Annotated in this window: 57 protein-coding genes (1 of these 57 cut by a window edge); 33 read left to right on the forward strand and 24 right to left on the reverse strand. The window is 65.5% G+C overall.

Features of this window, described 5'->3' with window-relative positions; genetic code table 11:
• Positions 1-50: 50 nt before the first annotated feature.
• Complete coding sequence (yjjJ, locus tag ACK41V_RS11235; RefSeq protein ID WP_409782078.1) at positions 51-1,391, reverse strand: type II toxin-antitoxin system HipA family toxin YjjJ; 1,341 nt, start codon at positions 1,389-1,391, stop codon at positions 51-53.
• 176 nt (positions 1,392-1,567) lie between these two features.
• Here yjjJ and ACK41V_RS11240 point away from each other — a divergent pair, with 176 nt between their 5' ends.
• On the forward strand, positions 1,568-2,146 hold the full coding sequence (locus tag ACK41V_RS11240) for a DUF1439 domain-containing protein (RefSeq protein WP_409782081.1): 579 nt from the start codon (positions 1,568-1,570) through the stop codon (positions 2,144-2,146).
• Between the two features lie 166 nt (positions 2,147-2,312).
• On the opposite strand, the gene ACK41V_RS11245 is transcribed toward ACK41V_RS11240, so the two are convergent.
• The 5 genes from ACK41V_RS11245 to ACK41V_RS11265 all read right to left on the reverse strand — a co-directional run bounded on the left by ACK41V_RS11245 (position 2,313) and on the right by ACK41V_RS11265 (position 6,003).
• Positions 2,313-3,389 carry a serine hydrolase domain-containing protein gene (locus ACK41V_RS11245; protein ID WP_409782084.1) on the reverse strand — a complete coding sequence of 359 codons (1,077 nt, stop codon included), beginning with the start codon at positions 3,387-3,389 and terminating at the stop codon, positions 2,313-2,315.
• A 211-nt stretch (positions 3,390-3,600) separates the two neighbouring features.
• Positions 3,601-3,741 carry a hypothetical protein gene (locus ACK41V_RS11250; protein WP_409782087.1) on the reverse strand — a complete coding sequence of 47 codons (141 nt, stop codon included), beginning with the start codon at positions 3,739-3,741 and terminating at the stop codon, positions 3,601-3,603.
• Between the two features lie 91 nt (positions 3,742-3,832).
• A complete protein-coding gene (locus ACK41V_RS11255) occupies positions 3,833-4,108 on the reverse strand; it encodes a hypothetical protein (protein WP_409782089.1) in 276 nt (91 codons plus the stop codon).
• Between the two features lie 165 nt (positions 4,109-4,273).
• A complete protein-coding gene (locus ACK41V_RS11260; protein ID WP_409782092.1) occupies positions 4,274-4,978 on the reverse strand; it encodes an aspartate/glutamate racemase family protein in 705 nt (234 codons plus the stop codon).
• 101 nt (positions 4,979-5,079) lie between these two features.
• Positions 5,080-6,003, reverse strand: coding sequence for a LysR family transcriptional regulator (locus tag ACK41V_RS11265; RefSeq protein WP_409782095.1), 924 nt, complete (start codon positions 6,001-6,003; stop codon positions 5,080-5,082).
• A 138-nt stretch (positions 6,004-6,141) separates the two neighbouring features.
• Between ACK41V_RS11265 and ACK41V_RS11270 the strand changes: the two genes are divergently transcribed.
• Positions 6,142-6,954 carry an SDR family oxidoreductase gene (locus tag ACK41V_RS11270; RefSeq protein ID WP_409782098.1) on the forward strand — a complete coding sequence of 271 codons (813 nt, stop codon included), beginning with the start codon at positions 6,142-6,144 and terminating at the stop codon, positions 6,952-6,954.
• 70 nt (positions 6,955-7,024) lie between these two features.
• Here ACK41V_RS11270 and ACK41V_RS11275 read toward each other — a convergent pair whose 3' ends face one another.
• Both ACK41V_RS11275 and ACK41V_RS11280 read right to left on the reverse strand, forming a co-directional pair.
• Positions 7,025-7,537 (reverse strand): SRPBCC family protein, encoded by a 513-nt coding sequence (locus tag ACK41V_RS11275; RefSeq protein ID WP_409782101.1) that lies wholly within the window; start codon positions 7,535-7,537, stop codon positions 7,025-7,027.
• Between the two features lie 171 nt (positions 7,538-7,708).
• Entirely contained in the window at positions 7,709-8,686 is a 978-nt protein-coding gene (locus tag ACK41V_RS11280; protein WP_409782104.1) for a LysR family transcriptional regulator, read from the reverse strand.
• A 187-nt stretch (positions 8,687-8,873) separates the two neighbouring features.
• On the opposite strand from ACK41V_RS11280, the gene ACK41V_RS11285 reads away from it, so the two are divergent.
• A complete protein-coding gene (locus ACK41V_RS11285) occupies positions 8,874-9,764 on the forward strand; it encodes an oxidoreductase (RefSeq protein WP_409782107.1) in 891 nt (296 codons plus the stop codon).
• Positions 9,765-9,904: 140 nt separating this feature from the next.
• Here the strand turns inward: ACK41V_RS11285 and ACK41V_RS11290 are convergent, their stop codons facing one another.
• Positions 9,905-10,438 (reverse strand): hypothetical protein, encoded by a 534-nt coding sequence (locus ACK41V_RS11290; protein WP_409782110.1) that lies wholly within the window; start codon positions 10,436-10,438, stop codon positions 9,905-9,907.
• A 38-nt stretch (positions 10,439-10,476) separates the two neighbouring features.
• Positions 10,477-11,232, reverse strand: coding sequence for an NIPSNAP family protein (locus tag ACK41V_RS11295; RefSeq protein ID WP_409782113.1), 756 nt, complete (start codon positions 11,230-11,232; stop codon positions 10,477-10,479).
• Positions 11,233-11,368: 136 nt separating this feature from the next.
• Between ACK41V_RS11295 and ACK41V_RS11300 the strand changes: the two genes are divergently transcribed.
• Positions 11,369-12,364, forward strand: coding sequence for a helix-turn-helix transcriptional regulator (locus tag ACK41V_RS11300; RefSeq protein ID WP_409782115.1), 996 nt, complete (start codon positions 11,369-11,371; stop codon positions 12,362-12,364).
• Positions 12,365-12,446: 82 nt separating this feature from the next.
• Here ACK41V_RS11300 and ACK41V_RS11305 read toward each other — a convergent pair whose 3' ends face one another.
• Entirely contained in the window at positions 12,447-13,130 is a 684-nt protein-coding gene (locus tag ACK41V_RS11305) for a TetR/AcrR family transcriptional regulator (protein WP_409782118.1), read from the reverse strand.
• Positions 13,131-13,258: 128 nt separating this feature from the next.
• Here ACK41V_RS11305 and ACK41V_RS11310 point away from each other — a divergent pair, with 128 nt between their 5' ends.
• The 7 genes from ACK41V_RS11310 to ACK41V_RS11340 all read left to right on the forward strand — a co-directional run bounded on the left by ACK41V_RS11310 (position 13,259) and on the right by ACK41V_RS11340 (position 17,861).
• On the forward strand, positions 13,259-13,687 hold the full coding sequence (locus ACK41V_RS11310; protein WP_409782121.1) for a VOC family protein: 429 nt from the start codon (positions 13,259-13,261) through the stop codon (positions 13,685-13,687).
• 13 nt (positions 13,688-13,700) lie between these two features.
• Positions 13,701-14,051, forward strand: a complete 351-nt coding sequence (locus tag ACK41V_RS11315) for a GFA family protein (RefSeq protein ID WP_409782124.1) — start codon at positions 13,701-13,703, stop codon at positions 14,049-14,051.
• Between the two features lie 39 nt (positions 14,052-14,090).
• Positions 14,091-14,573, forward strand: a complete 483-nt coding sequence (locus ACK41V_RS11320; RefSeq protein WP_409782126.1) for a DUF1579 domain-containing protein — start codon at positions 14,091-14,093, stop codon at positions 14,571-14,573.
• Between the two features lie 90 nt (positions 14,574-14,663).
• Positions 14,664-15,032, forward strand: a complete 369-nt coding sequence (locus ACK41V_RS11325) for a DUF1428 domain-containing protein (RefSeq protein ID WP_409782128.1) — start codon at positions 14,664-14,666, stop codon at positions 15,030-15,032.
• A 757-nt stretch (positions 15,033-15,789) separates the two neighbouring features.
• A complete protein-coding gene (locus tag ACK41V_RS11330; protein ID WP_409782130.1) occupies positions 15,790-16,869 on the forward strand; it encodes a pirin family protein in 1,080 nt (359 codons plus the stop codon).
• Between the two features lie 146 nt (positions 16,870-17,015).
• A complete protein-coding gene (locus ACK41V_RS11335; protein WP_409782133.1) occupies positions 17,016-17,489 on the forward strand; it encodes a peptidylprolyl isomerase in 474 nt (157 codons plus the stop codon).
• A 30-nt stretch (positions 17,490-17,519) separates the two neighbouring features.
• The gene (locus ACK41V_RS11340) at positions 17,520-17,861 is read left to right on the forward strand and encodes a hypothetical protein (RefSeq protein ID WP_409782135.1); all 342 of its coding nucleotides are present in this window, start codon (positions 17,520-17,522) and stop codon (positions 17,859-17,861) included.
• Between the two features lie 44 nt (positions 17,862-17,905).
• Here ACK41V_RS11340 and ACK41V_RS11345 read toward each other — a convergent pair whose 3' ends face one another.
• Together ACK41V_RS11345 and ACK41V_RS11350 are read right to left on the reverse strand one after the other, a co-directional pair.
• Positions 17,906-18,460, reverse strand: a complete 555-nt coding sequence (locus tag ACK41V_RS11345; protein WP_409782138.1) for a PleD family two-component system response regulator — start codon at positions 18,458-18,460, stop codon at positions 17,906-17,908.
• 332 nt (positions 18,461-18,792) lie between these two features.
• Entirely contained in the window at positions 18,793-19,716 is a 924-nt protein-coding gene (locus ACK41V_RS11350; RefSeq protein WP_409782141.1) for a LysR family transcriptional regulator, read from the reverse strand.
• Positions 19,717-19,833: 117 nt separating this feature from the next.
• On the opposite strand from ACK41V_RS11350, the gene ACK41V_RS11355 reads away from it, so the two are divergent.
• Positions 19,834-20,481, forward strand: a complete 648-nt coding sequence (locus ACK41V_RS11355; protein WP_409782143.1) for a glutathione S-transferase family protein — start codon at positions 19,834-19,836, stop codon at positions 20,479-20,481.
• Positions 20,478-21,467: a pyridoxamine 5'-phosphate oxidase family protein gene (locus ACK41V_RS11360; RefSeq protein WP_409782146.1), complete on the forward strand. Its 990-nt coding sequence runs from the start codon at positions 20,478-20,480 to the stop codon at positions 21,465-21,467. The genes ACK41V_RS11355 and ACK41V_RS11360 overlap by 4 nt, the downstream gene beginning before the upstream one ends.
• Here ACK41V_RS11360 and ACK41V_RS11365 read toward each other — a convergent pair.
• The 3 genes from ACK41V_RS11365 to ACK41V_RS11375 all read right to left on the reverse strand — a co-directional run bounded on the left by ACK41V_RS11365 (position 21,424) and on the right by ACK41V_RS11375 (position 24,713).
• The gene (locus ACK41V_RS11365) at positions 21,424-22,332 is read right to left on the reverse strand and encodes a TIGR03915 family putative DNA repair protein (RefSeq protein ID WP_409782149.1); all 909 of its coding nucleotides are present in this window, start codon (positions 22,330-22,332) and stop codon (positions 21,424-21,426) included. The two genes, ACK41V_RS11360 and ACK41V_RS11365, sit on opposite strands and share 44 nt — an antisense overlap.
• 5 nt (positions 22,333-22,337) lie before the next feature.
• Positions 22,338-23,615, reverse strand: coding sequence for a putative DNA modification/repair radical SAM protein (locus ACK41V_RS11370; protein ID WP_409782152.1), 1,278 nt, complete (start codon positions 23,613-23,615; stop codon positions 22,338-22,340).
• A gap of 222 nt (positions 23,616-23,837) precedes the next feature.
• A complete protein-coding gene (locus ACK41V_RS11375) occupies positions 23,838-24,713 on the reverse strand; it encodes a gamma-glutamyl-gamma-aminobutyrate hydrolase family protein (protein WP_409782155.1) in 876 nt (291 codons plus the stop codon).
• A gap of 293 nt (positions 24,714-25,006) precedes the next feature.
• On the opposite strand from ACK41V_RS11375, the gene ACK41V_RS11380 reads away from it, so the two are divergent.
• The 3 genes from ACK41V_RS11380 (at position 25,007) to ACK41V_RS11390 (ending at position 31,182) form a co-directional block, all read left to right on the forward strand.
• Positions 25,007-28,621 (forward strand): TonB-dependent receptor domain-containing protein, encoded by a 3,615-nt coding sequence (locus tag ACK41V_RS11380; protein ID WP_409782158.1) that lies wholly within the window; start codon positions 25,007-25,009, stop codon positions 28,619-28,621.
• Positions 28,593-30,608 (forward strand): CHASE2 domain-containing protein, encoded by a 2,016-nt coding sequence (locus ACK41V_RS11385; protein WP_409782161.1) that lies wholly within the window; start codon positions 28,593-28,595, stop codon positions 30,606-30,608. The genes ACK41V_RS11380 and ACK41V_RS11385 overlap by 29 nt, the downstream gene beginning before the upstream one ends.
• Positions 30,609-30,822: 214 nt before the next feature.
• Positions 30,823-31,182 carry an HPF/RaiA family ribosome-associated protein gene (locus ACK41V_RS11390; protein ID WP_409782164.1) on the forward strand — a complete coding sequence of 120 codons (360 nt, stop codon included), beginning with the start codon at positions 30,823-30,825 and terminating at the stop codon, positions 31,180-31,182.
• A 131-nt stretch (positions 31,183-31,313) separates the two neighbouring features.
• On the opposite strand, the gene ACK41V_RS11395 is transcribed toward ACK41V_RS11390, so the two are convergent.
• Positions 31,314-32,279 carry a PDR/VanB family oxidoreductase gene (locus tag ACK41V_RS11395; RefSeq protein WP_409782167.1) on the reverse strand — a complete coding sequence of 322 codons (966 nt, stop codon included), beginning with the start codon at positions 32,277-32,279 and terminating at the stop codon, positions 31,314-31,316.
• A complete protein-coding gene (locus tag ACK41V_RS11400; RefSeq protein ID WP_409782170.1) occupies positions 32,276-33,331 on the reverse strand; it encodes a Rieske 2Fe-2S domain-containing protein in 1,056 nt (351 codons plus the stop codon). The genes ACK41V_RS11395 and ACK41V_RS11400 overlap by 4 nt, the downstream gene beginning before the upstream one ends.
• 223 nt (positions 33,332-33,554) lie before the next feature.
• Here ACK41V_RS11400 and ACK41V_RS11405 point away from each other — a divergent pair, with 223 nt between their 5' ends.
• From ACK41V_RS11405 to ACK41V_RS11425, 5 genes are all read left to right on the forward strand, one after another.
• Positions 33,555-34,340, forward strand: a complete 786-nt coding sequence (locus ACK41V_RS11405; RefSeq protein WP_409782173.1) for a GntR family transcriptional regulator — start codon at positions 33,555-33,557, stop codon at positions 34,338-34,340.
• A gap of 200 nt (positions 34,341-34,540) precedes the next feature.
• Positions 34,541-35,578, forward strand: a complete 1,038-nt coding sequence (locus tag ACK41V_RS11410; RefSeq protein WP_409782176.1) for a TRAP transporter substrate-binding protein — start codon at positions 34,541-34,543, stop codon at positions 35,576-35,578.
• Positions 35,579-35,675: 97 nt separating this feature from the next.
• Positions 35,676-36,158, forward strand: a complete 483-nt coding sequence (locus tag ACK41V_RS11415) for a TRAP transporter small permease (RefSeq protein WP_409782179.1) — start codon at positions 35,676-35,678, stop codon at positions 36,156-36,158.
• Positions 36,155-37,483 (forward strand): TRAP transporter large permease, encoded by a 1,329-nt coding sequence (locus ACK41V_RS11420; protein WP_409782182.1) that lies wholly within the window; start codon positions 36,155-36,157, stop codon positions 37,481-37,483. Before ACK41V_RS11415 ends, ACK41V_RS11420 begins: the two co-directional genes overlap by 4 nt.
• A gap of 47 nt (positions 37,484-37,530) precedes the next feature.
• Positions 37,531-38,448, forward strand: coding sequence for a Bug family tripartite tricarboxylate transporter substrate binding protein (locus tag ACK41V_RS11425; RefSeq protein ID WP_409782265.1), 918 nt, complete (start codon positions 37,531-37,533; stop codon positions 38,446-38,448).
• A gap of 49 nt (positions 38,449-38,497) precedes the next feature.
• Here ACK41V_RS11425 and ACK41V_RS11430 read toward each other — a convergent pair whose 3' ends face one another.
• Positions 38,498-39,439, reverse strand: coding sequence for a LysR substrate-binding domain-containing protein (locus tag ACK41V_RS11430; RefSeq protein WP_409782186.1), 942 nt, complete (start codon positions 39,437-39,439; stop codon positions 38,498-38,500).
• Between the two features lie 170 nt (positions 39,440-39,609).
• On the opposite strand from ACK41V_RS11430, the gene ACK41V_RS11435 reads away from it, so the two are divergent.
• From ACK41V_RS11435 to ACK41V_RS11470, 8 genes are all read left to right on the forward strand, one after another.
• A complete protein-coding gene (locus tag ACK41V_RS11435; protein WP_409782189.1) occupies positions 39,610-40,302 on the forward strand; it encodes a substrate-binding domain-containing protein in 693 nt (230 codons plus the stop codon).
• 35 nt (positions 40,303-40,337) lie between these two features.
• A complete protein-coding gene (locus tag ACK41V_RS11440; RefSeq protein ID WP_409782192.1) occupies positions 40,338-41,372 on the forward strand; it encodes an amidohydrolase family protein in 1,035 nt (344 codons plus the stop codon).
• A gap of 163 nt (positions 41,373-41,535) precedes the next feature.
• Complete coding sequence (gene ligK, locus ACK41V_RS11445) at positions 41,536-42,219, forward strand: 4-carboxy-4-hydroxy-2-oxoadipate aldolase/oxaloacetate decarboxylase (protein WP_409782195.1); 684 nt, start codon at positions 41,536-41,538, stop codon at positions 42,217-42,219.
• Positions 42,220-42,312: 93 nt separating this feature from the next.
• Entirely contained in the window at positions 42,313-43,320 is a 1,008-nt protein-coding gene (locus tag ACK41V_RS11450; protein ID WP_409782197.1) for a Bug family tripartite tricarboxylate transporter substrate binding protein, read from the forward strand.
• Between the two features lie 20 nt (positions 43,321-43,340).
• The gene (locus ACK41V_RS11455; RefSeq protein ID WP_409782199.1) at positions 43,341-44,267 is read left to right on the forward strand and encodes an amidohydrolase family protein; all 927 of its coding nucleotides are present in this window, start codon (positions 43,341-43,343) and stop codon (positions 44,265-44,267) included.
• 2 nt (positions 44,268-44,269) lie between these two features.
• Positions 44,270-44,734: a protocatechuate 4,5-dioxygenase subunit alpha gene (ligA, locus tag ACK41V_RS11460; RefSeq protein ID WP_409782201.1), complete on the forward strand. Its 465-nt coding sequence runs from the start codon at positions 44,270-44,272 to the stop codon at positions 44,732-44,734.
• Positions 44,735-44,736: 2 nt separating this feature from the next.
• Complete coding sequence (locus ACK41V_RS11465; RefSeq protein ID WP_409782204.1) at positions 44,737-45,603, forward strand: class III extradiol dioxygenase subunit beta; 867 nt, start codon at positions 44,737-44,739, stop codon at positions 45,601-45,603.
• A gap of 11 nt (positions 45,604-45,614) precedes the next feature.
• Positions 45,615-46,568 carry a Gfo/Idh/MocA family oxidoreductase gene (locus ACK41V_RS11470; protein ID WP_409782207.1) on the forward strand — a complete coding sequence of 318 codons (954 nt, stop codon included), beginning with the start codon at positions 45,615-45,617 and terminating at the stop codon, positions 46,566-46,568.
• Positions 46,569-46,695: 127 nt separating this feature from the next.
• Here the strand turns inward: ACK41V_RS11470 and ACK41V_RS11475 are convergent, their stop codons facing one another.
• The gene (locus ACK41V_RS11475) at positions 46,696-48,012 is read right to left on the reverse strand and encodes a flavin-dependent oxidoreductase (protein ID WP_409782210.1); all 1,317 of its coding nucleotides are present in this window, start codon (positions 48,010-48,012) and stop codon (positions 46,696-46,698) included.
• A gap of 258 nt (positions 48,013-48,270) precedes the next feature.
• Between ACK41V_RS11475 and ACK41V_RS11480 the strand changes: the two genes are divergently transcribed.
• Genes ACK41V_RS11480 through ACK41V_RS11490 form a run of 3 tightly spaced genes read left to right on the forward strand, consistent with a single transcriptional unit; the run spans position 48,271 to position 50,271 of the window.
• Entirely contained in the window at positions 48,271-48,516 is a 246-nt protein-coding gene (locus ACK41V_RS11480) for a hypothetical protein (RefSeq protein ID WP_409782213.1), read from the forward strand.
• 49 nt (positions 48,517-48,565) lie between these two features.
• Entirely contained in the window at positions 48,566-49,213 is a 648-nt protein-coding gene (locus ACK41V_RS11485; RefSeq protein WP_409782215.1) for a DUF6988 family protein, read from the forward strand.
• A gap of 38 nt (positions 49,214-49,251) precedes the next feature.
• Positions 49,252-50,271: an aldo/keto reductase gene (locus tag ACK41V_RS11490; protein ID WP_409782218.1), complete on the forward strand. Its 1,020-nt coding sequence runs from the start codon at positions 49,252-49,254 to the stop codon at positions 50,269-50,271.
• Positions 50,272-50,359: 88 nt separating this feature from the next.
• On the opposite strand, the gene ACK41V_RS11495 is transcribed toward ACK41V_RS11490, so the two are convergent.
• The gene (locus ACK41V_RS11495; protein WP_409782220.1) at positions 50,360-51,301 is read right to left on the reverse strand and encodes an OmpA family protein; all 942 of its coding nucleotides are present in this window, start codon (positions 51,299-51,301) and stop codon (positions 50,360-50,362) included.
• Positions 51,302-51,394: 93 nt separating this feature from the next.
• Positions 51,395-51,772 (reverse strand): DUF4398 domain-containing protein, encoded by a 378-nt coding sequence (locus ACK41V_RS11500; protein ID WP_409782223.1) that lies wholly within the window; start codon positions 51,770-51,772, stop codon positions 51,395-51,397.
• Positions 51,773-52,190: 418 nt separating this feature from the next.
• On the opposite strand from ACK41V_RS11500, the gene ACK41V_RS11505 reads away from it, so the two are divergent.
• Positions 52,191-53,300, forward strand: a complete 1,110-nt coding sequence (locus tag ACK41V_RS11505) for a mechanosensitive ion channel family protein (RefSeq protein ID WP_409782226.1) — start codon at positions 52,191-52,193, stop codon at positions 53,298-53,300.
• Positions 53,301-53,312: 12 nt separating this feature from the next.
• Here the strand turns inward: ACK41V_RS11505 and ACK41V_RS11510 are convergent, their stop codons facing one another.
• Both ACK41V_RS11510 and gap read right to left on the reverse strand, forming a co-directional pair.
• Positions 53,313-53,795 (reverse strand): hypothetical protein, encoded by a 483-nt coding sequence (locus tag ACK41V_RS11510; RefSeq protein WP_409782229.1) that lies wholly within the window; start codon positions 53,793-53,795, stop codon positions 53,313-53,315.
• A gap of 145 nt (positions 53,796-53,940) precedes the next feature.
• Positions 53,941-54,064, reverse strand: the 3' end of a protein-coding gene (gene gap / locus ACK41V_RS11515) for a type I glyceraldehyde-3-phosphate dehydrogenase (RefSeq protein WP_409782232.1). 875 nt of this gene lie beyond the right edge of the window; only the last 124 of its 999 coding nucleotides appear in the window; its start codon lies off the right edge, out of view — the gene reads right to left on this strand; its stop codon occupies positions 53,941-53,943.

Raw genomic sequence — 54,064 nt, forward strand, 5'->3', positions numbered from 1 at the left:
GAGGGGAGAGGGAGTGACAGGGCGCAGTCCCGGAGATGCGAGCCGCTCTCTCAGCCGCCCACGTGGCGTGCGTTTTCGGCCGCAATGGTCCGGAAACCCGCCGACACCCTCTCGTCCGCCGCCGCAGCCTTCCAGAACGCCAGCGCCAGGCCCCGCGCCTCGGCCCACTCACCCAGCGTCGCGGCGGTGGGTTGCAAGGGGCGGCTGGCAAAGTCGCGGGGCACCAGCTCGCCGCCCACCGGCGCATACAACATGGGCAGCATGTCGTAGGTGGGTGACAGCGCCCAGTCGTCGCCCCGCAGCACCAGCGAGATGTTGCCGTAGTGCCGGTCGGTGTTGGCGATGAGCTGGCCGTACGCCTCCAGCAGGCGCAGCGTGCGCGCATCGGCCTGCGTGAGCAGGTTGCGCGCGGCCATGCGGTTGGCGGTGGCGGCCCAGTTGTCGATCTCGCCCACGTATTCGGCGTTGTAGACCTGCAGCGACACCATGCCAATGCGTCCGCCCAGGCCGTCGGTGCCGCTGCCTGCCAGCGGTGTGCGGTCAAACCGTTCTGATTCCAGAAACACCCGCCCCGCGCCCAAAAACAGCTGCGTGGGCGCAGCGGGCAGCCCGGCCTGCGCCAGGGTGTGCAGCGCCAGGTGTTCGCACACCAGCAGGTCGCGCATGCGCTGGTCGGTGGCGGAATCGCCTGCGGGTGAGAACTTGACGATCACGTGGCGCCCCGCGGTGATCGTGCAGAACTTGGGCTGCTCGCCGCCCGCCGACGAACCCGGGTGGGTGCCCCGCATCGCCTGCTCGGCCAATGGCGGGTAGTCGGCGCTGGACGCCACCCGCGATGCGCGCGCGGACAGCGTGTGAAACCGCTGAAAAGCCGCCTCGCCCATGATGAGGTTGCCCGGGAGGTCGTCGCCATACAGCGTCATGGCGCGCAGCACGTCGTCGTCGCTCCAGTGGCCCGGGTCGTGGCCCAGTTGCAGTTCGGGGTGGGCATGGGCAAAGGTGCGTCCCATGAAACCCTGGGGCCGCATGTCGTCCAGAAACCAGGGCAGGCCATCGTGGCGGCGGTGTTCACCATCCACCTCGTCCACCCAGAACGCGCCACCCTCCAGGGGCACCAACCGCGCAAACGGCGAGGGCTGGCCTTGTGCGTCAATGTGCATCACCAGCACCTCGTTGCCCACGCCGGGCACCGTGCGGGGCAGCACATACCGCTGCGAGCGCGCCGCGCCCACCTTCTGCACCTGCCCCGCGTGGATCAGCGGCGCCAGCGCGCGCGACACGGTGGGCTGGCTCACGCCCAGCAGCTCCTGCAGCTCGGTGCTGGTCAGAACGCCGCCCTGGCGGCGCAGGGCCTGCAAGGCTTTGGGGGTGAGGTCATGGGAGCTGGTCATGAATCATTATATGAATAGACAAATTCTTATGAATTACTATTAAATTCAATGAGTTGATTTCGTTGGTGAATAGATATTTTTGTAATCGTTCGGGCGGTCACTCGTCAGAGCCCACGATGGTGCGGCACCTTTTCAGCCTTTCGGTGTCCCATACCCCTTCAAGGAGTGAACCCCCCATGCTGCATCGCAGACGATTTCTGTCCACGGCCCCCATTGGCCTGGCCCTGGGCGGCGCAGCGTTAGTGCTGCTGACAGGGCGTGGGGCGTTGGCCCAGCCCAGCTACACGGTGCCGCTGGAGCAGTTGCAGGAGATGGTGTCCACCAAGTTTCCGCGCAGTGTGCCGGTACAGGGCCTGGTCGACCTGACCTTGCAGGCGCCACGCCTGCGCCTGCTGCCCGAGGTGAACCGCCTGGGCGCGGCCATGGTGGTGGATGCGGCGGGCGCTGCCTTGCGGCGCGGCCATGCCGGTACGTTCGACGTGGAGTTTGCGCTGCGTTACGAGGCCAGCGACCGCAGCCTGCGCGCCCACCAGATCAAGCTGGGGCGGCTGGACTTCCCCACGCTCAAACCGGCAGTCAACGACCTTCTCAATGCCTATGGCCCCGTGCTGGCCGAGCAATCCCTGCGCGAAGTCACCTTGCACCAGTTGCGCCCGCAGGACACAGCCCTGTTCGACGGCATGGGGCTGCAGCCCGGGCCCATCACCGTGACGGCCAAGGGGCTGACGGTGGCGTTTGTGAACAAGCAGCCGTAGAGCCTTTGGGGCGCGGCTGCGGTCGATAGCTGGTGTGGTTTTGACTCCCTCTCCCCCTGTGGGAGAGGGCGGGGGAGAGGGGTGTTTTCAGGCGCAACGCCTGCCCGGCCGCCCCCTCTCCCCGACCCTCTCCCGCGAGGGGAGAGGGAGTTGAACGGGCGGGGCGCTATTTCGGCTCCGCCGCCGCCCGGCGCTGGGCCGCTGCAAAGACGTGATGGCGGATCCACTGCAGCGCCTGGCCGCGTTGGCCGCTTTCCGTCGACACTGTGGACGTGGTGGCCACCACCAGATCCAGTGGCGGATACACCCAGATGAACTGCCCGCCATACCCGCTGGCCATGAAAGTGGGCCGCGGCGCCTTGCCGGGCACCACCCACCACAGGTAGCCATACGACAGCCCCACCGGCGGCCCACCCGCGTTCTGCACCTGCGCCGACGCATCCGCAAACGCCTCGGGCACCAGCGGCTTGGCGTCCCACTGGCCGCGCTGCAGGTACAGCTGGCCGAGTTTGGCCATGTCCAGCGTGCGCAGGTGCACGATGCTGCCCCGGTAGCTTGGCTCGGCAAACCCCAGCGGGCCCACCAGCTGCTGGCGCGCGTAGTCGGCCAGGGGCATGCCGGTGGCTTTCTCCAGCACAGCGACGAGCAGCGGTGTCACGGAGTTGTCGTAGGCAAAGGTCTGGCCCGGGTCTGCGGCCAGGGGCCGTGCCCAGGCCTCACGCACAGGCAGGGGCGCTGCCGTGCCAGCGCTGGTGCGCGGGCCGCTGGCCAGCGAAAACCCGGCCGTCAGGGTCAGCAGATGCCGCAACGTGATGGTGGCGGCGCGCGGGTCTGCATTGAGTGGCGCCCACTCAGGCACCAGGTCCACCACGCGCTGGTCCACGCTGGTGATGCGGCCCTGCGCCATGGCCGTGCCCAGCAGGGCCGACAGCGCGCTTTTGGAGGCGGATTGCGTGTCGCGCAGCTTGTCCGGTTCGCCATCGCGGTAGTAGCGGTACACCACCCGGCCGCGCAACACCACCACCGCGCTTTGCACATCGGTGAGCTGGGTGGACAACGCGGCGTCCAGGCCCTGGAAGGCAGCGGCATCCAGCGCTTGTTCGGCGGGTGTCGATGTTTCGCGCCAGGTCATTGGCGCGGGTTCGGTGGGCGGGGTGGATTGGGCGTGCCCGGTGCCGGTGCCCAGGCAAACCAGCAGACCGAGGAGGATGACGGTGGAGTGTGTGAAACAGCGAACCTGCATGCGGAGACCTCACGGCGATGGAAAGGATGGTGCGTGCAGTGTAGAAGCGGTGAGCTTGTCGTTTGCCAAAGGCGGGCATGCAGCGTTAAAGCACTCCCCCTCCTTCGTTGTGAAACCAGAAACGGAAACGGGCTGGCACCTTGCAGCGCCAGCCCGTCAAGGGGTCAATCGCCCCCGCTCGGTGCCCGCAATGCAGGCCCCGAGGTGTGCCTTACAGGCAGCAGTCCAGCATTTCCATGCAGCAGTCGACTAAGTCGCCGCAGCAGTCTGAGGCCGCCATTGCAGCGCCAGAGGCCAGCAGCAGGCCGATGAATGCAGTCAATTTGAGAAAACGTTGTTGTGGTTGCTTCATGGTGACGTCCTTGTGAGAAACGGTGAAAAAGTCAGACGAAAAAACATCGACCACCGGCAAGGTTGCCAGCAGGTGACCCGTTCTCAAACCGTTATCCCGGGGGCGTCCACAAGGTGTAGGCGGGGAAAGGCAACACCGAGGGCTTGTGTGCCGGGCCCCACTGAAGGGCTGGGGCCGTGCGTGGCAGCAGTGCGTCGACAGTGGCTGCGGGCTGTGTGCACGGTGTGCAGTGCGCCACACACACGCCCATCTCATCGCGGCACTCTTCCATGCAGCAGGTGTCATACGGGGCGGTCGATGCCGCAGCCGTGTGTGCCACAAACACACAGCCCAGCAGCAAAACCCAGATGGCAAACCATGAACGCATGGGCCGCACTATAGGCAGGTTAGCCGGGCGGGCAACGCGGGGCCGGGATTAGCCCACTCGTATGCGGGGCCTTGCGCGCGCACGGGTGATTGGCACCAGTCAAAGGAAAAGCGCAACGCTTTGCCCGCGCGCGGCGCGCACCGTTGAACACCGAGCGCTGAACCTTCAGGTGCCGCCAGCCACTGCCCGCCGCAGCGCCGCGCGGGCCAGCAGACGGGTGGAGTCCAGCGTGGGCAGTGGCGAGTTGGCGTCGCTGAGGATGAGCGGGATCTCGGTGCAACCCAGCACCACCGCATCGCAGCCATCGTCCTGCTGCATGCGGCCAATGATCTGCTGAAAGGTGACCACGGCCTCAGCCCGGATCACGCCGGGCACCAGTTCGTCCATGATGATCCGGTTGATCTCGGTGCGCTCGGCCTCGGTGGGGCGCACGTACGACAACCCCAGGGCGCCCAGCTTGTCGGGGTAAACGCTGCTGTCCACCAGCCAGCGTGTGCCGGTCAGCGCCAGGCGCCGATAGCCCTGCGCGGCGGCTTCGGCGGCCACCACCTCGGCAATGTGCAGCCAGGGAAGCGGCGAATGTGGCAGCACCCGGTCCAACGCCTGGTGGATGGTGTTGTCGGGGCAGATCAGAAAGTCCGCCCCCGCACGCGCCAGCTTGTGGGCCGACGCCAGCATGAGATCGGCCACGCCTTGCAGGTCGCCCCGGTCCAGGCAGTCCACGTAGTCGGCCAGGGGTGACGTGTGCATCGACACCTCGGGGTGTGCGTGCGGGCGGCCCAGCAGCGAGGGGCCTTCGGTGCAGAGGGTCCGGTAGCAAAGGGCTGCACCTTCAGCAGAGCAGCCCACGATGCCAATGTGTTGGGGCATGGTGTGAACAGTGAGGAGGAGAACAAGACGGCGAATGAACGAGCGTCCATTATTGCCAGCCGCTCACAATGCTTTTGGTGATCACGCACCGATGCGGATGATCAATCCCCGCGCACACGCTGTGCAAACCCGCGCTCGCTGAACTGCTCCACCACAAAGTCCACAAACACCCGAGTGCGCGCGGGCAGCAGCTTCTTGCTCGGGTAGTACAGCGACGTCGGCCCCGCATCCGCCCACCAGCCCGGCAACACGCGCACCAGGTCGCCCCGCGCCAGCCAGGGCTGGGCAAACGGCATGGGCAGCACCGTGAGGCCCAGGCCCATCATCGCGGCCTGGCACATGGCTTCGGGGTCGTCAAACACCAGGCGCGGGCGCAGGTCGGCCGCTGCGGCTTCGCCCGCCTTGTTGCGCAGTGTGATGACCGCAATGCGCCCCGTGCGGATGGTGCGGCGCGCAATGCCATCCCACTGCGCCAGATCGGACGGATGGCGGGGCGCCCTGCGGCCCTTGAGCAGCGCGGGGGACCCCACCGCCACCAGGTGGATGGGCCCCAGCGTGCGCGCCACCATGTCGGGGTTCAGGTTCAGTCCACCGCCAATGCCTGCGTCAAAACCCTCACCGATCAGATCGACCTGGCGGTTTTCAAAACGCCAATCGGGCTGGATGGCGGGGTAGCGCTGCAGAAACTCGGTGAGCAGCGGTACCAGGTACGCGCGGCCAAAGGCCTGGCCCATGCTGACCTTGAGCGTGCCCGCAGGCTGCTGCTCGGCCTCGGCCGCGTGGTCCACCGCATCGGCCAGCGCCGACAGTGGCTGGCTGATCTGCGCCAGCAGGCGCTGCCCGCCCTCGGTCAGCGTGAGGCGCCGTGTGCTGCGCTGAAACAGACGTACTCCCAGCCCGGCCTCCAGCCGCGCCACGTTTTTGCTCACCGCGGCGGGCGTGAGGCCCATGAGCCGCGCCGCAGCCGAGAAGCTGCCGGACTCTGCAGATTTGACGAACGATTCGAGATGACTGAGCGGTTGCATGGGCTGAATTTTCAACTGCTGGTTGAAATAGATCCAGCCTATTCATGGCTACCGGCAAGGCAATGAATTTCTGACACTGCAGGTGCTTCGGGTTCTTTGCAGAACCTTTTCAACCCCCTTGATATTTGGAGAAACACCATGTCTTCTGTGCCCGGAACACCCGATCCCACCACTTTGCCCGCTACCTTGCCCACCCACGCTTCACGCGTGCTGGCGGGCAAGGTCGCTTTTGTCACCGGCGGCGCACGCGGCATCGGCGCGGCCATCGTCCAGCGCCTGGCGCGCGGCGGCGCGGCCGTGGCGTTTACCTACAGCAGCTCCGAAGCCCCCGCTCAGGCGCTGGTGGCGGCCATTGAAGCGGGCGGTGGCAAGGCCCTGGCGCTGAAGGCCGACAGTGCCGACGCCGGCGCACTCGTACAGGCCATCGACGGTGCCGCGCGCACGCTGGGCCGCCTCGACATCCTCGTCAACAATGCAGGCGTGGCCATCGCAGGCGAGATAGACAGCTTTGCACTGGCGGACTTTGACCACACGCTCAACGTGAACGTGCGCGCGGTGTTCGTGGCCACGCAGGCTGCCGTGCGGCACATGGGGCAGGGCGGCGCCTATGGCCGCGTCATCACCATCGGCAGCACCAATTCCGACCGCGTGCCATGGGCGGGCTTCAGCGTGTATGGCATGAGCAAGGCCGCCATCGTGGGCCTGACCAAAGGCCTCGCCCGCGACCTGGGGCCCCGTGGCATCACCGTGAACAACGTGCAGCCCGGCCCGGTCAACACTGACATGAACCCCGCCGACGGCCCCATGGCCAGCAGCATGCACAGCTTGATGGCGCTCAGCCGCCACGCCCACCCCGACGAGATCGCCGGTATGGTGGCCTATCTGGCGGGGCCGGAGTCGGGCATGGTGACGGGGGCTAGCTTGTTGATTGATGGCGGGTTTGCGGCGTAGCCATCACATAACTCCCTGGCGTGATTGACGCGCAGCGCCTGGCCCGAACGGCTGCACTGGCTTTCGCCCATCAGGCCGACAGTGCCGAGCCTGCGGACGCCCGCGCTGGGCTCTCGATCTGCATCTTGGCCAGCCGCAGCGCCTTGCGCATGTAGCCGCGCCACAGCACGCTGGCCAGCAGCCACAGCACCGGGGCAGCCCACTTGGAGCGGGCGTGGAAGGCATGGCGCCAGTGCACGGTGGTCTGCGTGCCGCCAGAGTGCGGGTCAAACCACCAGGCCCCATCGGCACCCGTGGCCAGCCAGCGCAACGCGCCGGTAAAGCTGCCCACGGTGTAGCTGAAATATTGCGCGGGGTGGTAGTGCCTGAGCCCCTCCTGTGCGCTGCTGCCGTCCGACAGGGCCACCGTGCGCGTTTGCCCCGGCGTGTCCCACGCCCCCGTCTGGTCGTGGGTGCCGGTTACGGCGGGCAAGGGCCCGTAGCCGGTGAACAGGGCGCGCGGGTCCATGGGCGCAATGTGCTGGAACGCCAGCGCAGGGGGTGCCTTGATGCGCGTCTGGACCGTGGCGGAGAAGGTGGTCATGGGCGGGGATGCAGTCAGTGGGGTCCGGCTTTTCGGACGGTGAACCGACTGTAGGGCGCGCAGCAGAAACGATAAATACCGTTCTTCCGAACGGACTGTTTGCGCAATGGCTACCAATCGCGCCGTCCACAGGCCCCGTGGCCATGGTCGGGTGAGGCGTTCAGGTCGTGTTCAGGCAGCCGCACTCGGCTTGCGCCGCCTGGGCTTGGGCGCGGGCGCCATCAGCTCCTGCGCAGTCAGGCCAAACGCGGGGTTGTCGGCCACCATGTCTACCGCCAGGTCGATGAAGGCACGCACACGCGCGGGCAGCGCCGTGCGGCTGCCGTAGTACACAAACAGGCCCAGGTGTTCGGCCACATGCTGGGTCAGCAGCGGCACCAACTGCCCGCTGCGCACCAGCGGGGCGGCTGTGACGCCCACCAGTTGCCCGATGGCGTGGCCGCCCAGCACGGCGCGGGCCTCTACCTCGATGTCGTTGGTGCAGAACGCGCCGGGAATGGCGCGCGAGACGATGTCATCGCCCACCTGAAACTCCCAGGGCATGGGCTTGCCGGTGGCGGGGTGGCGAAACCCGCTGCAGCGGTGCTGTGCCAGTTCGTCAAGGCTGGCCGGCGCGCCGTGTCGGGCGATGTATGACGGCGCCGCGCACACGATGAGCTGCAGGGTCAGCAGCCGCCGGGCCACCACGCCGCCCTCGGGCGGGTTGCCCGACCGAAAGCCCACGTCCACGCGGTCCTCCACCCAGTTGCCAATGCGGTCGTCCAGTTGCACATCGGGCTCCACCAGCGGGTAGCGGCGGCAGAACGCGTCGATCACCGGCCAGACCACTTCGAGCAGGATGGACCGCGGCGCCACGATGCGCAGCGGCCCCGCCATCTCCTCGCGCCCGCGCCGTGCGCCCTGCACTGCGTGCTGCAGCGTGATCAGGCCGGGTTGCGCGGAGGCCAGAAACTGGCGCCCTTCTTCCGTCAGGCTCAGGCTGCGTGTGGTGCGGTGAAACAAGCGCACGCCCAGATGTGCTTCCAGTTGCACCAGCAACTGGCTCGATGCCTGCGGTGTGATGCCCTGCGTGGCGGCGGCCTGCCGCAGGCTGCCCAGCTCGGCCGCCTTCACAAAGTTGGTGATGGCACGCAGTTCGTTGATGGCCATAGGTTGGGCGTTGCCCTTATTGGCAATCCAGCGTTGTTAATGAATCAGCTAATTATGGGCTAGTCGCATGGCAATGCCCTGCCTACAGTTCGACCCCAGGCAGCGTGCAGCCCGCCACCGGCGCATCGGGTGTGCGGCAGATGAGCCTGTTTCCCTCCCCCCATTTTTTGCACTCAAGGATGTCGCCATGACAACAAACCCTTCCCTCCCCTTTCCCCGTGTCTGGATGATCACCGGCGCCTCGCGCGGCATCGGTGCCCGCATTGCAGAGGCTGCACTGGCCCAAGGCGATGCCGTGGTGGTCACAGCCCGCAATGCGGCGTCGCTGGAAAAACGCTTCGGTCAGAGCGACGCGTTGCTGCCCCTGGCGCTCGACGTGACCGACGAGGCGCAGACCCGCCACGCTGTGGGTGCTGCGCTGGAGCGTTTTGGCCGCATTGATGTGCTGGTCAACAACGCGGGCTACGGCCTGCTGGGCGCGGTAGAAGAATCCACCGCCGACGAAGTGCGGCGCCTGTACGACACCAATGTGTTCGGCCTGCTGCACGTGACGCGCGCCGTTTTGCCCGGTATGCGCGCACGCCGCGCAGGGCACGTGATCAACATCTCATCGCTGGGCGGTGTGCAGTCCAGCGCAGGGTTTGGCCTGTATTGCTCCACCAAATTTGCCGTCGAAGGCATTACCGAGGCGCTGCATGCCGAGCTGGCGCCCCTCGGCATCCATGCCACGGTGGTGGAACCGGGCTACTTTCGCACCGAGTTTCTGGACACCGGCTCGTTGGCCGTGTCGCCCCAGGTGCTGGACGACTACGCCCAAAGCGCGGGCGCCGTGCGCGAGGCTGCCCGCCGCATCAACCTGAACCAGCCTGGCGACCCGGTGCGGCTGGCGCAGGCGGTGATGCAGCTGGTGGCCAGCCCCACGCCGCCCCTGCGCCTGCCGCTGGGCACCGACACGCTGCAGACCATTGCCGAAAAACACGCGTTTGTGGAGCGTGAAACCGCGCAATGGCGGGCCGTGGCTGCGTCCACGGATTTCCCGGCGCAAGAGCGGGAGGCTCATGCGCAGCGCGTTGCGTGAAGATTCCTGATTTGATAGCTGCTAGCGCTTATTGGTAAAGCGCTAGAGGCCGTTCTGACCAAATATTCACGATGCTTGTACGCGGCGACGGCGGGGTCAGCGTGGTGTTCGCAGCCCCGTGGCGCCGCGTGACAAACGCCTCACACCGTGCGCGCAAACTCCATGACCCAGTTGACCTCCCAGGTGGCGCCACCGTCGCCAGAAAACGCCTGTTCCCAACGCGGTGCGCCAGTGTGCATTTGCGACCACGTGAAGCGCACGCGCACCGGGCGGCCTTCCAGCACTTCTTCGCCGTAGAACAGGCCAACGCCGTTGTGAAAACCGCCCACCACGGGTGGCTGCAGCAGGCCGGTGGTAGCGTCCAGCCCGCCCGTGGTGTTGTCGAGCCAGTAGATGCTCCAGCGCTGCGTGACAGGGCTGAACACCCGCAGCGTCATGCCCACAAAGCCGGGTTTCCACGCCAGGGGCGTGAAGTCGTCGCAGTTGCCGATGTCGCCAGGCAGCGCGCGCGCGATGCCGGTGGCGTCGAACACTTCCCAGTCGTTGCAGCCTGCCAGGCGCTGCACCAGGCGGGTGTTGCGAATGCGCCAGGGGCCCATCAAAAAGTCGAAGTCGCCTGCCGCACTGGGTGTCACGGCGGGCGACGGGATGGTGATGAGGTGGGGGGTCGTCATGGTGGATGGGTTCAAAAGTGAAGCGAAACGGGAAGGCCTCAGGCGTGTAATGCCGAGCGTGCCGTGGGCTGCAGCCGGTGGGTTTCGGGTGGCCCTGCGAGCCAGGGCGCCAGTTCAGGGGCTACGTCGCGCGCCCAGGCGCCGCTGTTCGCAAACGACTGCAACGCGGCCTCGTCCCCAAAAACGGCCAGTCCCAGCAGCACAAATTCACCTTCGCGCACGGGCAGTCTGGGGAAGGTATTGGCGCTGGGCTCGGTGCAGTACCACGCCACCTGGCGCGCGCCGCCGCGCTGCAGCGTGGGGGTCATGCGGTGGCGGCAAAAGTCCAGCAGTGCCGGGGTGGCAGGCGCGTGCAGCGGGAACACCGTGGCATCCACCACGCCGGGTGGGGTGGCCTGCGTGGTCTGCATGTGGGGCGCGGGGCGCACATGCGCTGGCAGGTCGGCGTCGGCGCCCGGCCAGGCGGGGCGCAGCAGCAGCACGTTGTCGGAGTCGATCATGGTGGCGTTGGCCGCAGCGCGGTGCGCAGCCCACACCGGGCCGCCGTAGAAGCCTTCCAGTGCCGCACGGCGTGATTCCATATCGGCAAAGCCGCGCAGCCAGACGAACAGGTCGGGCCGGTCCAGGTCCCGAAACTGGCCCAGCACGCGCATGCCATGGGCCTCCTGCGTCTCGATGAATTCGCGGTCGAACAGGTCGATGAGCACATCGCGCTGCTGCGGGTGCAGGGTGTACTGGCGCAGTTCGACGATGGGGCCGTGGTGTGCGGCGGTGGTTGTTGTGGTGGACGGCATGCAAATCCTTGTGGAGGAGGGGTACAACAGATTCAGGTCGGCAGTCTGCGCCGCTATACCTGCCAACCCATGGCAGGTATTTGCGCTATCTTTCGGTTTCAAACCATCCGCTCCGCTCATCCACCCACCTTCACCCATGCGCGCCAGCCGTTTGCTTTCGCTTCAGATGCTGCTCGAAACCCAGGGCCGCATGAGCGCAACCGCGTTGGCCGATGCGCTGGAGATTTCGGTGCGCACGCTGTACCGCGACGTGGACCAGCTCAGCGCAGCCGGTGTGCCCATCTACGCCGAGCGCGGGCGCAATGGTGGCTTTGCGTTGCTGCCGGGCTGGAAGACCACGCTCACGGGGCTCACGCCGTCCGAAGCGCAGGCCGTGTTTTTGAGCGGCCTGCCCGGCCCCGCGCACGACCTGGGCCTGGGCGGCGATGTGGAGGGCGCGCGCCTGAAGCTGCTGGCCTCGCTGCCAGCGTCCTGGCGCGAAGACGCGCAGCGCGTCAGCGCCCGCCTGCACCTGGACCCGGTGGACTGGTACCGCGAGAGCGACCCCACGCCCCACCTCGCCACCGTGGCTGCCGCCGTGTGGGCGGGCCAGCAGATCACCCTGCGCTACGAGAGTTGGTCCGACACCGTGGAGCGCACGGTGAACCCGCTGGGGCTGGTGCTGAAAGCCGGTGTCTGGTACTTGGTGGCCTTGCCTGCGGGCGCGGCACATTCTGCAGAGGCGGGGCCGCGCACGTACCGCGTGTCCAACATCCTGGCGGCCAACATGCTCACGACGGCCGTGCGCCGCCCTGCCACGTTTGATTTGCCGGGCTATTGGGCCCAGTCCATCCAGCGGTTTGAGGCTGGCTTGTACACCGGCAAGGCGACGGTGCTGGCCACGCCCGCGGGGCTGAAAGGGCTGCGCATGCTGAGCAGTGCCGTCGCGCGTGCGGTGGCCGCCGCCGCACCCTCGCGCCGCAAAGACGGGCGCGTGGCCGTCCAGATGCCCATCGAATCTGTCGAACATGCCTGCGGGCAGCTCATGCGGCTGTCACCGCAGGTGGAGGTGCTGCAGCCAGCGGCATTGCGCCGCGCGCTGGTCCAGCGCGTGCAAGCCACGGCGCAGCTGTACGACCTGCCGATGGCTTGATGCTCGCTTGAGCGCTATTAAAAATATAGCTATAAGCGCTTGATATATAAGCGCTGGAGGCCTATATGGTTTCGAGTCTCATCTATAAACCCCGCGCCACCATGTCCAGCAGCCGCTCGCCCAACCGTTCCATCGTTTCTGCGGGCGTGCCGCGCAGCGGCCCGTCGATGCTGAGCAGCGCCATGCCGTGCACGGTGGACCAGGCCAGGTATTCGGCGCCCGGGCGGCGCTCGGGCGGCAGGGCACCGGCGGTGACCAGGTCATCCAGCGCGGCGCTCAGGTGCTGAAAGGGATTCAGCCCCGTGTCGCCGCCCATGGCCGGGTCGGGGTTTTGCGCCACGCCGAACGGGCCACCGAACGCGGTGCGAAACAACCCCGTCTCGGCATGGGCAAACCGCATGTAGCCCGCGCCCACGGCCCGCACTTTGGCGTGTGCCTGCTCGGTGGGTGTGCCTGTGGCGGGCATGTGGGCCAGTTCTGCCTCCATGGACTGGGCCACGGCGGCCACAGCGGCGGCGCGCACAGCGGCCAGCAGGTCTTGCCGGTTGGCGAAGTGGCGGTAGGCCGCGTTGGGCGCCACACCGGCGCGGCGCGTGGCCTCGCGCAGCACCACAGCGTCGGGGCCGCCCTGGCGGGCCAGTTCAATACCGGCGTCTAGCAGCGCGCGGCGCAGGTCGCCGTGGCGATAGGTGCTGCGGGCGGTGGGGGTGCTGACTGCAACAGGGGGGGCACTTGCAGCGGGAGCGTTGCGGTGGGTTACGGGCATGGGGGATTTGGATGTGGACACTGTCCATTATCTTTGCTATTGTTTGTGGACGGTGTTCACAATGCGGTGGGCACTACCCTTTTGAAGACCCTACCCAGGCCCCACGCCCTGGTTTGCAAGGAGACCCCATGAAAGTTGCCCCGTATCTGACGTTTGAAGGCCGCTGCGAAGAGGCCTTGAATTTCTATCGCAGCGCTCTGGGCGCCCAAGTCACGGTGCTCATGCGCGCCAAAGAGAACCCCGACCCCGCAGCCGCGCAGGGTTGCGCAGAAGGCGGCGGCCCGGGGCCCACGCCCGAGATGGTGATGCACGCCACGTTCACCGTGGGCGAGACCACGCTCATGGCGTCGGACGGCATGGGGTCGGGCAAGACAAACTTCGACGGTATTTCGCTGGCGCTGAGCCCCGCCAGCGAAGCCGAGGCCCAGCGCCTGTTCAATGCGCTGGCCGATGGGGGCCAGGTGCAGATGCCGCTGACCAAGACGTTCTTCTCGCAAGCCTTTGGCATGGTGGCCGACCGCTTTGGCGTGCCATGGTTGGTGGTGGCACCCGAGTGATGAGGTGGGCACGATGACCACGTACCAAGGCAGCTGCCACTGCGGCAAGGTGGCGTTTGAGGTCGATGGCACCATCGACAGCGGCCTGGCCTGCAACTGCAGCATGTGCCGTCGCCGTGGGTCGCTGCTGTGGTTTGTGCCCCGCGGGCAGTTGCGGCTGACCACACCCGAGGCCGATCTGGCGACCTATACCTTTCACCAACATGTGATCCAGCACCGGTTTTGCCCGGCCTGTGGCATCCACCCGTTTGGCGAAGGGGTGGACCCCAAGGGGCACCCCGTGGCCGCGGTCAACCTGCGCTGCCTGGACGGTGTGGATCTGGATACCGTGCCAGTGCACCACTACGACGGCCGTGCTGCGTGACCCGCGGTCTTTTTTCAGAGCCCTTGAAGGAGAAGTTTCATGATGAACCCCGAACCCCACGCCATGCACCGCTGGCTGCAGCAACTGCTGGGCGACTGGACCAGCGATTCCAGCTGCGACATGGGCCCCGACCAACCCGCCGAACAGGCCCAGGGCACCGAACACGTGCGGGCGCTGGGCGACCTGTGGGTGCTGTGCGAAGGCACCGGCACCATGCCCGGTGGCGGCAACGCGCGCATGCTGATGACGCTGGGCTACGACCCTGAGAAAAACGTCTTTCGTGGCACCTGGGTGGGCTCGATGATGACCCATATGTTCGTGTACGAAGGCACGCTGGACGCCGACCAGCAAGTCCTGACGCTGGAGACCGAAGGCCCTAGCTTCAAGGACGACGGCAAGACCGCCCGCTACCGCGACGTGATCACCATCTTGAGCACGAACGAACGCACCCTGACATCGTTCGGGCTGCAGCCCGATGGAAGCTGGTCGCAGATGATGCAAGCGACTTACCGGCGCAAATGAAAGAGGGCGGGCTCCGGCGCGCTGTTGTCGAACGAATACGTGGTGCCCACGGCGGGCACATCCCATGGTCAACCTCACAGGAGTCAAGATATGTCCTACATCGATGGTTTCGTGATCGCGGTCCCCACCGCCAACAAGAAGAAGTTCATTGAGCACGCGCGCCATTTCGACGCGATGTTTATTGAGCTGGGCGCGATCCGTGTGATCGAAAGTTGGGGCGACGACGTGCCCGACGGCAAAGTCACCGATTTCCGCCGCGCGGTGCAGGCCACGGCCGAGGAGACGGTGGCCTTTTCGTGGGTCGAATGGCCGGACAAAGCCACGCGCGACGCAGGCATGAAGAAAATGATGGGAGACCCGCGCATGGACCCGTCCCAACCCGGCAACCCGCCCATGCCCTTTGATGGCAAACGCATGATCTTCGGCGGCTTCGAACAGGTGGTCGAGGTGAAGGCTTGAGGGGCCCTTGACGTCGCGCAGGCTGCGCGCGCTTCGCGGAGCAGCGCCCTCCCGCCGCACGCCTTCTCGGTGCAGTGCGCAAGCTGGCAATGGGATGTCTCGTTGCAAGTTGCAGCACTGCAAACTGGTTTCGCTACTCACGTGGTCAGCTTTGGGCTGCAAAGGGCCCTGAGCTGCCAGTCGTTGCTTCCCTAAAGCAGCCAAATTTCAGAGTGTTGTCTAGGTGGTTGAGGGCTATTTGAGCAATGGCAATATGTACGGTTTCCACGCAAGCATGAGCAGCATCATGCAGAGAACAAATACAGCAAAACCCCAGTAAAACCGTTTCTCAGACTTGGTGTACTTTTTGTACGTGTCTTTGCTTGGGAAACCAATCATTTCATTACCGAACCTTCCTTGCGTTTCGATTTAACTTTGCGACGCCCCGACTCTAAATCGGTGGTTTCGATAAAAAACTGTTTGGAAAGAACTTCGAAGCGTCGCATAGTCAAATTGGGCGGTGGCCGTGAACGGCCGCTCCTGGCTGCAAGCTGCCGGTCGAACGCTAAAACCATAGCTTCCAGCGCTTGCCAGATAAGCGCCAGGGCCCAATTTCACTCAGACTTTCTGACAGGGCACGAGGCGCAAAGCCCCCCAACTGTCCTGCCCGCCGCATCGCACTGTTCCACCCACCGCACTTCTGCTCAGGCACCATTGGCTCCATATTCCACTGGCATACCGCCCGATAGTGGTGGTGCACAACACGAGGAGCCTCCGTATGTCGTCGTCCACACCTGCTGTAGCAACCACCGCCCTGGTGCCCATCGTGCGGGCCCAGTTGCTGGGTCCGCAGTGGCCCACGCTCGACCCGTTTCTTTTCTGCGCCCACCATGACGATGCCTACCCCGCAGGCAATGGCGCCTTTGCGCCCGCTGTGCCGCTGGACGACCGCCAGATCGGCAGCGACTTCAGCCGCAAGGACGGTTGGAGCATGTACCACGGCGACACCGTGCCTGGCTTTCCCGGCCACCCGCACCGGGGGTTCGAGACGGTGACGCTCGTGCGCAAAGGCCTCATCGACCATTCCGATTCGCTGGGCGCCGCAGCGCGCTTTGGCGGTGGCGATGTGCAGTGGGTCACGGCCGGCAAGGGCATCGTGCATTCCGAGATGTTCCCGCTGCTCAACGCCACCGAGCCCAACCCGCTGGAGCTGTTCCAGATCTGGCTGAACCTGCCCGCCCGCAACAAGATGGTGGAGCCGCACTTCACCATGCTGTGGGACGAGCGCATTCCGCGCCTGGTGCACAACGACGCCGCAGGCCGGGCCACTACGGTGACGGTGGTGGCCGGTGCGCTGCCGGGCGCGCCCGATCCGCTGTCGCCGCCCCCCGAGTCCTGGGCCTCGCAGCCCGACGCCGACGTGGCCATCTGGACCTTGCGCATGGACCCCGGCGCCGAGTGGACGCTGCCTGCCGCGCAAGGCAAGGCCACGCGCCGCATGCTGTACTTCTTTGTGGGCGACAGCCTGCGCGTGGGGCCGCAGGACGTAGACCAGCACGCGGCGCTGGAGCTGGTCGCGGGCCAGGACTGGCAACTGACCAACACCGGCCCCACGCCCGTGGAATGCCTGGTGCTGCAAGGCCAGCCGATTGCCGAGCCCGTGGCGCAGTACGGCCCATTTGTGATGAACACGCAGGCCGAAATCATGCAGGCCATGAACGACTACCGCCGCACCCAGTTCGGCGGCTGGCCCTGGCCTGAGCAGGACCCGGTGCATGGCAGCGAGGCGCGTCGGTTTGCGCGTTACCCCGGGCAGACAGAGGAAGAGCGCCCGGCAGAAGCGGCTGCTGGCGCATAGGGCGAAGCGCTCACCATCCACGAGGCGCGCGGCAGGCGCCCCGCGCCTCGTGGACAATTCGGGGTTCTGATCGCGCAGCAGCGGGTGGCAATGCCCGCCAAGCTGCGCCGTTTCTTTCACCGTCTGAAAGCGCAAGCACCACCACCATGGCCACCATCACCAAAGACTCCGCCGTCACCATCACTTACAAAGTCACCACGCCCGAAGGCAAGCCGCTGGACGGTGGCAGCCTGTCGTACCTGCACGGTGGTTATGAAAACATCTTCCCCAAGGTCGAAACCGCGCTGGAAGGCCAGGCCGTCGGCTTCAGCACCGCGCTGGATCTGGCCGTGGAAGACGCCTTTGGCGCCCGCGACGAAAGTCTGGTGCGCACCATCCCCAAAGCCGAGTTCCCCCCGGGCGTGAAGGTGGGCGGCCAATTGCAGGGCGTGGGCAGCGACGGCCAACCCGCCGTGTTCAATGTGGTCAAGATCAAGGGCCCCGAAGTGCACCTGGACGGCAACCACCCGCTGGCCGGGCAGGCGCTGAAGTTCAGCTGCAAGGTGACCGATGTGCGTGCGGCGAGCGCAGAAGAAATTGCGCACCGGCATGTGCATGGGGCGCATGGGCACCAGCATTGAAGACGGCACTGAAGCCGAAGTTAGCGGCGCATGGCGCTTCTTGACCGCTTGACCTATTCGCTGCTGGGCCTGGTCTTTGGGGTGGGCATTGGCGTGCTCGGCTGGTGGCTCTATGGCCTGGCCCACTCGTTGAACTATGACGGGCCGGGCATGGACCCCTTGCTTCGCCACTGGGTTCAGTACGCTGGAGCCGCCTTCGCTGCGCTGGGTTTTATCTTCCGGGAGCGCGCCGCCGACGCAGTGGCCGATACGGTGTCCGGCATCCTCCACTTTGAGTTCAATGAGACGCCGGGCCGGGCCGCGTCTGCCTTGGTCGGCTGCGTCGCCATCGCCATCACCATTGCGGCAATCTGGCTCACCAGCGCTCCGTAGGCTGAAAGTAGGTTGAACCTAGGCTGAAACCGCAGGCGAGGGCGCTACGGCACGGACGGCGTCCCCGCAGGCGCCGCCGATACAGCTTCACCCCTTCGCCGCGGGATCAACTGCCCGTCGAGCAGCACCTCAATGCGGGCAAAAATCTCATGGCGCGAAAACGGCTTCTTCATGAAATCGTCCGCGCCGATGCGGTTGGCATAGAACTGCTCGGTGGCGTGCTCGTTACCGCTGATCATGATCACGGGGATGTGTTGCCATTCGGGCATCTTGCGGATGGCGCGCAGCGCGTTGAACCCGTTCATGCCCGGCAGGATGATGTCGAGGAAGATCAGTTCGGGCGGGTCCTGGGCGATCAGCGTGAGGCCTTGCTCGGCGTCCAGGGCCTCGCGGGTGTCATAGCCTGCCGAGCGCAGCGCCTTGCGCAGCACGGCCACGACGGTGGGCGAGTCGTCGATGATCAGCACCTTGATGCCTTTGCGCGCGTTGACGCGTTTGCGCTGGCGCCGCTCCACGGGCGCCGTGGGCGCTGCCGGGGTGGCTTCGGGTCGGTCCGTTGGCTTGCGCACGCTGGCCAAAAGCCGGTCGAAGATGCTCATGGTGCTGTCTCGTTTCTTATTGGCGTCTATTCAACGGGGTGCAAGTATCCCAGATGCGGCGTTTCTGCCTGAAGGCGTCGTTCTGCAGGCGAGCACCCTCCGCTGGCGGGGGGCCCCGGGTCTTCGAAATTGCTTGATGAATTAGTCGTCTCAGATAAACCGGTCGCCCTGAGCCTGTCGAAGGGCTGTTCGCAGAAGGCGCCCTGGCTTCGACAGGCTCAGCCCGAACGGATAAGGATCTATCTGAGGCATGTAGCTAATCAATCAAAATTGATAGCTGCTAGCGCTTATTGGATAAGCGCTAGAGGCCAAAAACATTCAAAAATTGCCAATCAGCGCCCACCGCCGCGCACCAGCCCGCGCCCGCGCAGCACCGGCTCTGCCGCCAGCCGCACGCTGGCCCATTCGACAAATGCGCGCACTTTGGCGGGCGCCCGCCGCCCCGCCGGGTACACGATGTGCACGGGCACAGGCGGCAGTTCGTGGTCGGCCAGCACGATGCGCAGGCGCCCCGCGCGCAGGCTGGCGGCGGCCTGGTAGGCCAGGCAACGCGTCAGGCCCAGCCCGGCTTCGGCGGCGGCGATGTCGACCTCGTTGCTGTTGCTGATCCACGCAAACTGCGGCTGGCCCGTGGCGCCGTCTTTGAACTTCCAGGGCGTAGGCGCGCGCGCATCAAACGAGAAGCCGATGGCCCGGTGCGCGCTCAAGTCATCCGGGTGTTGCGGCTCGCCGTGTTGCGCCAGGTAGGCAGGCGACGCCACGACCAGCCGCCGCAGCGCGCCCACCTGCAGCGCCGTGAGGCCCGAGTCCGGCAGGTGCGCGATGCGGATGGCCACATCCATGCCTTCATCGAGCAAATGCACCAACCGGTTGACGAACAGCGTGCGCACCTGCACACGCGGCTGCGCCTGCACAAAGCCCTGCACGATGGGCGCCACATGCTGAATGCCGAACATCTGCGGCGCGGTGATGGACAACAGCCCTTGCGCCTCGGCCTGCGCGCCACTCGCCGCCTGTTCGGCCTCGTGCAGATCGCTGAGGATGGGCCGGCAGTCGCCCAGAAAACGTTCACCCGCTTCGGTCAGCCGCACCAAACGTGTGCTGCGCTGAAACAGCAGCACACCCAGCCGCGCCTCCAACGCCGCAATGGCGCGCGTGACGGCCGCTGCCGAGCACTCCAGCCGCCGACTGGCCGCTGCAAAGCCACCCGCATCGGCCACGGCCACAAAACAGCGAAGAGTGTCGAGGTGGTCCATTGTTTCGATATGTGCAATTTTGAAAGCTGCACTATGGCTATTAACGTCGTGCCGCGCAATAGATAAGGTCGAGGCCTGTTTCAAAACCACCGGCACCCACCTAAAAGGACGTTCCCCATGGCACCCTCCACACCCCTCCAGCTCTATCGCATGCCCGTATCGGGCCACTGCCACCGCGTGGAGCTGATGCTGTCGCTGCTGGGCCTGCCGCACCAGCTGATCAACGTGGACCTGCAGCGCGGCGAGCACCGCAGCCCGCAGCACCTGGCGCTGAACCCGCTGGGCCAAGTGCCGGTGCTGGTGGACGCTGGCACCGCCATCAGCGATAGCAACGGCATCCTGGTGTACCTGGTGCAGCGTTACGCGCCGGGCAGCGCCTGGATGCCGCAGGACGCGCTGGGCCAGGCGCAGCTGCAGCGCTGGTTCAGCCTGGCGGCGGGGTTTCTTGTGCCCGGCGTGGCCACCCCGCGCTACGCGACGCTGGGAGGGCGTGTCGTCAATGACCGGGAGGGCGCCCTGGCCACGGGCAAGCGCCTGCTCGACTACATGGAGGGTGAGCTGCAGGGCCGCGTGTGGCTGCTGGGCGGCGAGCAGCCCAGCCTGGCCGACATCGCCATGGTCAGTTACACCTCGCAGGCGCACATCGCCGGGCTGCCGCTGGCGGCCTACCCGCGCATTGCGGGCTGGGTGGCGCGTTTGCAGGCGCTGCCCGGCTATGTTCCGCTGGCCGACACGCTGGCCCCACCCACGCCGGTGGCGGCATGACCACCGCCGCCACAGCCCACGAGGCCTTCCACGCGGGCGAGCAGGCGCTGCAGCAGCGCGTAGGCCTGCGCGAGCGCATGGCCGCCATTGGCCCGCTGGTGATGCGCGACCACATGCCCGACCAGCACCGCGAGCTGTTCGAGAAGCTGCCCACCCTGCTGCTGGGCGCGCTGGACGACCAGGGCCAGCCCTGGGCGACCATGCTGGCCGGGCCGCCCGGGTTTGTGCACACGCCCGATGCGCAGCAGATGGACATCACCACCGCGCCCCACGCTGCCGACCCCGTGTTGAGCCGGTTGTCGCCCGGCGCCCCGCTGGGCGTGCTGGGGCTGGAGCCCCACACCCGCCGCCGCAATCGGATGAATGGGCACGTGGCCGCTTTCAGTGATGCAGGTTTGTCGATTGCCGTGGTGCAAAGCTTTGGCAACTGCCCCAAGTACATCCAGGCGCGCGAGCCGGGCCTGCGCGCTGCGGTCACGCCGCCCGGGCCCATGCAGGTGCTGGGCCCGGCGCTGGATACGCAGGCGCTGGCCCGCATCCAACAGGCCGACACGCTGTTCATCGCCAGCGCCTCGGCCGCGCAACCGGGCGGTGCGCAGAGCGAAGGCGTGGACGTGTCGCACCGCGGCGGCGAGCCCGGCTTTGTGCACGCCGAGACCACCGCGCACGGTGTGGTGCTGCGCCTGCCGGACTACCCCGGCAACCAGTTCTTCAACACGCTGGGCAACCTGGCACAACACCCGCTGGCGGGGCTGCTGGTGGTGGACTATGAAGGCGGCGGATTGCTGCACATCGCCGCGCGGGCCGAGCTGCTGTGGGACGACGCGGCGCGTGCGCTCTGGCCCGGCGCGCAGCGGGTGCTACAGCTCACGGTGCTGCGCGCCCTGTGGCGGCCGGGTGTGCTGCCGTGGCGGTGGACACCGCCGGTGGCGGCACCGCAGTTCAGCGCGCTGCGTCGTCCCGGGGCTGCTGTGCCACCGGGTTGATGCGGCGGCGCGGCACGGTGGCCTCGGCCGCCACCATGCGCGCACTGCGCTCGTGTGCGGTGTGGGCCAGTTCGCTGATCAGCGCGGCCTCGGGCAGGTTGTGCCAGTAGCGCGTGGGCATTTCCTTTTTCATCATGTTCAGCTTGAGTCGCGCGGGGTTGAAGATGTGGCGGTAGTAGGTCAGCCACAGTGCCTCGCCCGCATCGGGCGGCGGCGCATCGCTGCGCTGCGCGCCGGGGCTGGTGTGCAGCGCTTTGCCGTCCCACCGGATACACGCATCGGGCGTGAGGATGGCCCAGTGCATCTGTGTGAAGCGGCGGATGAAGAAGCCCGCGTTGGCCTCGGTGATGAAGTGGTCGGGCTCGAACCAGGCCATGTGCACCGTCTGCCCGTCGGGCTGGATGACGGGGCGAAAGCGCACAAACGCGTGCATCTTGTGTTTGTCGCGCGCCACGGCGCGGGCCATGTGGTGGGCCAGCATGCGGTCGGCATCCAGCGGGTCGTGGCGCAGGTCGGGCTGCTCGGTCATGCGCCACAGCAGCCGGTACATCAGCGTGAATCGGGCCGGGTCGCGGTGCAAGATGAGCTGCTCGCACAGGCGCACAAAGTCGGGGGGCACCTGGGGCGCGGGGTGGGTGGCGGGCAGGGCGGCCCAGCTGGATGCCTGCGCTGCCGCCTCGTGGGCTGCCTCGCCGCTGGCAAACAGGTCGTCTGCGGCATCTGCGGGGGTGAACCAGTCGACCTGTTCTGGCGCCACCCCGGCCTGCACCAGGGCGCGCGCGGCCTGCCGAAAGCCTGCCCAGTCCGTGGGATGCGCCAACGTGACGCTGTGGCGCTCCCGTGGCGTTGGTGCGAGGGGTTGCATCGGCATCAATCGAACAGGCTGCGCTGCAACGGTGGTGGCGCCAGCCGCGCAGCCAGGTCGGTGGCGTCCAGCGCGCGCCCAGGGCGGTAGTCGGCAGCCTCCACAAACGGCAGCACTTTCTTGAGCGGCACATGCAGCCGCGCCAGGTCCGCATGCCGCAGGCGCCGCACCCGGCGCGCGGCGAGCAGGCGGTCCACCGTCTGCACGCCAAAACCGGGCACGCGCAGCAGCATCTCGCGCGGGGCGGTGTTCAGGTTGACGGGGAAACGCTCGCGGTGCGCAATTGCCCAGGCCAGTTTGGGGTCCATGTCCAGCGCCAGCATGCCGCCTTGGCTGGGAGGCACGATCTCTTCGTGCGCAAAGCCGTAAAAACGCATCAGCCAGTCGGCTTGGTACAGCCGGTGTTCGCGCACGGTGGGCGGCGCGATCAGCGGCAACGCGCGCGCCGCGTCGGGGATGGGGCTGAACGCCGAGTAGTACACGCGCCGCAACCGGTGCGCGCCATACAGCCGCGCACTGGTGGCCAGGATGGTGCGGTCGCTGGTGGCATCGGCCCCGACAATCATCTGCGTGCTCTGCCCGCCTGGCGCAAAGTGCGGCACGCTGGCGCGGCGGGTGGTACGGGACTGCGGCATCGACACAATCGCCTGCGCGGCTTGCTCTTTGCGGGCGGCGCGTGCCTCGCCAATGTGGATGGCCATGCGCGCCATGGAGCGGTCGATGGCGGCGCTGTCCTTCTCGGGTGCCAGCGCCTTCAACCCCTCGGCGGTGGGCAGTTCGATGTTGATGGACAGGCGGTCGGCATAGCGGCCTGCGCGTTCCATCAGTTCGGGCGATGCATCGGGGATCGTCTTCAGGTGGATGTAGCCGCGAAAGTCGTGCTCCTCGCGCAGCACGCGCGCCACTTCCACCACCTGCTCCATGGTGTAGTCAGGGCTCTGGATGATGCCGCTGGAGAGGAACAACCCCTCGATGCAGTTGCGCCGGTAAAAGTCGAGTGTGAGCTGCACCACCTCGTCCACCGCAAACCGTGCACGGGCCACGTTGCTGGTCACGCGGTTTACGCAGTACAGGCAGTCGTACTGGCAAAAGTTGGTGAGCAGAATCTTGAGCAGCGAGATACAGCGCCCGTCCGGCGCATAGCTGTGGCAAATGCCCATGCCCTCGGTGGAGCCCAAGCCGCGCCCGCCCACCGAGTCGCGCGGCGCGGCGCCGCTGGATGCGCACGAGGCGTCGTATTTGGCAGCGTCGGCCAGGATGGCGAGTTTGGACTGTAAATTCACTGGATGAATTTACAGTATTTGGGGTGCCTGACTTTGACCAAGGGTTAAACGAGCGGCGGTGTTTGCTATAAATGTAATAGCTGTTAGCGCTTGATGCATAAGCGCTAGAGGCCAAAAACACTCAAACTCTGCCTGCCCATGCGCGTACCCGGGCGGCGAAAGCCTTCGCCATGAAACCGGCCCTGCGTGACTTACCCAGGGGTTGAAGCGCGCTTGGTGGGTTTACTTCTGCTTTGACAGCGCCCGGCGCAGCAGCCGGGATGCGCGCTCGCGCAGCGGGGAGGACGGGTGGTGCGCGGGTGCGCGGGGGTGGGCCTTGGCCAGTTCGCAGGCGGTCAAAAAGTCTTCCAGGATGGCGGTGTCGTCCAGCGTGTCCGAGCCTGATTTGTGAAACTCCGGGTGCCACTGCGTGGCGGCGATGTACCCGCGCCCCGGGGCCGGTTGCAGGCGGATGGCCTCGGGCACGCCATCCGGTTCGCTCAGCGCTTCGACCACAAAATCCGGCGCCACGCGCTTGATGCCCTGGTGGTGGATGCTGTTGACGCGGGCGCGCGGCGTGTCGGGGTACAGCTTGGCCATGTGCGAACCGGGCACGATCTGGATGTCGTGGAAATGCTGGTCGTAGGTGCTGGCGTTGCGGTGCTGTTGCGCGCCCGGGTGCTGGGTCTCGATGTCCTGGTACAGCGCGCCGCCAAACGCCACGTTGATGAGTTGCAGGCCGCGGCACACGCCAAAAATGGGCTTGCCCACCTCGGCAAAAGCCTTGACCACCGCCAGGTCGTACAGATCACGCACGCGGTCACCCACCCATTCGTCGCGCAAAGGCTCTTCACCATAGTTGCCCGGCCACACATCGGCGCCGCCGTGCATCACAACGCCGTCCAGCCAGTCGGCATAGTGCGCCAGCGTCACATCGCCCTTGGCGGTCTCGCCCGTGGGGCAGGGCACCATCACCACCATGGCGCCGGCGGACATGATCCAGTGCGCGATGGACTGCTCCACGTACTGCAGGGTTTTGCCCGTGAACAGCGGGCGGGCGGGGTCGGCGTGTTGAAAACAGGCGGACAAACCAATCTTGAGGCGGCGGGCGGCGGGCATGTGGGGGTGGCTCCATGGGCGCAGAGAAGGCGCCAGAGTTGCAATGCAAGGGGTATGCCATGTTGTAGCACCTCACCCTTTAACCGCGTGTAGGAAAGGGCCGTGCAGCCTGCGCAACATCATGGCCGGTGTTACGCGGTGCAACAAAACGTGGCTTTCTTCATGAAATGTGTTTGTCGCACGGTGGTGGCGCGGATGGTTTTGCCAGGTGGCTCGCCATAATTTCTGCTCGCCGGGTGCCAGGGAGGGGCATTGGGCGCGACGTTGTTTGCCTTCCGCGAAAGCCTCAAGACATGCCCCACAAGAAAATTGGCTTGCCCGCTGCAAGCGCCCTGACTGCACTGGTTGCGCTGGCTTGGCCACTGCACGCCCAGGCCGCCGTGCCGCCTGGTGCCGCAGCCGAAATCATCAGCCTGCAAGGCGCGGGCGACCAGCGCGCAGCCAGCACGACGGCGTGGCAACCTGCGCGCCCGGCGCAAGCCCTCGCCACCGGGGACTTTGTGCGCACGCGGGAGGCCGCCAAGATGGCCCTTCTGTTTGCCGACGACACGCAGTTGCGCCTGCACCAGAACACCGTGCTGCAAGTCAAAGGCGTGGCCACACCGGCCCAGCCTGTCACCACCTTGCTGCTGAGCGCAGGCCGCGCCTGGACGCAGACGCGCCGCGCCGATGGCAGCCGCCTGAACCTCGAAACCCCGGCGGCCACCGCCGCGATTCGTGGCACCGACTGGCACATGAGCGTGGAGGACGACGGCCGTTCGGTGCTCACGGTGCTGTCGGGCACGGTGGACTTTTCCAACGCGCAAGGGCTGGTGTCGGTGGGTGCCAACGAGGCGGCGTTGGCCGAGGTGGGCAAGGCCCCGGTCAAGCTCGTTCTGAGCCAGCCGCGTGACCGCATCCAGTGGGTCAATGCGCTGGGCGCCGACCCCGTGCCCCACCTGGCGGCCGAGCCCCTGCCGCCAGCGCTGGCCCCTGTCCGCACCGCCCTGGCTGCGCGGGATGTTGCGGGCGCCCGCGCCGCGCTGGCACAGGCGCGCAGCAGTGTTTCACCCGCCTGGGTCGCGGCGTTGGAATCGGCCATCGCGCTGCAGGCGGGAGACCTGCGTTCGGCGCGCGAGCAACTGGCCGCCCAGATGAACACCACGGCGTCTGCAGGCGCCACCACCCCGCTGCTGCCGCAGCCGCCGCTGGCGGTGTGGCTCATGCAGTCAGACCTGCAGCTCATGGATGGCGAGGGCGCGGCAGCCGTCAGCACCCTGCGCGGCGCGCTCACCCGCTGGCCTGCGCACCCAGCTGTCCTGGCTCAGCTGGCCCGCGTGCAGATGTTGACGGACCGCGTGGACGAGGCCACGGCCACGCTGGCGCAAGCCCAAGGCACCGCGCATGTCGACCTTGCGCTGGTGCGCGCAGAGCTGGCCCGGCGCCAGGGCGATGCCCCCGGCACGCTGGCGGCCTACACCCAGGCCACACAGCTGGCCGCCGACGATGCGCGCGGCTGGCAGGGCCTGGGCAGCGCGCATACCGAGCGCGAGGACACCGGCCCGGCGCGTGAGAACCTGCGGCGCGCGCTGGCGTTGTCCCCGCACGCCACCGGCGCCTACGGCGAGCTGGGCGCGCTCGAAACCTTTGTGAACCAGTTCACCGAGGCCGGCCAGGCGTTTGCCACCGCGCTGGGCGACAACCCCGCCGACTACGTGGCACTGACGGGCCAGGGGTTGCTGCACCTCAAGCAGGGCCATCCGCAGGCGGCGCTGGACGCTTTCTTGCGGGTCGGGGTGATGGAGCCCCGCTACGCACGCGCCAAAACCTGGACCGCTGTTGCCTACTACCAGTTGGGGCGTCACCAGGATGCGCTCGCAACCCTGCGCCAGGCCATCGCGCTGGACGACAAGGACCCCGTGCCCCACATGCTGCTCGCGCAGATCCACACCGATCTGTTCGAGCCCGGCGAGGCCGTGGAAGCCGCCCGCGCCGCCGTGCAGCGCATGCCGTATCTCAAGTCGCTCAACCAAGTGGCCAACGACCAGAAGGGCAGCGCCAACCTGGGCGCGTCGCTGGCGTTTTTTGGCATGGAGGACTGGGCACTGGAGCTGGCGCAGCAGAGCTTCTATCCGTATTGGGGCGGCAGCCATCTGTTTCTGGCGGATCGTTATCCGGGCGAGTTCAACAAGAACTCGGCGCTGTTCCGGGGCTTTCTCACAGACCCCATGTCCTTTGGTGCAAGCCAGCGGTACTCGTCGCTGCTGCAGCGCCCCGGCAGCCATGGCGCGGTGAGTGTCACGCTGGACCGGGAGTTGTACCGACTCGGTACGCCGTCGGTCACCCTGAACGGTATGGACAACAGCCGCGTGCCCCTGTCCTGGTTCGTCAAAGCGCAACACCTGTCCGCCAGCCAGTTTCCGATCGATGTCGGCGTGGTCAATGCCCCCGCGGTGTACGACGGATCGGGCGCTGGCAAGGTGCGGGGCCATGCGTTGACGCTGGGCATGGGGCTGCAGCCCACGGAGCGGCTCAACCTGTTCGCGTACGCCAACCAGTTCGACATGGACCTGCGCGGGAGCAACAACTTTCAGACCGAGCTGAGCAACACCCTGAGCCAGGGTGCGGTGGGTGCTTCGTACCGCTGGAGCCCGGCTGAGCAAACGTGGTTCAAGATGGGCCGCAGCGTGGAGAACACGCTGGCGCTCAGCTATCCGGCTGTGTTCGAGGCGCCCCCCTTTGTGGGCATCCTGGGAATGGCATCGCAGCCGCGCAAGCTGTTTTCTGACATCCAGCTGCGGCACAGCGTAGACCCACAACCGGGCACGCGCCTGTCGGCCACGCTGGAGCATGTGAAGGAAAAGCAGATCAGCGAAACAGTGGCGGATGGGGCGTTGCTGACCGACCTGCCGGATGGTTCCATCGGTGGCCTTCGGTACCTGTATGGGGGCGCGAACGCGATCGACCGGCGGTACACCGCGCTCACGCTGGCAGGTTCGCACCAGTGGAACCCTGCCGTCCAGATGGATGCGGCGCTGGGCTTGCAGCAGATTCGCCACCGCGTGAACGGCATCAACTATGTGGTGCTGGAGCAGCTGGATTTCGCCGACATCACGGAGGCTACGCGTGCCGATACCGAGCGCGTGGCAACGCCGCGCGTAGGGCTGGTCATCAAGCCCGCAGCAGGCACCACCCTGCGCCTGGCCTATCAAGACTGGCTGCGGCCGCCGAGCGTCTCAACCCTGGCCGACGTGGAAACGGCGGGCATCCCGGTGGAAGACCGCCTGGTCGAGGCGGGTGGACGCCACAAGCGCACAGTGGCCCAACTGGGCATGGAGCTGGGGGCCCGCACCTTCATGAGCGTGCGTGTGGACCACCTGCGTGTGCGCAACCCCGGCACGCTGGGGGTGGACTTGCGCACGCCCAGCCTGCCGTTTCTGGAAGAGATGCGCAATGCGCAACTGGTCAACCTGTCGACCACCGATGTGCTGGAAGACACGCCCAGCTACGAGGCTGGCACGCTGCAAACGCTGGCGGCGGGTGTCAACCACATGTTCACGCGCCGGTGGTCTGGCTACGCCAAATACCTGTACCAGCACAGCACCAGCCAGTACGCAGGCAGCGACGGCGATCCCGCCATCACCGGGCGCATGATTCCCTACATCCCGCGCCACACCGCCGTGCTGGGCGCCACCTGGGCCAGCACGCAGCGCGTGTACCTGAGCGGCCGCGCGGTCTACCGGTCTGAGCGTTTTGAAGACAAGGAAAACCTCACCCGTCGCCCCCCCGGCTGGAGCCTGGACCTCATGGGTTTCTGGGAATCGCAGGACAAACACTGGGTGCTGGGTGTGGCCGCATTGAATCTGTTCGGCCCCAAGTCTGATCGCCAGAAGACCCGCTATGTTCTGGACGCACGGTACCGGTTCTAAGCCGGGCCTGCTGGCGCTGCGCCAGCAGTGGATGCCCGTGGCCGCATGCGTGCTGGCGCTGCTGCTGGTGGTCGCGGCCACGTTCAGCAGGCCCTGGCATGCGCTGGAGTTCAAGACCTTCGACGTGTTGACGGCCTTGGCTGCTCCCTACCGCAGCACGCTGCCGGTGGTGATCCTTGCGATTGATGAGCCCACGTTTCAAGAACTGCAGAAGCCGTGGCCGTTTCCGCGCAGTTTGCATGCGCAACTGCTGCGGCGTCTGCACGAGGACGGCGCGGCGGCCGTGGGGCTGGATGTGGTGTTTGCCGACCCGTCCTCAGAGGCTGAGGACGCCGCCCTGGCGCAGGCCATTGCTGAGGCGGGCCCGGTGGTGCTGGCCTCGACCCGCGAGAAGATCGACAGTGGCAACGCGGTGCTGTGGACCGATGTGATGCCGCTGCAGCGGCTTCTGGATGCGGGTGCCGACGCTGGCGACGCCGGGGTGGAGCCGGACGACGATTTTGTGGTGCGCCGCGCGCCGGTGGCGCCCGAAAGTTTTGCCCTGCGGCTGGCGCAACGCGCGGCCGAAGCGCGTGCTCGGTTGCGTGGCCAGGCGCCGGTGTTGCGCCACTTCGACTGGGTCGGCTACCGGGGCCCCCGCGGCACGTTCGACACGCGCTCGTACTACCAGGCGCTGGAGCCGGGCTTGCTGCCTGCGGGCTTTTTCAAAGACAAGATCGTGCTGGTGGGACGCTCGGCGCGCACCGCCACCGAACTCAGCCGTTCGCAGGCCGATCTGTTCAATTCGCCCTTTGGTACGGCCGGTGGCGAGCGCCTGTTTCCGGGCGTGGAACTGCAGGCCACGCTGGTGGACAACTACCTCACCGGCGCGGGGCTGCGCAGCGTGTCCGACGGCTGGACGCTGGCGCTCACCGCACTGCTGCTGCCCTTGCTGCTGTGGGTCAGCCGCCGGTGGCATCCGGCGGGTGTGGCTGCGCTCATGGGCGTGTGGGTGGTGGCGATGGGGGCGCTGTCATGGGGGCTGTTTGTGCAGTTTCGGGTCTGGTGGCCGCCACTGCTGCCGATGGTGGCTGCGGTGTCGCTGTATGCCGCTACTGCGCTGGTGGCCTATGCCGCGGTGCGGCAACGCGCCCGCCAGACGCGGGCCATGTTTGCGCAGTATGTGCCGCCTGCGGTGGTGGCGCGCCTGGTGGCGCAGCCCGAGCTGATGCGCCTGGGTGGCGAGGCGCGCGAAGTCACCCTCATGTTCACCGACCTGGCCAACTTCACCACCTTGTCCGAGCAGCTCAGTGCCGAGCAAACGGTGGACGTGTTGACGGGCTACTTCAACGCCATGACGCCCATCGTGCACGCCACCGGCGGTACGGTGGACAAATTCATTGGCGACGCAGTGATGGCCTTTTGGGGCGCGCCTTTGGATGATGCGCTGCATGCCGAGCACGCGGTGGCCGCCGCCATTGCCATGCAGCAGGCCATGCAGCCGCTGGTGGCCGACCTGCAGGCGCGGGGCCTGCCGCCGATCCACATGCGCATCGGCCTGCACACGGGGCGTGTGGTGGTGGGCAACGTGGGGTCGGAGCAGCGCTTTTCGTACACCGCCATTGGCGACGCGGTGAACCTGGCCGCCCGGCTGGAGGGCGCCAACAAAGCGTTTGGCACGGGCATCCTTCTATCGGCTGCCACGGCGGCCCAGCTGCCATCGTCCATGGCGCTGCGTGCGCTGGATGACGTGGTGGTCAAAGGCAAGACCGAGCCCGTGCGCGTGTTCACCCCTTGCGAAGACGCTGCGGTGCGCGATGCCAGCCAGGCGGCACTGGACGCTTTCTGTGCGCGCGATTGGGACCGTGCCGAGTTGGGTTTGGCGCAGGTTTTGCAACGGCTGCCGGGCGATCTTGCGGCACAGCGCCTGCAAGAGCGCGTGGCCGCCGCGCGTGTGCTGCCCGCAGGCGCCGACTGGTCGCCCGCGGTGTCACTCGACAAGCTCTGACCGAGCACGTTGGGCCCACCATATCAGTGGTCCCGCGCCAGCGCCCACCACATCCGCGCGGCGGTTGCGCGCGGGCTTTGCAAGACCCGGCCACTAACAGGTTCTTACCGGCCGGTATGCCAAAGGTGCGACCATGGGGGTTCGCGGGACTGCCGCCCTTTGCCTTGCTGGCATGCGGTGGCCCCTCTCGGAACCCTTATCAAGGAGCACCTCCATGCAAGTACAAGTCAACACTGACGACCACATCCACGGCGGCGAGTCGCTGGCGCAATGGATCACGGACGAATCCAAAAGCCGCCTGGCGCGCTTTCAGGACCACATCACGCGGTTGGAGGTGTTTTTGTCCGATCTGGACGCCGGCAAATCGGGTGCCAATGACAAGCGCTGCCGCATCGAGGCCCGGGTGACGGGCCGCCAGCCCGTCACGGTGACGGCAGAGGCCGACAAGATGGCCAATGCCTTCATTGGCGCGTCAGACAAACTGGCCCGCGCCCTGGACACCGACCTGGGCCGCGTGAAGGACCGCCACGGCCGCGACACGATCCGCACAGCGGCGGCGGCAGCGGAGGAATAAATTTATAGCCGAATTGGCCTCTAGCGCTTGATGGATAAGCGCTAGCAGCTATCAAATCTATAGTTTTCTCCGAATAGAGGCCTTGCAGCTGTTGTGGCCGCAAGGCCTTTCTTTTTCAGAGATCCAAGATTTCAGAGATCCAAGACAAGTAACTTGCTTCGCGCACGCGAGCAACAGGGCATGAATTGCTCGTTGGCGGCCTTTTCTTCGTCCGTCAGGTACATGTCGCGGTGGTCCACTTCGCCCTCCAGCACGCGCGTGAGGCAGGTGCCACACACGCCCTGCTCGCACGATGTGAGGATGTCGATGCCCTCAGCGCGCAGGGCCTCCACCACCGACACATCGGGCGCAATGGCGTAGATCTTGCCGGTGCTGGCAATGCGCACGTCAAAGCCTTGGTCGCCCGAGGTGTCTTGCGCGGGCGCGCCAAAGTACTCGAGGTGAATGTGGTCTTGCGCCCAGCCCATGGCCTTGGCGGTGTTCACCACGTGGTCGATGTAGCCCGCCGGGCCACACACATACAGGCGCTTGTCCGGGCCAGGGGTTGCGAGCACGGCGGCCAGGTCCAGCTTCTGTTCGGGTGTGCCCGCGTCAAAGTGAAAGTGCACGCGCGGGGCCATGGGGGATGCAGCGATCTCGCTAGCAAACGCCGTGCGCTCGGCCGAGCGGGTGCTGTAGTGCAGTTCAAAGTCAGCCCCGGTGCGCGCCAGCCGGTCGGCCATGCACAAGAGCGGCGTCACGCCGATGCCGCCTGCCATCAGCACGCTGTGCTGTGCCGGGTGCAAGGCAAAGTGGTTGCGGGGCGTGCTGATGGTGATCACATCGCCTTCGTGCACGCTGTCGTGCATGTCGACAGAACCTCCGCGCGAGGCGGGGTCGCGCAGCACGGCGATGCGGTAGCGGTGCGATTCGTGCGAGGCGTTACACAGCGAGTATTGGCGCGTCAGACCCCCGGGTAGGTGCACGTCGATGTGCGAGCCCGCGCTAAAAGGCGGCAGCGCGGCGCCGTCCACGCGCGCCAGCTCGAAGCTGGCGATGTCTTCGGCCTCGGCCTGCTTTTTGACGACGCGGACGGTAAGGGTTTCTTGCGCAGTCATGCGGTCACCCCTTGTGGCGGTGCCGGGGCGCGTTCGGCCGCCAGGACGCGGTCGAGCACCTTGCGCGACTGCACGCCACCCGCATCGATGTTGAGCATGAGCAGCTTGCGGTCGGGGTAGCGCAGCAGGTTTTGTTGCTGCATCTCCAGCATGTCCTGGTCTTCGGCAAAAATTTTGCCCTGACCTTCGCGGATCTGTGCGGTCAGCGACGGGTCTTGCGGTTTGAAGTGGCGCGCCATGCCCCAGAAGTAGTGGATGGAGGTGTCGGTCTCGGGCGTGATGAAGTCCACCACGATGCTCGATGCCTTCTTGTCGGCTGGCGCGTCGTAGCCGCCATGGCCCGCCAGCGCCACGCCCACCTCGATCAGCACGTGGCTGGGCGGGGTGAAGTGACAGATCTGCCAGCGGTCCACCAGCTGGTCGTCGGGCAGGCCATTCATGCGCAGCGCCATTTGCCAGAACGGCGGGGCCTCAATGCCTTCCATGAAGCGGCTGGTGATCACCTCGTCGCCTTCTACGCGGGTCTTGCAGGGCACCTCGTCGATCTCCTTTTGGCCAATGCTGGTGGAGTGCACGTAGGTCTCGTGCGTCAGGTCCATCAGGTTGTCGATCATCAGGCGGTAATCGCAGGCAATGTGGTACAGCCCGCCGCCATAGGCCCACTCGGGGTTCTCGGCCCAGGGCAGGTGGTGGATGGTGGCGGGGTCGGCCTGTGCGGCATCGCCCGGCCACACCCAGATGAAGCCGTAGCGCTCCACCACCGGAAAGTTGCGCGTTTTGGGAAACCCCTGCACCCGCTGGCCGGGCATGGACGCCGCCTTGCCCGTGCACTCCACGCGCAGGCCGTGGTACCCGCATTGCAGGTGGCCTTCACACACCGTGCCCAGCGACAGCGGGGCGCCCCGGTGGGGGCAGAAGTCGTCCAGCGCGGCGACTTGGTCAGGGGCCGGGCGGTAGAAAACCATTTTTTCGCCGCACACCATGCGCCCCAGTGGCTTGTCGGCGATCTCGTCGGGCGTGCAGGCTACGTACCAGGCGTTCTTGGGATACATGGTGTTGTCTCTCTCCGTGGGGTGGATGGTCGTTGCAGGCTCACTGGCGTGGCGGCCCGCAATCGTGTGCTGGCGCCATTGTGCAAAATGCACCGATCAATGTATACAGGGAATTCAAATAAACCAGCTATCGCACCACGGCATAGCACGTAAGTTGCTGTTTTATATCTGTTTTCAGATGGGCGATCTGGTGCTGCCTTGGTTTCATGTATACATTCTGCCCATGCTCACTGAACCCACCCTGGCTGACTCCACCCCCGGCGATGCATCGGAAGCGGGCGCTTCACAGTCCGTCAAGGCGCAGTTGCGCCTGCGCGAAATGATCCTGGCGGGCGAGCTGGCGGGCGGTGCCCGCATTGCCGAGCTGACCATCGTCGAGAAGCTGGGGGTGTCGCGCACACCGATTCGCGCAGCGCTCATGCGGCTGGAGCAAGAGGGGCTGCTGCAACGCCTGACGGGAGGCGGTTATGCCGTGCGTACGTTTTCAGAGGCCGATGTGGCCGACGCGATTGCACTGCGCGGCACGCTGGAGGGGCTGGCAGCCCGACTGGCAGCAGAGCGGGGCGTGGACGCCGCTGTGCTGGCCGAAGCGCGTGTCTGCCTTGCGGCGATTGACGCCACACTGGCGCCGCCTGCGCTGGATGACGAGGGCTTTTCGCGGTACGTGGAGCTGAACGCGCGGTTTCATGTGCTTCTGGGCCGCATGGTGGGCAGCGAGGTGGTCGCACGCGAGCTGGAGCGCGTCAAGGGCCTGCCGTTTGCTTCGCCGTCGGCCTTTGTGATGGTGCAGACCCTTTCCCCCCAGGCGCGCGACCTGCTGGTGGTGGCACAAGACCAGCACCGCCAGGTGCTCGATGCCATCGAACACCACGAGGGCGCGCGGGCCGAGGCCATCATGCGGGAGCATTCGCGCCTGGCGCAGCGCAACCTGCGCGCGGCACTGTCGGGCCATGCGGGCGGGCTTGTGCATGCCGACATGCCCGCGCTCACGCTCATTCGCCGCAACTGAGCAGGCCGACGGTGCCGAATCTGCAGCGTGTCTGAGGGTTTCACCGGTTTCATAACATTACGGCATAGCTGAAAGTCCGTCATAGAACTGGCATGTGGGCGCCACCCCATGCACAGTGAGGGGCCTGATGCCTACAGCCGTGCCCGCAGGCACCCCGCGAACCGCGGCACGGATCCATACAGATAAATCGGAGACAAAAAATGACCTTCCTGAAGCGACGCACCGCCATGGCGGTGATGGGGGCCGTGGCCCTGGCTACCCTGGCCACCACCGCCACGGCCCAGACCGTGACGCTGCGACTGCACCAGATGCTGCCACCGCAGGCCACCATTCCCGCCAAGGCGCTGGTGCCTTGGGCCCAGAAGGTCGAAGCCGAATCGGGCGGCAAGATCAAGGTACAACTGTTCCACGCCATGCAACTGGGCGGCGCGCCCCCACAGCTGTTCGACCAAGCCCGCGACGGCGTGGTGGACTTCACATGGACGGTGCTGGGCTATACACCCGGCCGTTTCCCCAAGACCGAAGTGTTTGAGCTGCCCTTCATGAGCGGCAGCGCCGAAGCCTCCTCGCGCGCCATTCACGAATACGTCGAGAAATTCGCGGCCGACGAGTTCAAGGACGTCAAGCTGATTGCCGTGCACACCCACGGCCCTGGTCTTTTCCACACGAAGGACCCGGTCACCGGGCTGGAAAGCCTGCGCGGCATGAAGGTGCACAGGGGTTCGCGCGTTATCAACAACATGTTGGTGAAGCTGGGCGCCACGCCGGTGGGCATGCCGGTGCCTGCCGTCACCGATGCGCTCTCCAAGGGCACGATCGATGGCACCACCATCCCATGGGAGGTGACGCCATCGCTGAAGGTGACCGAACTGGTGAAGAACCACACCACCTTCGCCGGCAAGGAAGGCCTGTACACACAAACGTTCGCGTTCTCGATGAACAAGGCCAGCTATGACAAGCTGCCGCCCGACCTCAAGGCCTTGATCGACAAGAATTCCGGTATCGAGACCGCCGCCATGTTTGGCCGCGCGATGGACGATGGGGACAAGGCGGGTCGCGCCATTGCCGAACGGGCCAAGAACAACATCGTGGCACTGGATGTGGCCGAGACCCAGCGCTGGCGCCGTACCGCGTCTACGGTGGAGACGGACTGGGTCAACGAAATGAAGGGCAAGGGTATCGACGGCGCAAAGCTGGTGTCGGAAGCGCGCGCCCTGATCGCGAAGCACACGCGATAACGCTTGACGATGGCGGCGTGCTTCGGGCGCTGTCCCTGCCGATCCTTCCCCCGGCTTTCGGAGGGGCGGATCGGTTCCTTTTTTTACGGGTGACGTTTTGAAGTTCTTGTCTTTTCTGGCCCAGGTCTGCGCCATTTTGGCGGGGGTGTTGCTCACGGTGGTGACGGTCGTGACATGCATCAGCATCGTGGGGCGCAACACCACCGGTTGGACGCTTCTTGGCGACTACGAGCTGACCGCAGTAGCAGCCGGTGCAGCCATTGCACTGTTCATGCCCTGGGCACAGCTGCGGCGCGAGAACATCATTGTGGATTTTTTTACTTCCCGTGCGCCCAAACGCTTGAACGCCGTGTTTGACCGTTTCGGCGCGCTGATGCTGGCGCTGGTGATGTTCTTGCTGGCGTGGCGCACCGCCATTGGCTGCATGAGCGCATACAGCGCCAAGACCACCACCATGATGCTGGGTTTCCCCGAATGGATCGTGTACACCGCCATGGTGCCGCCGCTGGCGCTGACCGGTGTGATCGCACTGGTGCAGAGCACGCTGGGTTTCGGTGAGCCGCAGGAGCAGACGCCATGAGCCCGCTTGCCCTCGCGGGTCTGATCTTCGCCACCATGCTGGGCCTCATGGTGGTGCGCGTGCCCATCGCGATTGCCATGTTCGTGGCAGGCTGTTTTGGTTACATCTACCAGGTGGGTCTGCCGCCCTTTTTCAACAACCTCAACGGTCTTGCCTTCGCGCGGTTTGCCAGCTACGACCTTTCGGTCATTCCGCTGTTCATCCTGATGGGCAACTTTGCCACGCAGGGCGGCATATCGAAGGCGCTTTTTCAGTTCGCCAGTGTGGTCATGGCCCGATTCAAGGGGGGGCTGGCCATGGCCGCCGTGATGGCCAGCGCCGCCTTTGGCGCCATTTGCGGCTCGTCCATTGCTACAGCGGCCACCATTACGTCGGTGGCGCTGCCCGAGATGAAGCGCCACGGCTACTCGGGCCGACTGGCCACCGGCACGCTGGCCGCGGGAGGCACGCTGGGCATCCTTATTCCGCCATCGGTACCGCTGGTGATCTACGCGATCCTGACTGAGCAGAACATCGCCAAGCTCTTCGCTGCGGCCACCATCCCGGGCATCCTTGCCATGTTGGGCTACATGATCGCGATCGCGATTTATGTGCGGGTGAGCCCCGGCCATGCGCCCGATCACGACCACGATGCCGATCTGCCCAAGATGTCGCTGGAGGCGCTGCTGGGCGTCCTGCCCATCGCGGTGGTGTTCCTTGTGGTGTTCGGGGGTATCTACGGTGGCCTTTTCACCCCCACGGAGGGCGCGGGCGTCGGCGTTGCAAGCACCTTCGTGGCTGCACTGCTCAAGCGGGAACTCACGCTGGCCAAAATCAAGCAATGTTTTCTGTCCACGGCCTCAGCCAGCGCCATGATCTTCATGATCTTCATCGGGGCAGACATGATGAATTCGTCGCTGGCCCTGACGCAGGTGCCTGCCCAGCTCGCCGCCGTGATTCAGAGCTGGAACGTCGCTCCGGTGTTGGTGGTGAGCGGCATCTTGCTGTTCTACGTGGTGCTGGGTGCGGTGATGGACGAGCTTTCGATGATCCTGCTGACGATCCCGATCTTCTTCCCCGTGGTCATGGGCCTTGATTTCGGCATGCCGTCCGAGTCGGTGGCGATCTGGTTCGGGATCATGGTGCTCATGACGGTGGGCTTTGGCCTCCTGGCGCCGCCTGTGGGCCTCAATGTGTATGTGGTCAATGGCATGGCCAAAGGCGTCCCCATCTCCGAGAGTTACAAGGGAGTCATGCCATTCCTGGCCAGCGATGTGGTGCGCACGGTGCTGCTGTTGGCCTTCCCGTCGATTTCGCTCTGGTTGGTGCAGTTTGTGGGGAGATGAGCCCGATCAACCGCCGCCTTGTTCTTGCCGTGCTGGGCGTGGGCACGATGCCCGCGGCAATCGCGCAGGGGTTCCCGGCCCGCAGCCTGCGCATCGTCGTGCCGTTTGCCGCGGGTGGCGTGGGTGACCTGACGGCCCGCGCCGTAGCCACAGGCCTGGCCGAGCGTCTGGGCCAGCCGGTGGTCATCGACAACCGCCCGGGTGCGGGTGGTGTGGTGGCCGCAGATACCGTGGCGCGCGCCGAGCCAGACGGGCACACGCTGTTCCTCATGTCCAACGGCACGGCGGTCACGGCGAGTCTTTTCAAAACGCTGCCTTACGACACCCTGGCCGACTTCACACCCGTCAGCACGCTGGGCTATTTCGACATCGCCGTGCTAGTGCCTGCCGATTCGCCCCACCGCACGCTGGCCCAGTTTCTGGCGCATGCGCGTGCCCACCCCGGCCAGCTCAATATCGGCAGCATCAACATGGGCAGCACGCAGCACCTCGCGGCGGAGCTGTTCAAAAGCAGTGCGGGCATCGACGCACAGGTGGTGCCGTTCAACGGCACGCCCGCGCTCATCACGGCGCTGCGGGCCCGCCAGGTCGATGCGGGTGTCGAAATTTTGGGCCCTGCATTGCCCCAGGTGCGCGCCGGGGCGTTGCGGGTGCTTGCGGTGACAGGCGAGCGGCGCTCCGCGGTGTTGCCCGATGTGCCCACGGCGGTGGAATCGGGTGTTCAAGGGTTTGTGGCATCGTCGTGGAACGCGCTGGCCGTGCCCGCACGCACGCCGCGCGCGGTGGTCGACAGGCTGCAGCGCGAGCTGGTGGCCGTGCTGGCCACACCTGCCGTGCAGCGGCAACTGCGGGCACTCAACGTGGAGCCGCGCGCATCAACACCCCAGCAGGCGGCAGCGCTGCTCAAGGCCGACATCGACCGCTGGCGCGCCGTGATCGAGCGCGCGGGCATTCCGAGGCAGTGACTGGGCGGGCGTTGGGGCTCTACAGTCGCCAGGTGGTGCAGCAAAGACTTCAGTACAACGCCTGCAATGTGGCGCGGATCAACTCTGCCATGGCTTGCTGCGTGAGCGTGGCGGGGCGCTGCGAACTCACCGCCAGAAACAGCTTGCTGCGCAACCGGGTGCTGCCGTCATCGTCGCCGCTGCTAACGCCTTGCAAAGGCCGTGTGCTGAACACCTCGGGCTTGCCCGACGTGGTGACCGCATTCATGGGCAGCACCGCGCACCCGGCGCCATCGGCCACCAGGTCCAGGATGGCGGCCACACCGTCGATCTCCAGGCTGATCTGCGGGCGCTTGCCGCGGGCCGCCAGTTCGGACTCCACCAGCATGCGGATCGAGTTGGGGCGGGTCGGGATGACCAGCGGAAAACGGGGCAGATCATCCAGCGACAAGGGCTCCCGCGCCAGTGCGTCGGCCTCCGCGTCGGGCTGGCCCGCGGGGCGGCGCTGCACCAGAAACAGGTCTTCCTCCAGCAGTGCGGTGATCTCAATGCCTGGCGCCGGGGCCGTGTTGTACAGCAGCGCAATGTCGAGCAGCCCGGTGGTCAGCGACTCGCGCATGGCCACCGACAAGCCCTCGCTGATGGCCAACGCCGCGTCGGGCAGCTTGACGCGGAAGGCGCGGGTCAGGGGCACGGTCAGCACCTTGGCAATGCTGGGCGGCAGGCCAATGGCCACCCGGCCAGCCAAGCCACCGCGCACCCGGCCCAGCTCTTCGCGCGCGCGCTCCACCTGGTGCAGGATGCCGCGCCCATGCTCCAGCAACAGCTTGCCCGCCTCGGTGGGCGTGGCGCCCCGGCCGTTGCGCACCAGCAGGTTCTGGCGCAGCTCCACCTCCAGCAGGCGCACCTGGCGGCTCAGGGCGGGCTGGGCAATGTCCAGCACCACCGAGGCGCGGGTGAAGCTGCCCAACTCGGCCACCCGCACAAAGTATTCGATCTGCTTGAGGTCCATGGACAAGGTTCTCTGCTATTTGCAATAGCTGTAGGTCAACGATCACGGAATGATATATCTGGTAGTGCCAGTGCCGTCTTCTTGTTTGGCCCGACGCTGCCCACAATCAGCCGCATGGAATCCAACGTACGCAATGACGGGGCCACGCAGAGCCCCGCTGGAGACACAACATGACACCGCCAGAAATTCGCGGCATCTCATCGATGGCCACGCGCCAGGTGCTGGCCGACTTGGTGGCCGGTTTTGCGCAGCAATCGGGCACGCAGGCCGCCATCGAATCGGCGGGCGGTGTGGACGCCGCCAAGCGCGTGGCGGCCGGTGAGGCTTTCGACGTGGTCATCCTCGCATCCGACGCCATCGACAAGCTGCTGGCCGCAGGCCATTTGCTGCCCGGCAGCAAGGTGGACTGGGTGCATTCCGGCGTGGCCGTGGCCGTGCCCGCAGGCGCGCCGCTGCCCGATATCACCAGCGAAGACGCCGTGCGCGAGGCTGTGTTGGCCGCCCGCAGTATCAGTTACTCCACCGGGCCCAGCGGCGTGGCCTTGGCCCAACTGTTTGAGCGCTGGGGCATCGCGGGCGAGATTGCCAGCCGCATGGTGCAGGCGCCCCCCGGTGTGCCCGTCGGCTCGCTGGTGGCCAAAGGCGAAGTGGCACTGGGCTTTCAGCAACTGAGCGAGCTGCTGCATGTGCAGGGCATCGCCGTCGTGGGCCCGCTGCCACCCGCCATTCAGATCACGACCACGTTTTCAGCGGGCATCGGTGCGCAGTCGCAACAGGTGGATGCAGCGCGTGCGTTGCTGACCTACCTGGCCTCCCCCGCCGCTGCAGCAGCCAAACGCAAGCAGGGCATGGAGCCCGCCTGACCGATCACAAGAACACCTTCCAGGAGCACCCCAACATGAGCCTCATCATCGACTGCCACGGCCACTACACCACGGCCCCCAAGGCACTGGAGAACTGGCGCAACGCGCAGATCGCCGGCATCCAGGACCCATCGGCCATGCCCAAAGTGGCAGACCTCAAGATCAGCGACGACGAGCTGCGCGAGTCCATCGAGACCAACCAGCTCAAGCTGATGAAGGAGCGAGGCAGCGACATCACGCTGTTCAGCCCGCGCGCGAGCTTCATGGCCCACCACATCGGCGACTTCAATGTGTCCAGCACCTGGGCGGCCATCTGCAACGAGCTGTGCTACCGCGTCTCCACGCTGTTCCCCGACCACTTCGTGCCCGTGGCCATGCTGCCGCAAAGCCCCGGCGTTGATCCTGCGACCTGCATCCCCGAGCTGGAAAAGTGCGTGCATGAGTACGGCGCCGTGGGCATCAACCTGAACCCCGACCCGTCGGGCGGCCACTGGACCAGCCCCCCGCTCACCGACAAACACTGGTACCCCATCTACGAAAAGATGGTGGAGTACGACCTGCCCGCCATGATCCACGTGAGCACCAGTTGCAACGCGTGTTTTCACACCACGGGCGCGCACTATCTGAACGCCGACACCACGGCCTTCATGCAGCTGATCCAGGGCGATCTGTTCAAAGACTTCCCCACGCTCAAGTTCCTGATCCCGCACGGCGGTGGTGCCGTGCCCTACCACTGGGGCCGCTTCCGCGGGCTGGCGCAGGAGATGAAAAAGCCGCTGCTGGACGACCACCTGATGAACAACGTGTTCTTCGACACCTGCGTGTACCACCAGCCCGGCATCGACCTGCTCAACACCGTGATCCCGGTGAAGAACGTGCTGTTTGCCAGCGAAATGATTGGCGCCGTGCGCGGCATCGACCCCACCACCGGCAACTACTACGACGACACCAAGCGCTACATCGAAGCGTCCAAGATTCTGAGCGCTGACGACAAGCACCAGGTCTACGAAGGCAATGTGCGCCGCGTGTTCTCGCGACTCGATTCACGCCTGAAGGCCAAGGGGCTTTGACGGCTCGTTCCTTCTGCGACGTCACCACCCCACAGACCGTTCACGCTGAGCCTGTCGAAGCGCAGCCCGAGGCTTCGACAAGCTCAGCCCGAACGGATGGGGGTGACTCGAACGCAATGCGCTGGAAGCCCTGGCACCACCCAACAACCGAAGAGAGACCACCATGTTTGAACTAGGCGTTGTCTACCGCAACATCACCCGCGCCGACCGCGCAGCCGCCGACGGCCTGGCCGCTCTGGGATCTGCCACCGTGCACGAGGCCATGGGCCGCGTGGGACTGCTCAAACCCTATATGCGCCCCATCTACAGCGGCCAGCAGGTCAGCGGCACGGCAGTCACGGTGCTGCTGCAGCCCGGCGACAACTGGATGCTGCATGTGGCGGCCGAGCAGATCCAGCCCGGCGACATCGTGGTGGCGGCGGTCACCTCCGAGTGCACCGACGGCTACTTTGGCGACCTGCTGGCCACCAGCTTCCAGTCGCGCGGTGCCCGCGCGCTCATCATCGACGCCGGGGTGCGCGACGTGAAGACGCTGCAGGAAATGAACTTCCCGGTCTGGAGCCGCGCGATCAGCAGCAAGGGCACCATCAAGGCCACGCTGGGTTCGGTCAACATCCCTGTGGTGTGCGCCGGTGCACTCGTCACGCCCGGCGACGTGATCGTGGCCGATGACGATGGCGTGGTGTGTGTGCCCGCCGCCCGCGCGGCCGAGACCCTGGCCGCCGCACAAAAGCGCGAGAGCTTTGAAGGCGAAAAGCGCGCCAAGCTGGCCAGCGGCGTGCTGGGCCTGGACATGTACAACATGCGCCCCGGCCTGGAGAAGGCGGGCCTCAGGTACATCGACTGATCCGAATTTCAAGTGTTTTTGGTCTCTAGCGCTTATTCCATAAGCGCTGGTAGCTATCAAATTTATAGTTTTTTTTCTTCTGTTCTGTATTCCATGACGTTCTCTGTGTCCCCCTCTTTCCGCCTCCGCCGCACGTTGTCCCTGGCATTGGGCGTGGCCGCAGCCGCCGCTTTGGCGCCGCAATTCGCTTTTGCGCAGCAGTTTCCGACCAAACAAGTGCGCATCATCAGCCCCTTCCCCGTAGGCGGTGGCCCCGATGGTGTGGCTCGCCTGGTGGCGGAAAAACTGTCCCGCGCCTGGGGCACGGGTGTGATCGTGGAAAACCGCCCGGGCGGCAACGGTTTCATCGCCATTGACGCGTGGAAGCGTGGCGCCAAGGATGGCCACGACCTGCTCATCCTGGACAACGTGCACCTGGCCGCCTACCCCAGCCTGTTCAAGAAGCTGCCCTACAACGTCGACAAAGACTTCGACACGCTGCTGCCCCTGTTCAAGACGCACTTCTTCTTCACCGTGGGCACGGGCAGCAAGTACAAAACCGTGGGTGACATCATTGCCGACGCCAAGGCCCACCCCGGCAAGCTGAACTACGGCTCTTGGTCCGTCGGCAACCCGGTGCACCTGGGCTCGGAGCTGTTCGAGTCCGCCACCGGCACGCAGATGGAGCACGTGATCTTCAAGGAGACTACGCAGCTCTACACCTCGGTGTCCACCGGCGAGATCGACTTTGCATTGGGCAGCGCCGCCACCGCCGGGCCGCTGTACCGTGCGGGCAAGCTGCGCTTGCTGGCGTTTGCAGGGCCGCAGCGTTCCGCCGAGTTTCCGGACGTGCCCACCGTGGCCGAATCGGGCGGCCCCAAGGACTTCGCCGTCACGGGCTGGAACGCCATTGCCGTGCCCCCCGGCCTGCCCGCCGCCGTGGCCGACAAGATCCGCAAGGACATCGAGCAGGCCCTGGCAGGCCCCGAGGTGGCCGAGAAGTTCAAGACCTTCGGCTACGAGCAGTTCCCCACCACGCGCGCGCAGTTCACGCAGTTCGTCAAGGACGAGAGTCAGCGTTTTGGCGACGTGATCCGCAAAGCCAACGTTTCATTGGATTGAGCGAGCAAGGAGCACGCAGCATGAGCGAATTCACCAAGACCCCTGGTTGGCTGGACTGGTATGCCGGTCCCAGTCAACCCCGCTTTCAGGTGCCCGCAGGCGCTGTGGACGCGCACTGCCACGTGTTTGGCCCTGGCGCAGAGTTTCCCTACGCCCCCGAGCGAAAATACACGCCGTGCGACGCGAGCAAGCAGCAGCTGTACGCCCTGCGCGACCACCTGGGTTTTGCGCGCAACGTGGTGGTGCAGGCCACCTGCCACGGCGCGGACAACCGCGCTATGGTCGATGCGCTGGTGCACTCCGGCGGCAAGGCGCGGGGCGTGGCCACCGTCAAACGCTCGGTGACCGATGACGAGCTGCAGGCCATGCATGCCGCCGGTGTGCGCGGCGTGCGCTTCAACTTCGTGAAGCGCCTGGTGGACTTCACGCCCAAGGACGAGCTGATGGAAATTGCCGCGCGCATCCACAAGCTGGGCTGGCACGTGGTGATCTACTTCGAGGCGGTGGACCTGCCCGAGCTGTGGGACTTCTTCACCGCCTTGCCCACCACTGTGGTCGTGGACCACATGGGCCGCCCCGATGTCGCCAAGGGTGTGGACAGCGAAGAGTTCGCACTGTTCCTGAAATTCATGCGCCAGCACCCCAATGTGTGGAGCAAGGTGAGCTGCCCCGAGCGCCTGTCCGTGACCGGGCCCAAGGCTTTGAGTGGCGAGCAGAACGCCTACACCGACGTGATCCCGTTCGCGCGCAAGGTGGTCGAAGAGTTCCCCGACCGCGTGCTGTGGGGCACCGACTGGCCCCACCCCAACCTCAAGGACCACATGCCGGATGACGGGTTACTGGTCGATTTCATCCCGCACATTGCGCCCACCGCCGAGCTGCAGATGCAACTGCTGGTGGACAACCCGATGCGGCTGTATTGGCCCGAAGAAGTGGAGGTGAAATAGCCATGGCACTCGACAAGCCTTACCTGGACGTGCCCGGCACGACCATCTTCGACGCAGAGCAAAGTCGCAAGGGCTACTGGCTCAACCAGTTCTGCATGAGCCTGATCAAGGCCGACAACCGCATCCGCTTCAAGGCCAACGAACGCGCCTACCTCGACGAGTGGGCCATGACCGAAGAGCAAAAGTTGGCGGTGCTCGCGCGCGACCTGAACTGGTGCATTCGCCTGGGCGGCAACATCTACTTTCTGGCCAAGATCGGTTCGACCGACGGCAAGAGCTTTCAGCAGATGGCGGGCAGCATGACCGGCATGACCGAAGAGGAATACCGCAACATGATGATCAACGGTGGCCGTTCGGCCAACGGCAACCGCGTGATCGGCGAAGACGGCGATGCGCAGGCGCACCGTCAGCCGCAAGGCCAAGGCCAGGTGCTGCCGCAAGCCGCAGCGGTAAAGAAAGGAACTTGACCATGGCCAAAATTACCGCGTCCGTATTCACCTCGCATGTGCCCGCCATCGGCGCCGCCATGGACCTGGGCAAGACGCAGGAAGACTACTGGAAGCCCGTGTTTGCAGGCTATGACTTTGGCAAGCAGTGGATCAAGGACCACCAACCCGACGTGATCTTCCTGGTCTACAACGACCACGCTACCGCCTTCAGTCTGGACATGATCCCCACCTTTGCCATCGGCACGGCGGCCGACTACGAAGTGGCCGACGAAGGTTTTGGCCCGCGGCCCGTGCCCAGGGTCATCGGCCACCCCGACCTGGCCGCGCACATCGCGCAGTCGGTCATCCAGCAGGACTTTGACCTGACCATCGTCAACAAGATGGCGGTGGACCACGGCCTGACCGTGCCTCTGTCGCTGATGTTTGGCGAGCAAGACCCGGTCAAGGGCGCCTGGCCCTGCCCGGTGATTCCGTTTGCGGTCAACGTGGTGCAGTACCCCGTGCCCAGCGGCCGCCGCTGCTACAACCTGGGCCAGGCCATCCGCAAGGCGGTGGAGAGCTACGACGAAGATCTCAACGTGCACATCTGGGGCACGGGTGGCATGAGCCACCAACTGCAGGGCCCACGCGCCGGGCTCATCAACAAAGAGTTTGACAACGCCTTCCTCGACAAGCTCATCAGCGACCCCGAAGCCGCCGCCAGCATCCCGCACATCGACTACGTGCGCGAAGCGGGCAGCGAAGGCATCGAACTCGTGATGTGGCTCATCGCGCGTGGTGCCATGGCCGATGTCGCCGGTGGCAAGCCGCCCAAGCTGGCGCATCGCTTCTACCATGTGCCCGCGTCGAACACCGCGGTGGGCCATTTGATTCTTGAGAACACCTAAAGGACACATCCATGACCATCAAAGTCGCACTCGCAGGCGCTGGCGCCTTCGGCATCAAGCACCTGGACGGTATTAAAAACATCGACGGCGTCGAAGTCATCTCCCTCATCAGCCGCGACCTGGCCAAGACCCAGGAAGTGGCCGACAAGTACGGCATACAGCACGTGACCACCGACCTGGCCGACGCTCTTGCCATCAAGGAAGTGGATGCGGTGATCCTGTGCACCCCCACACAAATGCACGCCGAGCAGACCATTGCCTGCCTGAAGGCGGGCAAACATGTGCAGGTCGAGATCCCGCTGGCCGACAGCTTGAAGGGCGCGGAGGACGTCGTGGCCATGCAGAAGCAGACCGGTCTGGTCGCGATGTGCGGCCACACCCGCCGCTTCAACCCCAGCCACCAGTACGTGCACCACCAAATCCAGAAGGGCGCTTTCAACATCCAGCAGATGGATGTGCAGACCTACTTCTTCCGTCGCACCAACACCAACGCGCTGGGCCAGGCCCGCAGCTGGACGGACCACCTGCTGTGGCACCACGCCGCGCACACGGTCGACCTCTTCGCCTACCAGGCCAACAGCCCCATCGTGCAGGCCAACGCCATCCAGGGCCCCATCCATCCCACGCTGGGCATTGCGATGGACATGAGCATCCAGCTCAAGGCCGCCAACGGCGCGATCTGCACGCTCTCCTTGAGCTTTAACAACGATGGCCCGCTGGGCACGTACTTCCGCTACATCGGCGACACCGCCACGTACCTGGCTCGATATGACGACTTGTTCAACGGCAAGGACGAGAAGATCGACGTGTCGAAGGTGGACGTGTCGATGAACGGCATCGAACTGCAGGACCGCGAGTTTTTTGCCGCCATCAAGGAAGGCCGCGAGCCGAACGCCAGCGTGGGCCGGGTGTTGGCGTGCTACCAGGTGCTGCATCAGTTAGAGCAACAGCTCAACGCAGCCTGATTTCAGGTCAAATTGGCCTCTAGCGCTTATCCAATAAGCGCTAGCAGCTATCAATTTTATACTGGCGGGGCTCGTATCACCCCCCTCAACCAGGCCTTGGGCGCGACGATGCGCCCCCTGGGGCGGCTCAGCCTGCCGCCACCCGCTGCCCCGGCGCAATGGTGGGCGGCGACGCATTGAGCGTCTCGATCGCAAAGCCCGCCGCCGCCTTGTAGCGGGCCATGAAGCCCTCGCGCTCTTCGCGTGGCAGCACGTCGTCGATGTGGTCAAACACACCGCCGCAGCGCTCGTCCACCAGCCCCAGCAGGCCAAAGGGGCCAGCGCCCCGGTTGCGCAGCACCAGCGCCGAGATGTCCTTGCACAGCTTGTCGTCATAGGCGCGCAGCGCCTGGGCGCCCACGCCATGTGCAATCAATTGCGCCCCCAGCACGCGCGCATCCACGATGGCCTGGCTTGCCCCATTGGAGCCCACGGGGTACATCACGTGCGCCGCATCGCCCAGCAGCGCCACGCGGCCATCCACCCAAGTGGGCACGGGGTCGCGGTCGATCATGGGGTACTCGAAGATGTCCGTGGCGCCGCGCAGCAGGGCGGGCACGTCGAGCCAGCTGTAGTTCCAGCCGTCAAAGTGGTGGCTGAACTCCTCCAGCGCCACGCGCCGGTTCCAGTCGCCCTGCTGCCAGCCGCCCTGGTTGTCCACCGTGATCTCGGCGATCCAGTTGATGGTGGCCAGGCCCGTGGCCGGGTCGGGTGGCGTGATGGGGTAGAACACCACGCGGTGCCGCTGCGAGCCCACGCCCACGAACGAAGCGCCCGTGCGCACCGGCACCCCCGGTGTGGTGCCCCGCCACATGATGGCGCCGCCCCACTGAATGGGCGGCTGCGTGGGGTGCATCTGCGCCCGCACGGCCGAGTGCAGGCCATCGGCGGCAACCAGCAGCGAGCCCGCCACCTCCCGCCGCTCACCGTCGCGGGTCTCGATGATCGCGGTCACGCCATCGGCATCCTGCCGGTAGCCCACCACCCGCTGCCCCAGTTGCACGGCATCGTCGCCCAAGCGCTCTTTCACGGCATTGAACAGCATCATCTGCAACTGCCCCCGGTGCACCGAATACTGGGGCCAGTGGTAGCCCGCCTGCAGGCCGCGTGGCTCGGCGTACACCTCGTTCCCGTTGCGGCCCACCAGCGCCCATTCGCGCGCCTGCAGGCCAATGGTGTCCAGCACATCGTTGCCAAACCCCAGGTCGTGCAGCTCCCGCACGGCGTTGGGCTGCAGGTTGATGCCCACGCCCAGCGGCTGAAGCTCTGGCACCGATTCAAAGACGATGCAGGGCACGCCGATCTGGTGCAGGGTGAGTGCGGTGGCCATGCCACCGATGCCGCCGCCGGCGATCAGCACGGGGCGGGGGGAAGAGGTGTGGGAAGTAGTAGGTGCGCCGGACATGCGGAGATTGTCCATGCAATGGCTGGCGAGGCTGCAACAACGACGTCCCGCTGGGGACGGTTTTCCGCTACATCGGCGACACCGCCACGTACCTCTCGCTGCAAGACCGTGAGGTCTTTGCTGCCATCCCCGTGGGACCTAAAATGCGCCCCACTGCCTACTTGCTGCCTGAACTTATGGTTCGGCAAATTTTGTTCCCTTCATCCACAGGCTCGTGCTGGCTTGATGCCGCGCCCAGCCCAACTCCCAAACCCATCTATGCCCGCGACCGAAATCACAGTGACTGCCGCTGGCAAAGTGGCAGGCTTGGACATGCTGATCCCTACCGGGCAAGAAGGCGCGTACTTTGAGCACATCCAGGACTGGCTCACCGCCAAACTCCAGGCGAAGAAGGCCGTTCGGGATGTGAGCACGCAGGTGCTGGTGAAAGGCATCAAGCAGTGGGCCGCCTTCGAGGAAAAGGCGGGCTCCAAGAAGACCCTGATCGTTTTCAAGATCACCTAGCTTGGGGCATTCAGATAGTCAGAGTCACAGCTATGCGGTAGGGAAGTAAATGGAGCATCAGAAGCTAGCCGACTACGCGCGGTTCGGTCGATTTCTTGACGGATCCGCCGCGCTTGACAGCGATGTTGCCTCGCTGCTCAGTGAAGGCCAGAACATTTCATCGGCCCGCCATGTAGTCACCATGGGGTTCTGTCGGGCGGCGCTCGAACACGCCGTCAGCCAGCGTGTACTTCTAGGAGCTGGCCACCACGGGACGGCTCTGGCCTTGGTGCGATTGCACTTCGAGACTACTGTCCGCGCCGCTTGGGTTCAGTTTGGAGCGACGGAAGACTGGGTTAGCAGGTTCACTCAGCCTGTGCCGGTCGGGAGTTTGAACGAACCCACCTTAGGCCCTCCCATACCGTCAATGCTGGATTCGATTGAGGTCCGCGCTCCAGACATGGCGCTCGAGTGCAGAAGGCTTTACCAAACAGTGAAGGTCATGCACTCGTTTGTCCATGGCGGCGCCCACCTGGTGACACATGCTCTTCGTGGTTATCCAACCGACAAGCTAGTCGAGGTGCTGCGCAACCGAAATCTTCTGTGTCTCATGCTGTGCAATGTAATCATCGGTAACTCGGGCAAGGCGGAACTTTACGGGACTGTCGGGCGCTTGTCGCGTAAACACGTGGAGGTTATGCCGCCCCCGTTGGCGTGAACGTTAGCGTTGTCCGAGCCTTGACGTAAGCTTGTCCCATGCAACAAAGAACCCTCGGACCTTTCTCCGTCTCGGCCATCGGGCTGGGCTGCATGAACCTCTCGCACGCCTACGGCGCGCCTGTCTCTGCCGAGCAAGGCGAGCGTGTGCTGCTGGCCGCGCTGGACGCGGGCGTGACGTTGTTCGACACCGCCACGTTGTACGGCTTTGGCGCCAACGAAACGCTGGTGGGGCGTGTGATGAAGCAGCATCGCAGCCGCTTCACGCTGGCCAGCAAATGTGGCTTGCAGGGCGTGGACGTGAGCGGCGACGGCAAGTTGGTGCGCGTGATCGACGGGCGTCCCGACACCTTGCGAAAAACCTGCGAAGACAGCCTGCGCCGCCTGCAGACCGATGTGATCGACCTGTATTACCTGCACCGCTGGGACAAGAGTGTGCCGATTGAAGAAAGTGTGGGCGCCTTGGGTGAGCTGGTGCGGCGCGGGCACATTCGCACGGTGGGTCTCTCCGAAGTGTCTGCCGTCACACTGCGCCGCGCGCATGCCGAGTTTCCGATTACCGCGGTGCAGACCGAATATTCGCTGTGGACGCGCAATCCCGAGATCGCCGTGCTGGACGCCTGCCGTGAGCTGGGCGTGGCCTTTGTGGCCTTCAGCCCAGTGGCGCGCGGGTTTCTGTGTGGTGATCTGACCGATGTAGCCACGCTAGACGCCAAGGACATCCGCCGCGCCATGCCGCGTTTTGCGCCCGATACCTATGCGGCCAATCTGAAGTTGCTGGACGGCTACCGTGTGATTGCGCGCGATGTGGGCTGCACCCCCGCCCAGCTGGCGCTGGCGTGGCTGCTGCACAAAGGCGAGCACATCATCCCCATTCCGGGCACCACCAGCGTGGAGCATCTGCACGATGACCTGGGTGCTGTGAATGTGCAGCTGGATGCAGGCACCATGGCGCGGCTGAATGCGCTGATCAACGAGCGCACGGTGGTCGGCAACCGCTACACGGCGCAGAGCGCGAGCGAAGTCGATACCGAAACGTTCGAAGACCGCGCGGCGTAAGCGGCGCGGTCCTCGGCTCTGCATAGTGCAGAGTTAGATGGCTGAGATCAGCAGACGCTTTGGGCGTCCGCTGTCGGGCCGTTCGGGATCAACGGCCGCGCAGGTTGCCCTTTTCATCGGCAATCACGATCTCCACGCGGCGGTTCATTGCACGGCCTTCGGGCGACGCGTTGTCAGCCACGGGGTGGGCCTTGCCATAGCCGCGTGCGGTGATGCGGCTGGTGTCCACGCCACGTTGCACCAGTGCGTCACGCACGGCCTGGGCGCGGCGGTCTGACAGTTCCTGGTTGTAGCTGTCACCGCCGACGCTGTCGGTGTAACCCTCAATCAGCATCTTGCGGTCTGGGAACTGCTTGAGGAAGTTGGCCAACTTGTCCAGGCGCGGGCCGGCCTGGGCCGACAGCTCGGCCTTGTTGAAGGCAAACAGCACATCGCCCAACGTGACCAGCAGGCCACGTTCGGTTTGCTGGGCTTCCATGTCACGCAACTGCGCTTCCAGCGCACGCACGCGGTCTTGCGCGGCGTTGGCCTGGGCCATGGCGGCGGTCGCATTGGCCTGTTGTTGCGCAGCGCGTTGCTCGGCGCTCATGGCCTGTTGCTGGGCCATCTGCGCGTTGCGGGTTTGCGCGTCAGCGCGCAGGCGGGCGGCATCGGCCTCCTGGGTGCGTGCCTGCAGGCGGATGCGGTCTGCTTCGCTGCCTGCTTGCTTGATGTTGGCATCCAGCTGGCGAGCGCGGGCCGTGTTGGTCGCGATCTCGGCACGTTGGCGTGCAACGTAGGCCAGATGATTGGTCTCGGACGTGTCGCGGTCGTCAGCCCACACACGGTCGGCCTTGGCAAGCGCATCGGTGGCTTGCTTGAGTTCCAGCTGTGCGTATTGGTTGACGGCGGGGTCTCCCGCTGCGGTACTCACTGCGGTGCGTGCTTCTTCCAGCGCGGGCGATGGGGTGGTGCTGGCACAGGCGGCCAGCAGGCCTACGGCAATCAGGCTGGTGCAAAGGGCAGTGGTTCGGTGAAAAAAGGGATGCATGGTGTGGTGTTCCTTGAAATGGGGGCGGATCAGTCGCGGGGCCTCAACACCGTTGGCGTGAGGCAGGGCAAGGTGGGGCGGTAGCCCGCGTCCTTAGCGGGGCGACCGGCGATTGATTTCTTCTTGCAAAGCGCGGATACCGTCTTGCACCTGCGCGAGGTTGGCTGCATTGCTGGCGGCGTCGGCGCGGGTCTCAGCCACGCGGGCGTCCACTTCGGCTTCAGCGGCCAGGCGGCGGGCAGACACGTAGTCCTCTGCGGTCATGGCCTTTTCTGCCAACACCAGCTTTTCGCGTGCGCGTTGCATTTCGACCGGCGCGCTGGTGGCAACGGCAGGCGCTGCGGCCACGCGGTTGACGGTGGTGCGGGTCACCGCCATCTGCTCGGTGGGCGCGGGTGTGGAGGAACAGGCGGCCAGTGCGCCCAGTGCGAGGACCGCTGCGGCGGTACGGATCAGTGCGGATGAATGCATGGTGTTGTGGACTCCTCTGGGGGTTGTGAGATGAGCCGCTCCGAGAACTCGGGCGGGTAACCAGAGCGTGTTCTGGTGTCGCTCGATTGTTGGGGCGCACACACATCACACGCGTAGTCCCTGCCTCTGTATGCCTGTGGGGTATGTCTTACGAAGATTTGCATTTGTCAGAGGGCTGGTGGACTTAGCGCGAAGCCCACCGCGTTGGAATGAGCGGGAACTCTCACTGCCACTGTGTCTCGATCAAAGGGCCGCGCCACCACAACGCCAGCTCTTTGTGTGCGCGTATGGGTCGGGCAATGCTTCTCTGGGCTGCGCGCGGTTCCCTCATCGCACACCGAGTCGTCGCTGGCGTCTCGCACTCACATTCATCACCGATCACCCATCACCACTACACAACGAAGAGGAGAGTTTTCGCATGCAGCCATCTACCTTTCTCACCTGGGTCCAGGAGAGCACCTTTGCGGGCGTGCCGCTGTGGAGCCTGCTCGTCGCACTGACGGCCATGGCGGCCACCTACGTAGTCATTCTTGCGGTGCTGTATCTGGTCACGGGGCGTGCGAAGGTGTGGGCGACACAGTCGCAGAGTGCTGCGGCGATGACGGTGTTGCAGGTGCTGGAGGGAACCAGCCGCTTGCTCATGTTCTTGGTGGCGGTGCTCGTGGGGGCGAGTTTTCTGGAGCTGCCCGGTCGCTGGTCAGGCCGCGTGAGTCAGCTGTGGTTTGTGGCGGTGGCCGTGCAGATGGGCCTGTGGGGCATGCGCGCCATTGGCATCGGCGTGCAGCGCTATCTGGCCCGTCACAGCTCCACCGGCATGACACAAGTGGGTGCGTCCGCAACCCTCATGTCGTGGGGGCTGCGCACGCTGCTGTGGAGCGTCATCTTCCTGGCGGTGTTGTCCAACCTGGGGGTGAACATCACGGCGTTCGTCGCCAGCTTGGGGGTGGGTGGCATTGCGGTGGCGCTGGCCATGCAGAACATTCTGGGCGACCTCTTCGCATCGCTGGCGATCGCGGTGGACAAGCCGTTTGAGGTGGGCGACTTTGTGGTGGTGGGCGGCGTGGCGGGAACGGTGCAGATGATTGGCCTCAAAACCACCCGCATCCGAAGCCTGCAGGGTGAAGAGGTAGTGATGTCCAACACCGACCTCTTGAAGCAGACCATCAACAACTACCGCCCGATGACGGAGCGCCGCATTGTGTTCGCGTTTGGCGTGACGTACGACACGCCGGTAGACAAAGTGGAAGCGATCCCCGGCGTGGTGAAGCGCTTGGTAGAGGCCGAGCCCAAGGCGCGTTTCGACCGCGCACATTTCAAGTCGTTCGGCGACAGCTCGCTCGACTTTGAGGTGGTGTACATCGTCAAAGACCCGGCCTTTGGTGTTTATATGGACTTGCAGCAATCCATCAACCTGGGCCTGATGCGGGAATTTGCGGCCATGGACGTTGGGTTTGCCTTCCCCACCCGCACCGTGCACATTGCCAGCGCTCCTGCGGCACCACCCGGGGTCGCAGCGCCAGCGGCGTAGGTGCTGCAGCGCTCAGTAGTTCTCCAAAAAGTAGAGGGTGACTTCGCGGCAGCCCGTGTCTTTGCCATCCACAGGGCCTCCGATGGAAATGCTGGCAGCCGCCACATCGTCATGGCTGCAATGCGTCGAACGTTCCACAACGCCACCCAAAACGCGAAGATCGCCATCCGTTGTGCAGGAGAGTGGGGACAACGCAGCGGTGTGCTGCTGCAGCACTTCAGCCAGCGCGGCGGTGCTGCCGTAGCGCATGGCGACATAGGGCGAACTCACGCCATCGCGCCCCTTCCATTGCCAAAGCTGCGGGCTGCACGCTTGGACCGTGTGAGCCACAGACCGGATACTGCTGGGCACACCAAGGATGTGTTGGATCGAACCCTGTTCGACCTCGCCTGCCTCAAACAACATGACCGCGGCTGCGACCCCGGCGGCCCAGGTCAAAAGCGGCGCAAGAACCAACGCGGAAGCCACAGCGAGTGTTTTGCGTCGTGGAGTCATGGTGTGGTCGTGGTGTTTGAAATGGCTATTGGAGCGGCCATCGACAAAAAAAGGCCGACTGCCCTTGTGGGGAAGTCGGCCTGAACGGGTAGTTGCAGTCTTAGCGCTTCTTCAACTTCTTCTTCGAACTCTGTGGGGACATTACTTACTGGGAAACGACGCGCACCATCTCCAGGCACTTGTTCGAATAACCCCATTCGTTGTCGTACCAGCTGACGATTTTCACGAACGTACCATCGAGGGCGATGCCTGCATCCGCATCAAAAATC

The sequence above is a fragment of the Acidovorax sp. genome (assembly GCF_046291265.1).
In the GTDB taxonomy this organism is placed as follows: domain Bacteria; phylum Pseudomonadota; class Gammaproteobacteria; order Burkholderiales; family Burkholderiaceae_C; genus Acidovorax.

Bases quoted from the DNA above. Each gene is read 5' to 3' on its own strand.
- yjjJ (WP_409782078.1), bottom strand. From the start codon at position 1,391: ATGACCAGCTCCCATGACCTCACCCCCAAAGCCTTGCAGGCCCTGCGC.
- ACK41V_RS11240 (WP_409782081.1), top strand. From the start codon at position 1,568: ATGCTGCATCGCAGACGATTTCTGTCCACGGCCCCCATTGGCCTGGCC.
- ACK41V_RS11245 (WP_409782084.1), bottom strand. From the start codon at position 3,389: ATGCAGGTTCGCTGTTTCACACACTCCACCGTCATCCTCCTCGGTCTG.
- ACK41V_RS11250 (WP_409782087.1), bottom strand. From the start codon at position 3,741: ATGAAGCAACCACAACAACGTTTTCTCAAATTGACTGCATTCATCGGC.
- ACK41V_RS11255 (WP_409782089.1), bottom strand. From the start codon at position 4,108: ATGCGTTCATGGTTTGCCATCTGGGTTTTGCTGCTGGGCTGTGTGTTT.
- ACK41V_RS11260 (WP_409782092.1), bottom strand. From the start codon at position 4,978: ATGCCCCAACACATTGGCATCGTGGGCTGCTCTGCTGAAGGTGCAGCC.
- ACK41V_RS11265 (WP_409782095.1), bottom strand. From the start codon at position 6,003: ATGCAACCGCTCAGTCATCTCGAATCGTTCGTCAAATCTGCAGAGTCC.
- ACK41V_RS11270 (WP_409782098.1), top strand. From the start codon at position 6,142: ATGTCTTCTGTGCCCGGAACACCCGATCCCACCACTTTGCCCGCTACC.
- ACK41V_RS11275 (WP_409782101.1), bottom strand. From the start codon at position 7,537: ATGACCACCTTCTCCGCCACGGTCCAGACGCGCATCAAGGCACCCCCT.
- ACK41V_RS11280 (WP_409782104.1), bottom strand. From the start codon at position 8,686: ATGGCCATCAACGAACTGCGTGCCATCACCAACTTTGTGAAGGCGGCC.
- ACK41V_RS11285 (WP_409782107.1), top strand. From the start codon at position 8,874: ATGACAACAAACCCTTCCCTCCCCTTTCCCCGTGTCTGGATGATCACC.
- ACK41V_RS11290 (WP_409782110.1), bottom strand. From the start codon at position 10,438: ATGACGACCCCCCACCTCATCACCATCCCGTCGCCCGCCGTGACACCC.
- ACK41V_RS11295 (WP_409782113.1), bottom strand. From the start codon at position 11,232: ATGCCGTCCACCACAACAACCACCGCCGCACACCACGGCCCCATCGTC.
- ACK41V_RS11300 (WP_409782115.1), top strand. From the start codon at position 11,369: ATGCGCGCCAGCCGTTTGCTTTCGCTTCAGATGCTGCTCGAAACCCAG.
- ACK41V_RS11305 (WP_409782118.1), bottom strand. From the start codon at position 13,130: ATGCCCGTAACCCACCGCAACGCTCCCGCTGCAAGTGCCCCCCCTGTT.
- ACK41V_RS11310 (WP_409782121.1), top strand. From the start codon at position 13,259: ATGAAAGTTGCCCCGTATCTGACGTTTGAAGGCCGCTGCGAAGAGGCC.
- ACK41V_RS11315 (WP_409782124.1), top strand. From the start codon at position 13,701: ATGACCACGTACCAAGGCAGCTGCCACTGCGGCAAGGTGGCGTTTGAG.
- ACK41V_RS11320 (WP_409782126.1), top strand. From the start codon at position 14,091: ATGATGAACCCCGAACCCCACGCCATGCACCGCTGGCTGCAGCAACTG.
- ACK41V_RS11325 (WP_409782128.1), top strand. From the start codon at position 14,664: ATGTCCTACATCGATGGTTTCGTGATCGCGGTCCCCACCGCCAACAAG.
- ACK41V_RS11330 (WP_409782130.1), top strand. From the start codon at position 15,790: ATGTCGTCGTCCACACCTGCTGTAGCAACCACCGCCCTGGTGCCCATC.
- ACK41V_RS11335 (WP_409782133.1), top strand. From the start codon at position 17,016: ATGGCCACCATCACCAAAGACTCCGCCGTCACCATCACTTACAAAGTC.
- ACK41V_RS11340 (WP_409782135.1), top strand. From the start codon at position 17,520: ATGGCGCTTCTTGACCGCTTGACCTATTCGCTGCTGGGCCTGGTCTTT.
- ACK41V_RS11345 (WP_409782138.1), bottom strand. From the start codon at position 18,460: ATGAGCATCTTCGACCGGCTTTTGGCCAGCGTGCGCAAGCCAACGGAC.
- ACK41V_RS11350 (WP_409782141.1), bottom strand. From the start codon at position 19,716: ATGGACCACCTCGACACTCTTCGCTGTTTTGTGGCCGTGGCCGATGCG.
- ACK41V_RS11355 (WP_409782143.1), top strand. From the start codon at position 19,834: ATGGCACCCTCCACACCCCTCCAGCTCTATCGCATGCCCGTATCGGGC.
- ACK41V_RS11360 (WP_409782146.1), top strand. From the start codon at position 20,478: ATGACCACCGCCGCCACAGCCCACGAGGCCTTCCACGCGGGCGAGCAG.
- ACK41V_RS11365 (WP_409782149.1), bottom strand. From the start codon at position 22,332: ATGCAACCCCTCGCACCAACGCCACGGGAGCGCCACAGCGTCACGTTG.
- ACK41V_RS11375 (WP_409782155.1), bottom strand. From the start codon at position 24,713: ATGCCCGCCGCCCGCCGCCTCAAGATTGGTTTGTCCGCCTGTTTTCAA.
- ACK41V_RS11380 (WP_409782158.1), top strand. From the start codon at position 25,007: ATGCCCCACAAGAAAATTGGCTTGCCCGCTGCAAGCGCCCTGACTGCA.
- ACK41V_RS11385 (WP_409782161.1), top strand. From the start codon at position 28,593: ATGTTCTGGACGCACGGTACCGGTTCTAAGCCGGGCCTGCTGGCGCTG.
- ACK41V_RS11390 (WP_409782164.1), top strand. From the start codon at position 30,823: ATGCAAGTACAAGTCAACACTGACGACCACATCCACGGCGGCGAGTCG.
- ACK41V_RS11395 (WP_409782167.1), bottom strand. From the start codon at position 32,279: ATGACTGCGCAAGAAACCCTTACCGTCCGCGTCGTCAAAAAGCAGGCC.
- ACK41V_RS11400 (WP_409782170.1), bottom strand. From the start codon at position 33,331: ATGTATCCCAAGAACGCCTGGTACGTAGCCTGCACGCCCGACGAGATC.
- ACK41V_RS11405 (WP_409782173.1), top strand. From the start codon at position 33,555: ATGCTCACTGAACCCACCCTGGCTGACTCCACCCCCGGCGATGCATCG.
- ACK41V_RS11410 (WP_409782176.1), top strand. From the start codon at position 34,541: ATGACCTTCCTGAAGCGACGCACCGCCATGGCGGTGATGGGGGCCGTG.
- ACK41V_RS11420 (WP_409782182.1), top strand. From the start codon at position 36,155: ATGAGCCCGCTTGCCCTCGCGGGTCTGATCTTCGCCACCATGCTGGGC.
- ACK41V_RS11425 (WP_409782265.1), top strand. From the start codon at position 37,531: ATGCCCGCGGCAATCGCGCAGGGGTTCCCGGCCCGCAGCCTGCGCATC.
- ACK41V_RS11430 (WP_409782186.1), bottom strand. From the start codon at position 39,439: ATGGACCTCAAGCAGATCGAATACTTTGTGCGGGTGGCCGAGTTGGGC.
- ACK41V_RS11435 (WP_409782189.1), top strand. From the start codon at position 39,610: ATGACACCGCCAGAAATTCGCGGCATCTCATCGATGGCCACGCGCCAG.
- ACK41V_RS11440 (WP_409782192.1), top strand. From the start codon at position 40,338: ATGAGCCTCATCATCGACTGCCACGGCCACTACACCACGGCCCCCAAG.
- ligK (WP_409782195.1), top strand. From the start codon at position 41,536: ATGTTTGAACTAGGCGTTGTCTACCGCAACATCACCCGCGCCGACCGC.
- ACK41V_RS11450 (WP_409782197.1), top strand. From the start codon at position 42,313: ATGACGTTCTCTGTGTCCCCCTCTTTCCGCCTCCGCCGCACGTTGTCC.
- ACK41V_RS11455 (WP_409782199.1), top strand. From the start codon at position 43,341: ATGAGCGAATTCACCAAGACCCCTGGTTGGCTGGACTGGTATGCCGGT.
- ligA (WP_409782201.1), top strand. From the start codon at position 44,270: ATGGCACTCGACAAGCCTTACCTGGACGTGCCCGGCACGACCATCTTC.
- ACK41V_RS11465 (WP_409782204.1), top strand. From the start codon at position 44,737: ATGGCCAAAATTACCGCGTCCGTATTCACCTCGCATGTGCCCGCCATC.
- ACK41V_RS11470 (WP_409782207.1), top strand. From the start codon at position 45,615: ATGACCATCAAAGTCGCACTCGCAGGCGCTGGCGCCTTCGGCATCAAG.
- ACK41V_RS11475 (WP_409782210.1), bottom strand. From the start codon at position 48,012: ATGTCCGGCGCACCTACTACTTCCCACACCTCTTCCCCCCGCCCCGTG.
- ACK41V_RS11480 (WP_409782213.1), top strand. From the start codon at position 48,271: ATGCCCGCGACCGAAATCACAGTGACTGCCGCTGGCAAAGTGGCAGGC.
- ACK41V_RS11485 (WP_409782215.1), top strand. From the start codon at position 48,566: ATGGAGCATCAGAAGCTAGCCGACTACGCGCGGTTCGGTCGATTTCTT.
- ACK41V_RS11490 (WP_409782218.1), top strand. From the start codon at position 49,252: ATGCAACAAAGAACCCTCGGACCTTTCTCCGTCTCGGCCATCGGGCTG.
- ACK41V_RS11495 (WP_409782220.1), bottom strand. From the start codon at position 51,301: ATGCATCCCTTTTTTCACCGAACCACTGCCCTTTGCACCAGCCTGATT.
- ACK41V_RS11500 (WP_409782223.1), bottom strand. From the start codon at position 51,772: ATGCATTCATCCGCACTGATCCGTACCGCCGCAGCGGTCCTCGCACTG.
- ACK41V_RS11505 (WP_409782226.1), top strand. From the start codon at position 52,191: ATGCAGCCATCTACCTTTCTCACCTGGGTCCAGGAGAGCACCTTTGCG.
- ACK41V_RS11510 (WP_409782229.1), bottom strand. From the start codon at position 53,795: ATGACTCCACGACGCAAAACACTCGCTGTGGCTTCCGCGTTGGTTCTT.